At 42.0% G+C, this 57,671-nt stretch carries 52 protein-coding genes (2 of these 52 cut by a window edge); 11 read left to right on the plus strand and 41 right to left on the minus strand.

What is annotated here, in order from left to right:
• The 4 genes from PHE37_RS07325 to PHE37_RS07340 form a co-directional block, all read right to left on the minus strand.
• Window positions 1–539, minus strand: the beginning of a protein-coding gene (locus PHE37_RS07325; protein ID WP_299996014.1) for a cytochrome ubiquinol oxidase subunit I. Its footprint begins 1,000 nt before the window's first position; 539 of the gene's 1,539 nt are visible here — the first part of the coding sequence; the start codon lies at window positions 537–539; the stop codon falls past the left edge of the window.
• A gap of 23 nt (window positions 540–562) precedes the next feature.
• Window positions 563–760, minus strand: a complete 198-nt coding sequence (locus PHE37_RS07330; RefSeq protein WP_299996012.1) for a hypothetical protein — start codon at window positions 758–760, stop codon at window positions 563–565.
• Between the two features lie 205 nt (window positions 761–965).
• Window positions 966–1,337: a YbgC/FadM family acyl-CoA thioesterase gene (locus PHE37_RS07335; protein WP_299996010.1), complete on the minus strand. Its 372-nt coding sequence runs from the start codon at window positions 1,335–1,337 to the stop codon at window positions 966–968.
• A gap of 2 nt (window positions 1,338–1,339) precedes the next feature.
• Complete coding sequence (locus PHE37_RS07340; RefSeq protein WP_299996008.1) at window positions 1,340–2,131, minus strand: peptidyl-prolyl cis-trans isomerase; 792 nt, start codon at window positions 2,129–2,131, stop codon at window positions 1,340–1,342.
• Window positions 2,132–2,274: 143 nt separating this feature from the next.
• Here PHE37_RS07340 and PHE37_RS07345 point away from each other — a divergent pair, with 143 nt between their 5' ends.
• Both PHE37_RS07345 and PHE37_RS07350 read left to right on the plus strand, forming a co-directional pair.
• Complete coding sequence (locus tag PHE37_RS07345) at window positions 2,275–2,499, plus strand: hypothetical protein (RefSeq protein ID WP_299996006.1); 225 nt, start codon at window positions 2,275–2,277, stop codon at window positions 2,497–2,499.
• A gap of 193 nt (window positions 2,500–2,692) precedes the next feature.
• Window positions 2,693–4,933, plus strand: coding sequence for a multiheme c-type cytochrome (locus PHE37_RS07350; RefSeq protein ID WP_300008355.1), 2,241 nt, complete (start codon window positions 2,693–2,695; stop codon window positions 4,931–4,933).
• Between the two features lie 80 nt (window positions 4,934–5,013).
• Here the strand turns inward: PHE37_RS07350 and PHE37_RS07355 are convergent, their stop codons facing one another.
• A complete protein-coding gene (locus tag PHE37_RS07355; protein WP_299996258.1) occupies window positions 5,014–5,688 on the minus strand; it encodes a tRNA-uridine aminocarboxypropyltransferase in 675 nt (224 codons plus the stop codon).
• Window positions 5,689–5,806: 118 nt separating this feature from the next.
• Here PHE37_RS07355 and PHE37_RS07360 point away from each other — a divergent pair, with 118 nt between their 5' ends.
• From PHE37_RS07360 to PHE37_RS07370, 3 genes are all read left to right on the plus strand, one after another.
• Window positions 5,807–6,736, plus strand: coding sequence for a GGDEF domain-containing protein (locus PHE37_RS07360; RefSeq protein ID WP_299996260.1), 930 nt, complete (start codon window positions 5,807–5,809; stop codon window positions 6,734–6,736).
• A 458-nt stretch (window positions 6,737–7,194) separates the two neighbouring features.
• A complete protein-coding gene (locus tag PHE37_RS07365) occupies window positions 7,195–9,126 on the plus strand; it encodes a bifunctional diguanylate cyclase/phosphodiesterase (RefSeq protein WP_300008359.1) in 1,932 nt (643 codons plus the stop codon).
• 51 nt (window positions 9,127–9,177) lie between these two features.
• Window positions 9,178–10,344 carry a pyridoxal phosphate-dependent aminotransferase gene (locus tag PHE37_RS07370; RefSeq protein ID WP_299996265.1) on the plus strand — a complete coding sequence of 389 codons (1,167 nt, stop codon included), beginning with the start codon at window positions 9,178–9,180 and terminating at the stop codon, window positions 10,342–10,344.
• A gap of 85 nt (window positions 10,345–10,429) precedes the next feature.
• Here the strand turns inward: PHE37_RS07370 and PHE37_RS07375 are convergent, their stop codons facing one another.
• The 14 genes from PHE37_RS07375 to nifN all read right to left on the minus strand — a co-directional run bounded on the left by PHE37_RS07375 (window position 10,430) and on the right by nifN (window position 20,341).
• Window positions 10,430–10,651, minus strand: a complete 222-nt coding sequence (locus tag PHE37_RS07375) for a hypothetical protein (protein ID WP_299996267.1) — start codon at window positions 10,649–10,651, stop codon at window positions 10,430–10,432.
• Between the two features lie 75 nt (window positions 10,652–10,726).
• Window positions 10,727–11,272, minus strand: coding sequence for a hypothetical protein (locus PHE37_RS07380; RefSeq protein WP_299996270.1), 546 nt, complete (start codon window positions 11,270–11,272; stop codon window positions 10,727–10,729).
• A gap of 17 nt (window positions 11,273–11,289) precedes the next feature.
• Window positions 11,290–12,237 carry a UDP-3-O-(3-hydroxymyristoyl)glucosamine N-acyltransferase gene (lpxD, locus tag PHE37_RS07385; protein ID WP_299996273.1) on the minus strand — a complete coding sequence of 316 codons (948 nt, stop codon included), beginning with the start codon at window positions 12,235–12,237 and terminating at the stop codon, window positions 11,290–11,292.
• A gap of 6 nt (window positions 12,238–12,243) precedes the next feature.
• The gene (gene ilvN, locus PHE37_RS07390) at window positions 12,244–12,720 is read right to left on the minus strand and encodes an acetolactate synthase small subunit (RefSeq protein WP_299996276.1); all 477 of its coding nucleotides are present in this window, start codon (window positions 12,718–12,720) and stop codon (window positions 12,244–12,246) included.
• Window positions 12,717–14,411, minus strand: a complete 1,695-nt coding sequence (locus PHE37_RS07395; RefSeq protein WP_299996279.1) for an acetolactate synthase large subunit — start codon at window positions 14,409–14,411, stop codon at window positions 12,717–12,719. The genes ilvN and PHE37_RS07395 overlap by 4 nt, the downstream gene beginning before the upstream one ends.
• 113 nt (window positions 14,412–14,524) lie before the next feature.
• Window positions 14,525–15,793, minus strand: a complete 1,269-nt coding sequence (gene rpoN, locus PHE37_RS07400; protein ID WP_299996282.1) for an RNA polymerase factor sigma-54 — start codon at window positions 15,791–15,793, stop codon at window positions 14,525–14,527.
• Between the two features lie 129 nt (window positions 15,794–15,922).
• On the minus strand, window positions 15,923–16,213 hold the full coding sequence (locus tag PHE37_RS07405) for a 2Fe-2S iron-sulfur cluster-binding protein (protein WP_298694419.1): 291 nt from the start codon (window positions 16,211–16,213) through the stop codon (window positions 15,923–15,925).
• Window positions 16,214–16,283: 70 nt separating this feature from the next.
• A complete protein-coding gene (locus PHE37_RS07410; protein WP_299996285.1) occupies window positions 16,284–16,667 on the minus strand; it encodes a 2Fe-2S iron-sulfur cluster binding domain-containing protein in 384 nt (127 codons plus the stop codon).
• A gap of 82 nt (window positions 16,668–16,749) precedes the next feature.
• On the minus strand, window positions 16,750–17,256 hold the full coding sequence (locus tag PHE37_RS07415; protein WP_299996288.1) for a nitrogen fixation protein NifZ: 507 nt from the start codon (window positions 17,254–17,256) through the stop codon (window positions 16,750–16,752).
• Window positions 17,213–17,587 carry a nitrogenase-stabilizing/protective protein NifW gene (locus PHE37_RS07420; protein WP_299996291.1) on the minus strand — a complete coding sequence of 125 codons (375 nt, stop codon included), beginning with the start codon at window positions 17,585–17,587 and terminating at the stop codon, window positions 17,213–17,215. Before PHE37_RS07420 ends, PHE37_RS07415 begins: the two co-directional genes overlap by 44 nt.
• Before the next feature lie 38 nt (window positions 17,588–17,625).
• Window positions 17,626–18,141: a flavodoxin gene (locus PHE37_RS07425; protein WP_300008361.1), complete on the minus strand. Its 516-nt coding sequence runs from the start codon at window positions 18,139–18,141 to the stop codon at window positions 17,626–17,628.
• A 2-nt stretch (window positions 18,142–18,143) separates the two neighbouring features.
• Window positions 18,144–18,599: a NifX-associated nitrogen fixation protein gene (locus PHE37_RS07430; protein WP_299997621.1), complete on the minus strand. Its 456-nt coding sequence runs from the start codon at window positions 18,597–18,599 to the stop codon at window positions 18,144–18,146.
• 1 nt (window position 18,600) lies between these two features.
• Window positions 18,601–19,053 carry a nitrogen fixation protein NifX gene (gene nifX, locus PHE37_RS07435; RefSeq protein ID WP_299997618.1) on the minus strand — a complete coding sequence of 151 codons (453 nt, stop codon included), beginning with the start codon at window positions 19,051–19,053 and terminating at the stop codon, window positions 18,601–18,603.
• Window positions 19,043–20,341, minus strand: coding sequence for a nitrogenase iron-molybdenum cofactor biosynthesis protein NifN (gene nifN / locus PHE37_RS07440; protein WP_299997615.1), 1,299 nt, complete (start codon window positions 20,339–20,341; stop codon window positions 19,043–19,045). Before nifN ends, nifX begins: the two co-directional genes overlap by 11 nt.
• Window positions 20,342–20,454: 113 nt before the next feature.
• On the opposite strand from nifN, the gene PHE37_RS07445 reads away from it, so the two are divergent.
• Window positions 20,455–21,039, plus strand: a complete 585-nt coding sequence (locus PHE37_RS07445) for an NAD(P)H-dependent oxidoreductase (RefSeq protein WP_300008363.1) — start codon at window positions 20,455–20,457, stop codon at window positions 21,037–21,039.
• On the opposite strand, the gene nifE is transcribed toward PHE37_RS07445, so the two are convergent.
• The 4 genes from nifE to PHE37_RS07465 are packed head-to-tail and all read right to left on the minus strand — an operon-like array spanning window position 21,036 to window position 24,786.
• Window positions 21,036–22,400, minus strand: a complete 1,365-nt coding sequence (nifE, locus tag PHE37_RS07450) for a nitrogenase iron-molybdenum cofactor biosynthesis protein NifE (RefSeq protein WP_299997609.1) — start codon at window positions 22,398–22,400, stop codon at window positions 21,036–21,038. The two genes, PHE37_RS07445 and nifE, sit on opposite strands and share 4 nt — an antisense overlap.
• A 60-nt stretch (window positions 22,401–22,460) precedes the next feature.
• The gene (locus PHE37_RS07455; RefSeq protein ID WP_299997606.1) at window positions 22,461–23,066 is read right to left on the minus strand and encodes a class I SAM-dependent methyltransferase; all 606 of its coding nucleotides are present in this window, start codon (window positions 23,064–23,066) and stop codon (window positions 22,461–22,463) included.
• Window positions 23,067–23,068: 2 nt separating this feature from the next.
• Window positions 23,069–23,905 carry a mechanosensitive ion channel family protein gene (locus PHE37_RS07460; RefSeq protein ID WP_299997603.1) on the minus strand — a complete coding sequence of 279 codons (837 nt, stop codon included), beginning with the start codon at window positions 23,903–23,905 and terminating at the stop codon, window positions 23,069–23,071.
• Window positions 23,906–23,925: 20 nt separating this feature from the next.
• Window positions 23,926–24,786: a hypothetical protein gene (locus tag PHE37_RS07465; RefSeq protein ID WP_300008365.1), complete on the minus strand. Its 861-nt coding sequence runs from the start codon at window positions 24,784–24,786 to the stop codon at window positions 23,926–23,928.
• Window positions 24,787–24,976: 190 nt separating this feature from the next.
• Between PHE37_RS07465 and PHE37_RS07470 the strand changes: the two genes are divergently transcribed.
• From PHE37_RS07470 to pcm, 3 genes are read left to right on the plus strand one after another with little or no spacing between them, the layout of a single operon-like run.
• Window positions 24,977–25,315: a TraR/DksA family transcriptional regulator gene (locus tag PHE37_RS07470; RefSeq protein WP_299997793.1), complete on the plus strand. Its 339-nt coding sequence runs from the start codon at window positions 24,977–24,979 to the stop codon at window positions 25,313–25,315.
• A gap of 10 nt (window positions 25,316–25,325) precedes the next feature.
• Window positions 25,326–25,799, plus strand: coding sequence for a DUF2603 domain-containing protein (locus PHE37_RS07475; protein ID WP_299997795.1), 474 nt, complete (start codon window positions 25,326–25,328; stop codon window positions 25,797–25,799).
• Window positions 25,800–25,818: 19 nt separating this feature from the next.
• Entirely contained in the window at window positions 25,819–26,433 is a 615-nt protein-coding gene (pcm, locus tag PHE37_RS07480; protein WP_299997797.1) for a protein-L-isoaspartate O-methyltransferase, read from the plus strand.
• A gap of 16 nt (window positions 26,434–26,449) precedes the next feature.
• Here pcm and PHE37_RS07485 read toward each other — a convergent pair whose 3' ends face one another.
• The gene (locus PHE37_RS07485) at window positions 26,450–29,038 is read right to left on the minus strand and encodes a cation-transporting P-type ATPase (protein WP_300008367.1); all 2,589 of its coding nucleotides are present in this window, start codon (window positions 29,036–29,038) and stop codon (window positions 26,450–26,452) included.
• A 146-nt stretch (window positions 29,039–29,184) separates the two neighbouring features.
• On the opposite strand from PHE37_RS07485, the gene PHE37_RS07490 reads away from it, so the two are divergent.
• Window positions 29,185–31,710, plus strand: a complete 2,526-nt coding sequence (locus PHE37_RS07490) for a cation-translocating P-type ATPase (protein WP_299994165.1) — start codon at window positions 29,185–29,187, stop codon at window positions 31,708–31,710.
• Window positions 31,711–31,733: 23 nt separating this feature from the next.
• Here the strand turns inward: PHE37_RS07490 and amrS are convergent, their stop codons facing one another.
• From amrS to PHE37_RS07520, 6 genes are all read right to left on the minus strand, one after another.
• Window positions 31,734–32,759, minus strand: a complete 1,026-nt coding sequence (gene amrS, locus PHE37_RS07495; RefSeq protein ID WP_299994162.1) for an AmmeMemoRadiSam system radical SAM enzyme — start codon at window positions 32,757–32,759, stop codon at window positions 31,734–31,736.
• A gap of 32 nt (window positions 32,760–32,791) precedes the next feature.
• Window positions 32,792–33,223: a host attachment protein gene (locus PHE37_RS07500; RefSeq protein WP_299994160.1), complete on the minus strand. Its 432-nt coding sequence runs from the start codon at window positions 33,221–33,223 to the stop codon at window positions 32,792–32,794.
• Window positions 33,224–33,441: 218 nt separating this feature from the next.
• Window positions 33,442–33,870 (minus strand): Hsp20/alpha crystallin family protein, encoded by a 429-nt coding sequence (locus PHE37_RS07505; RefSeq protein WP_299994159.1) that lies wholly within the window; start codon window positions 33,868–33,870, stop codon window positions 33,442–33,444.
• A 106-nt stretch (window positions 33,871–33,976) separates the two neighbouring features.
• On the minus strand, window positions 33,977–36,091 hold the full coding sequence (locus tag PHE37_RS07510; protein ID WP_299994157.1) for a Tex family protein: 2,115 nt from the start codon (window positions 36,089–36,091) through the stop codon (window positions 33,977–33,979).
• Between the two features lie 68 nt (window positions 36,092–36,159).
• Window positions 36,160–37,128: a magnesium/cobalt transporter CorA gene (gene corA / locus PHE37_RS07515; RefSeq protein WP_299994155.1), complete on the minus strand. Its 969-nt coding sequence runs from the start codon at window positions 37,126–37,128 to the stop codon at window positions 36,160–36,162.
• A gap of 13 nt (window positions 37,129–37,141) precedes the next feature.
• Window positions 37,142–38,353 (minus strand): phosphoglycerate kinase, encoded by a 1,212-nt coding sequence (locus PHE37_RS07520; protein ID WP_299994154.1) that lies wholly within the window; start codon window positions 38,351–38,353, stop codon window positions 37,142–37,144.
• A 156-nt stretch (window positions 38,354–38,509) separates the two neighbouring features.
• On the opposite strand from PHE37_RS07520, the gene PHE37_RS07525 reads away from it, so the two are divergent.
• Window positions 38,510–39,961, plus strand: coding sequence for a pyruvate kinase (locus PHE37_RS07525; protein ID WP_299994152.1), 1,452 nt, complete (start codon window positions 38,510–38,512; stop codon window positions 39,959–39,961).
• A 5-nt stretch (window positions 39,962–39,966) separates the two neighbouring features.
• Here the strand turns inward: PHE37_RS07525 and PHE37_RS07530 are convergent, their stop codons facing one another.
• The 11 genes from PHE37_RS07530 to PHE37_RS07580 all read right to left on the minus strand — a co-directional run.
• Complete coding sequence (locus PHE37_RS07530; protein WP_299994150.1) at window positions 39,967–40,746, minus strand: DUF4393 domain-containing protein; 780 nt, start codon at window positions 40,744–40,746, stop codon at window positions 39,967–39,969.
• A 255-nt stretch (window positions 40,747–41,001) separates the two neighbouring features.
• Complete coding sequence (locus PHE37_RS07535) at window positions 41,002–42,378, minus strand: sensor domain-containing diguanylate cyclase (protein WP_299994148.1); 1,377 nt, start codon at window positions 42,376–42,378, stop codon at window positions 41,002–41,004.
• 70 nt (window positions 42,379–42,448) lie between these two features.
• A complete protein-coding gene (glgP, locus tag PHE37_RS07540) occupies window positions 42,449–44,092 on the minus strand; it encodes an alpha-glucan family phosphorylase (RefSeq protein ID WP_299994146.1) in 1,644 nt (547 codons plus the stop codon).
• Window positions 44,093–44,122: 30 nt separating this feature from the next.
• Window positions 44,123–46,072: a 1,4-alpha-glucan branching protein GlgB gene (glgB, locus tag PHE37_RS07545; protein WP_299994144.1), complete on the minus strand. Its 1,950-nt coding sequence runs from the start codon at window positions 46,070–46,072 to the stop codon at window positions 44,123–44,125.
• Window positions 46,069–47,541 (minus strand): glycogen synthase GlgA, encoded by a 1,473-nt coding sequence (gene glgA / locus PHE37_RS07550; protein WP_299994142.1) that lies wholly within the window; start codon window positions 47,539–47,541, stop codon window positions 46,069–46,071. The genes glgB and glgA overlap by 4 nt, the downstream gene beginning before the upstream one ends.
• 47 nt (window positions 47,542–47,588) lie before the next feature.
• On the minus strand, window positions 47,589–49,010 hold the full coding sequence (locus PHE37_RS07555; protein WP_299994140.1) for a glycogen/starch synthase: 1,422 nt from the start codon (window positions 49,008–49,010) through the stop codon (window positions 47,589–47,591).
• On the minus strand, window positions 49,003–50,007 hold the full coding sequence (locus PHE37_RS07560; RefSeq protein WP_299994139.1) for a UTP--glucose-1-phosphate uridylyltransferase: 1,005 nt from the start codon (window positions 50,005–50,007) through the stop codon (window positions 49,003–49,005). The genes PHE37_RS07555 and PHE37_RS07560 overlap by 8 nt, the downstream gene beginning before the upstream one ends.
• The gene (locus PHE37_RS07565; protein WP_299994137.1) at window positions 50,000–52,030 is read right to left on the minus strand and encodes an alpha-amylase/4-alpha-glucanotransferase domain-containing protein; all 2,031 of its coding nucleotides are present in this window, start codon (window positions 52,028–52,030) and stop codon (window positions 50,000–50,002) included. Before PHE37_RS07565 ends, PHE37_RS07560 begins: the two co-directional genes overlap by 8 nt.
• An 8-nt stretch (window positions 52,031–52,038) precedes the next feature.
• Window positions 52,039–54,030 (minus strand): glycoside hydrolase family 57 protein, encoded by a 1,992-nt coding sequence (locus PHE37_RS07570; RefSeq protein WP_299994134.1) that lies wholly within the window; start codon window positions 54,028–54,030, stop codon window positions 52,039–52,041.
• Window positions 54,030–56,537, minus strand: a complete 2,508-nt coding sequence (locus tag PHE37_RS07575; RefSeq protein ID WP_299994132.1) for a sugar phosphate nucleotidyltransferase — start codon at window positions 56,535–56,537, stop codon at window positions 54,030–54,032. Before PHE37_RS07575 ends, PHE37_RS07570 begins: the two co-directional genes overlap by 1 nt.
• Window positions 56,538–56,772: 235 nt before the next feature.
• On the minus strand, window positions 56,773–57,671 hold the 3' portion of the coding sequence (locus PHE37_RS07580) for an ArsS family sensor histidine kinase (RefSeq protein ID WP_300008370.1). It continues 304 nt past the right edge of the window; the window shows 899 of its 1,203 coding nt (coding positions 305–1,203); its start codon lies off the right edge, out of view; its stop codon occupies window positions 56,773–56,775.

Raw genomic sequence — 57,671 nt, forward strand, 5'->3', positions numbered from 1 at the left:
ACCGCGACAGGTGAAAAGATCACATCCCAAAAATTCCCCATCTCATACCGCATCGAATCGGGATTAAATATCATGCCCACAGGATGCTGCATCCACCCGTTTGCAACCAAAATCCATAAAGCGGAGAGGTTGGTTCCGATAGCTACCAACCATGATGAAAGAAGGTGGAATTTTTTCGAAACACGATTCCAGCCAAAAAACAATACGACAAAAAAAGTGGATTCAAGGAAAAAAGCAAAAATCCCCTCGATTGCCAACGGCGCACCGAAAATATCTCCGACGATCCATGAATAGGCTGCCCAATTAGTCCCGAATTCAAACTCCATGATAAGGCCGGTCGCAACGCCGATAACGAAATTAATTCCAAATAGTTTGACCCAGAACTTGGTTGTTGCAAGCCACTCTTCGTCGCCTGTTTTAACATATATTGTTTCCATGATGGCGACAAGAAAAGAGAGTCCAAGCGTAAGCGGGACAAACAAAAAATGGTAAATAGCGGTTAAAGCAAATTGCGCTCTTGACCAATCGACGAGTTCCATATCTATATCCTTATATCTGACGGTTATTTTGGAAGGGACAGTTTTTCAGCAATCACTGAAGAAGCGGTTTGGGGTGATGTCTTGTAAGGGTCGTCGTATAAAAAGTAAAACAGCGCCCAAATAAAAAGCAATTTAAAAGCAAAGACAAGCACAAGGCTGTTTTTCAACCGAAGATTTGCAAAAAAATCGTGATACATTTGGAAAATACCGTAACGTTTCATTACTGTGTTTCCTTAAAAACTCAAATCTGAATGACTATTCATAATCCGAATATTAACGACATAAAACTGTTATGTATCTTTCAGATTTATCTATACATGATTCTTCAATTTATTATAGGTTAATACTCAATTGCCAAGAGAAGCAGTCTGAAAGCTAGAATGTGCAGAAATCAAGAAATCGCCGAAGCGATCGAAAAAGCCGCTTTTAGAGTGCGGACAAAAAGGCTTTTTCTGAAGCCGGTATCTTTGCCATTTTCCCTGAAAAATCGATATACACGAGATCAATGAGCATCTCAAAAACTTTCTCATCTTCTCTGAAAATCTTCTGGGAAAGGGTAAAAGAAACATTTTTAATTTCGATCAACGATGTTTTAACCTCTAAAATATCTCCAAATTTCGCAGTTTTAAGATAATCCGCTTCGATGTGCTTGGCTACGAAATGCCCTCCGGCTAATATCGGAGAGCGCCCTGCATCAAAAAACAGCTGACTTCGCGCACGCTCGCAAAAGTTAAGATAATTAGAGTGATACACGACACCGCCCACATCGGTATCCTCGTAATAAACCCGTATTTTCATTCTTATTTAGATTTCTTAGATGCTTTCTTGGTCACAGCAGGTTTTGAATCTAATGTAGCCAAAATTTTCTTTGCTTCGTTTTCAACAGCCTGTTGTCGTAGCATATTCTCTAAGTAGCTTTTAGCCTCTTCAAAAGTAGCCGGGTGTTCCGGTTTGACTTCATCAAGAAGAATAACATCCCAAATGTCTTTACCTGTAGAAAGTTTGATATAACTTCCTGCTTCTTTGTCTTTTAAAGCAGTTTTTACCACTTCCGGGAGAGCTGATGAATTCACCCAACCGACATATCCCCCTTTTTGTTTCGTATTTTGATCAATACTGTTTGTTGATGCTAACGTTGTAAATAATTTGTCACGTTCATCTCCAGTTTTAGCTTTCAATTGATTGATCATGACATCAGCCAATGTCTCTTGCATAACTACGATGTGACGGATTTTATAACTTGCAGCAATATTTAGATCTTTGGCATCCTTATAAGCTTTTTGAAGTTCTTCGTCAGTAGGCTTTGTAGCTTCTGCAATACGTTTAGACCATAAATCAAGCGCAAGTGTTTCAGATATTTGGATGTACTCCGGATCATTTTTAAGTTGTACAACTAAAGCCTCGGCAAGTTTGATCCGTTGCGTGTATTCAGAAGTAATTTTTTGTTTTACTTCCTCCGGTGCCGTATCAAAATCAATATGCAGCGCTTGCGCTGAAAATTGTTTGATCTCATCCGGAGCAATTACATGCGCCTGTAATGACGATGTTAATAATAATGCGGTAACAACTGAACCGATAAAACGTTTGGACATAGAGTTTTCCTTCTTTTTTTATTCATATGACAATAAGTTTATCGAAGATTTGTAATAATTTAACCACTTTTTAAATTTATTTGCATTGAAAGATTAAGTATTCAAATCTATAATGTCAAAAATAAAAAATAATAGGAAAATCTTTGGATTTAAAACAAAAATTAATTGACTTCGGATGTGGACCAGAGTTTATCGATATCGCTTTAAAATATGAAAATCTTTTTCCCTCAGACCAAGATATTGAGTCTTTTATTGAATATGTAGAAACCGAGTATGCAAAAGTTGAAGCATTAGAAGAGATAAAGAACAGAGATAAAGAGATCGTCGACGCTTCTGGTATTTTTGAAGAATTTGAAGATGAAATATAAATTATAAAAAAAATGCTTTCAAAAAAATTTAAAAGTGATTATAAATAATAAAAATATTATCATCTAAAACTATAAATAGAAACCTACCGCGACTACTCTTATCGACAACTTAATTTCTTTAAATATTTAAATTCATCAAAAATTCACAAATGTATTCTAATATAACGGATAAATACCAAATAAAGGGGTCAATATGCGTCAAGAAAAAGTGATTATTTCATCGCTACTTGCATCATTGATGTTAATCGGATGCGGCGGCGGGGGTGGAGGCGGCAGCAGTACTACTTCTGTTTCAACTGCTACATTTATGGATTCTCCAGTATCCGGGTTAGAGTTTGAAAGTGCAACAGAGAGTGGGATAACTGATTCAAACGGTAATTTCATTTATCAAGAAGGTGAATCGGTTACCTTTCATATAGGTAATCTATACATTGGATCAGCAAAACCAACCAATGGAAAAATTACTCCACTGGATATTATTGGTACAACAGATTCTTCTAATGCTGATGTTGTTCGTATCCTACAGACGCTTCAAACGTTGGACAGTGATGGAGATCCAAGCAACGGGATTACTATTGATCCAGTAATGACATCTACTCTTGCAGCAGTTACAAAGCGAGTATATATTAAAAATTTGAGTGATACACAGGTTTTAGACACCATTGGAAAAACTGCCTTTTCTGTTGACTCGGCAACTGCTCAAAAAAATTTTACACCGAATGCACCATCTAATAAAGATAAAGGATATACTCATCTGCCAACAGATACCAATACAAGTACAGGAAGTGGAACAAGTACAGGAAGTGGAACAGTCAGTAACATCGGCAATACGGGTAAATACACATTAATAGCTTGGAATGATCTAGGTATGCACTGTATGGATGGTAAAGACTATTCTGTTTTCAGTATTCTTCCTCCATATAACAATCTCCATGCCCATCTCATTAATAAAGATCTTACGACAGGAAAAAATATTACATCAGGCGTAACACTTACATATGAAGCGGTTGCTGATACGACAGGATCAATCAATACGACAAGTGTAACAAAAACAAACTTTTGGAATTGGGTACTTGCTATTTTTGGCAGAAGACCGGCTGATAATCACGGTTTGAATCTTTCGGATCCAGCTGTATCGAATCCAACGCCGAATATGACACCAACGGCTATGAGTTATAACGCTTCAAAAGGCTGGTGGGAAGCAGAAGGTATTCCAATTACACCATATGATGACAAAGGGGTAAAAAACTATTATCCAATGGTCAAAGTTGTTGCAAAAGATAGCAGCGGAACTATCATAGCTACAACAAAAGCGGTCTTACCAGTATCCGATGAGATGAGTTGTGCTACATGTCATGCTTCCAATAGTGTAGCTGCGGCTAAACCAACTGCCGGATGGGTTAATAATACGACAAGTGTAGAAAAAGATTGGAAACAAAACATTCTTAAACTCCATGATGAAAAATTCCCGAATGCAATTGCAACCGCAAATATGGCTGCTTCATATACAAAAGGAACATTGTTGGATACAGCAAATGCAGGACAACCCGTTTTGTGTGCAGCATGTCATAAATCAAATGCATTACTAACTCCAGAAAAAACAGGAATTAAACCACTTACAGAAGCACTTCACAGTAAACATGCTAACGTGATTGATCCTACTACCGGTCTTTCTATGAACAACAGCACTAACCGTGATTCATGCTACAAATGTCATCCAGGCTCATCCACTAAATGTTTGCGCGGAGTAATGGGTAATTCAAAAAAATCAAACGGAACCAATGCAATCGACTGTCAAAGCTGTCATGGATCAATGAGCAATGTCGGAAAAACAGGACGTGAAGGTTGGCTAGACCAACCAAATTGCCAACAATGTCATGACCGTAATGGTACTTCAACATCAAACTTTGCACGCTTTACCAGTGTTTTTTCGAGTGGAACAACATTACGTACCATTGTAGATACAACGGGTCGTTTTGCAACAAATCCTAATACACCGGCAACCGGTTTCTCACTCTATCGATTTAGTAAAGGACATGGAAATCTCCAATGTGAAGCATGTCATGGTGCTACTCATGCCGAGTATCCAAGTTCTCATGCTAACGATAATGTACAAAGTATTGCTTTACAGGGTCATACAGGTACTATTGCCGAATGTACAACCTGTCATACTACCGTTCCGACTGGTACGTCAAACTTTGCCAAAGGTCCTCACGGAATGCACGTAGTCGGTCAAAATGCGGTAAGTGAACATAAAAATGCCGCTGAAAGTAATCGGGCAAGCTGTACGGTATGTCACGGTTCCGATTATCGTGGAAGTATTTTATCAGCCACCTCTCAAGCACGTACGTTAACCGTTGAACACGGTACAAAAACATTTGCTGCAAAACATCAAGTGAGCTGTTACGACTGCCACAATGGACCGAATCCTTAATATCTAGATTTTGGCTTTCCGTATTGTGAAAGCCAAAAATTGTCAGCCAAGATCTCTTAATGACCTAGATTGAGATTTAACTATTTTTCTCTTCGTATGAACCGAACTTGTTCACTCTTAAGCCGTGATGCACATTCTATTTGATAATTGACCATTGAGTTAAACGGCGCTAGAAAATGTTCGAAAGACTCAGATTCAATTTGCTCAATTCCATGGTCATGAAGTAACTCTATAACAGTTAATACGGATTCAATCGTTGAAAGACAAAAGGGGTTCGGTTGTTCTTTTATTTTAAATTGGGAATTTTTTGTATGGGTAAAACTGAGTTTGGGTAAAGATTGTAAATTTTTGCTCAAACGAAGCATCTTAACCGAACAAGGCCACGTAGAATCAATAATAAAAACAACCAACTGCTTTCCGTTCAATGCTATTTTCTGGGTATTGAGATTTATACTCTCTTTTCCGGGATACAAAACATAGCAAAGATTTTGACTGTCGTTGATCAATGAATTAACAAATGTATCTTCCGTAAAATCAACATTTATCAAAAGTTCCGAATTAGGAAGTGAAAGATGAGTTAGATGTCCTGTACCGTTTTTAGTCTTTTTAAACTCTTTTGGATGCATTAATATGATAAATTTTGCATTAGTTGCCAATGGATTTACATACGAGCACATACATGAGCTCATTGGCCGGTAACATTTATAGCATTTTGATCTAGCTACTAAAATATTATTTGATATGATTTTGTCCATACTTTTCTTTTTCTATATCTCAATAATTCAATCAAAGAATATCTAATTAACACTAAGAAGGAAGAAAATCAACCTAAAAGATGATAGAATCACTTCATAAATAAGTAAAGGGAATACTATGAGTGATACGAAAGTTTATGATAAAATTTTTTCAATTCATGATCAGGCCATCGGCACACTCAGAACTTTACATATACCTCCGTATCCCACACATTATAAAAAATACTTTGATGAAATTTTTATCGAACAAGCAGATCAAGCCCTACTCAAGGCACAAAAAGAGGATGAGACACTGACCGATACTCAGAACGATCTGGCTCGTTATCTCGATATAGCCCATCGTTCGCTTATGACTTTTGTTGAATCACATGCCGATATATCTCATGTAGCAGAACTTCAGGAAAATTATATAAGTAAAGCAACTGAAGAAGGGGTTGAACGATGCATGAATTTTGTAGAAGGCCTAAGTGAACTGGGACGAAACATGTCCAATGAACTAAAAAAAGCAAAAAATAAAATTGAAGAACTCAGCAGTGAACTTCAAAATGCGCTTGCGCAACTTACCACTGATCCTCTTACACAAATTTCAAATAGAAAAGGGCTCATAGAGGATTTAAACGGTGTTGTTGTAGCCGGTCAACATAAAACGCTTCCTTTAGTAATCATGATGATTGACGCTGATAATTTCAAATTGCTTAATGATGTTCACGGACATTTAGCCGGAGATAAAGTACTTTATTTTTTAGCACAAAGTATTAAATCGACTATTCGTAGCGGTGACAAAGTTTATCGATACGGTGGAGAAGAATTTGTAGTCGTGTTAAATCGCTGTGAAAAAGACCGGGCCTTTTCTATTGCCGAGAAGATCCGTTCCAAAATCGAGCATAGCCATCTGATCTATGCAGGAAAAACAATTCATGTAACCGTTAGCATAGGGGTAACCATACATTGCATTGGTGACAATTATGATGATTTCATGGGAAGGGCCGATAAAGCTTTATACCAAGCAAAAAATGAAGGAAAAAATAAAACGATATTATTGGATTGACGTAAGATATTTTTTCAAAAGGTTACATCTCCACCCAACAAATGCACTTTGAGAAGGGTTATTTACTATCCTTTAAACTTACCTGAGTAACAATGGCAAAATTTTTATATAAAGGTAAGCTTTTGAAATATCGCATTGCTTTCGCGTCATTAGCGATATTTCCTCTAACGCTCTGCTCAAGTGAAAATCCTATTATTCATTCTCTAAGTGATGATATGAGCCAAAGTACTCAAATGACTACATCCATAAATCAAAAAAATGATTATAAACCTTGAATAACCGAATGACTATTTTCAGTAATTAAAACCCTTATTTGGACATTGACTGATCGTATTACAGTAATACGTGGTTCAGGAGGTTTTACTGATGAGGTTAACGGTAACTTACATCAATAAAAGCATTCTAAAAGAAGGAAAATTTCGTTTCAATGATGCCCTATTTCAACTTGCGAGATTCATATGATTCATCAGCACTATAACCTTCGGATATCTACAAAAATTATTTCTATGCTGATCCTTTCGGCTTTTCTTTTTTTCGCTGTAATCACGTTCGTTACTTTATCAATCGTACGTGACGTAACCATGAATACACAGCGTGAAAAAGCTTCTCTGTTAATCAACACCATCGCACCTTCTGCAGCTATTTCTCTTTTTTTGGGTACCAAAGACTATACGGACAAACTCTCTGCCGTCACCAAACTCAATGAAGTCATAGCTTTAAAGATTCTTGACAATCAAGGCAAGACTATTGTCAATTATCGACAGGCTAAAAAAGCCATTCAAGAAGAAACAATTCAAATTAGTAACGAATTATTAGAGCCTGGTTCTTTAAAACCGATTGGAACAATCACCCTCACCTACTCCGGTGAAGCTTTTACAAAAGCCATGAATCGTTTTTATACATTATACGGATGGATCGGAGCCAGTGTTTCAGTGTTATTGTTTTTAATGCTGACATGGATCAATCACTTGCTTTTACCTATCAAATTAATTGCAAAAAAAGTCCGCGGGTTTAAATTAGGGGAAAAAATTAATTTTGACATCCCATACACTCAACGTGAATTCAATCAAATCATACATGCCTTTGAAGGGATGCAGGAACAAGTATTACACTATTCTCATGAAATCGAAACCATTAACCAAAACCTTGAGAAAAAAGTAACCCTCAAGACTCATGAAGCGATGCAACACCTCTATTATGATAACCTCACATCGCTTCCGAATCGTCTTAAACTCCAAGAAGACTTGGCATTAAAACCAACCAATACGGTTGCCATATTAAATATCGATGATTTTAAAGAGATAAATGACTTCTTCGGTATCGATGCCGGAGATTCGCTTCTCAGCCAAATTGCCCATTGGCTTGTTGATATGAAACTTTCCCCATATCGACTTGGCGGTGACGAATTTGCTTTTAAAGTAAAGCCTGGAAGTACTTCATCGCAATTTCGTCATGACATTGAAATACTTCTCTCATTAATGAGCGAGAAACACTTTATAATTGGAGATGAGACCATTCATATACGTGCAACCATTGGAATTGCAATTGACAGTTACAAGCCGTTGATTCATGCGGATGTCGCCCTCAATAAAGCACGCCATGCCAAATTACTTTATTCTGTATATGACCAATCTGAAGGAATAGAGCAGCAATATCAAGCAAATATCGCTATGTCTGCACAAATTCGTCAAGCATTGATTGAACATCGAATTGTCTGTCAATATCAACCGATTGTTTCATGCAGCAGCGGAAAAATAGAAAAATACGAAACGTTGGTTCGAATCCAAAATGAAGACGGTTCTCTAATAGGCCCTTATGAATTTTTGCCGATAGCACAAAAAACCAAGCTCTATCATCACATCACACAGGAAGTTGTCTATCAAGCCTGTAATTTATTTTCGACCAGAAACGAACAGTTTTCAGTCAACTTATCGGGAAGTGATATTTTGGACACACGTACGGTCGCTACTATAGAAAATATCTTGCGCCAAACAAAAACGGCGAATAGAATTATTTTTGAAATCTTGGAATCGGAAGGGATTGAGAATTTTGATGAAGTTGCCTCTTTCATTTCCAAAATGAAAGCTTTAGGAGCCAAAATAGCCATAGATGATTTCGGTACCGGCTATTCCAATTTTGAAAATATTCTCAAACTGAATGTTGATATCTTAAAAATTGACGGTTCCTTAATCAAATCAATCGATCAAAACCCGCGTCATCGTATTGTTGTCGAGGCCATTGTCGATTTTGCCCATCGAATCGGAATCCATACTGTTGCCGAATACGTTTCGTCTGAAGAGATACTAAAAAATGTTACCGATTTGGGGATCACCTATGCACAAGGATTCCATACCGGAAAACCGCAGTTTTTAAATCAATCAGTCATGTAAAATTTAAAGTCAGCCATGTTATAATTTCAAAATTTTTTACAAGGGCTGCTTATGCTAACCGATCGCGTCAATATACTCTCCGAATCGATTACCATTGCTATCAGTACGTTAGCGCAAGAACTCAAAGCGCAAGGAAAAAACATCCTCAGTTTCTCTGCAGGAGAACCTGATTTTGACACTCCTCAAGTGATCAAAGATGCCGCTATTAAAGCCATTAACGATGGTTTTACAAAATACACTGCCGTTGACGGCATCCCTGAACTAAAAGCTGCTATTGCACTTAAACTTAAACGGGATAATCATCTCGACTATAAACCGAATCAGATTATTGCGAATAACGGTGCAAAACACTCTTTATACAACCTATTTGCCTGTACTATCCAAGCCGGAGATGAAGTTATTATTCCTGCTCCGTATTGGGTCACCTATCCTGAACTCGTCATGTATTGCGGTGGTACCGTAGTGGAAATCATGACGGATGATGCAAGCGGTTTTAAAATCACCCCTGAACAACTCAAAGCGGCATTGACTCCAAAAACGAAAATGCTCATCCTAACATCTCCATCCAATCCAACCGGTGCCGTCTACTCGCGTGAAGAACTTACAGCTCTCGGCAAAGTATTGGAAGGAACGGACGTTCTTGTTGCAAGTGATGAGATGTATGAAAAACTGATTTACGACGGTGAATTTACATCAGCGGCAGAAGTCAGTGAAGATATGTACAAACGCACTATCACTATCAACGGACTTAGTAAATCAGTAGCGATGACAGGATGGCGTTTCGGATATATGGCCGCAGCCAATACCGAAATCATCCAAGCAACCAAAAAGCTCCAAAGCCAAAGCACTTCAAATATCAACAGCATTACCCAAAAAGCGGCTATTGTCGGGCTAAACGGTGCCGCAGATGCTGACATCGAAGCGATGCGTGTCGCATTTAAAGCTCGCCGTGACGAAGCGGTAAAACTGTTCAATGAAATTGACGGTCTCTCTGTACTTTCACCATCAGGTGCTTTCTACCTGTTCGTCAACATCAAAGAAGTTAGTAACGACTCTATGGAATTTTGTAAAGAACTGTTAGAAGATCAAGGTGTTGCTGTTGTTCCGGGTGTCGGATTTGGAAGCGAAGGGTATTTCCGATTCAGTTTTGCAACCGATATCGAAAGTATTCGTGAAGGTATCAAACGAATCGCTGTATTCGTAGCTACTAAAAAATAAATTTTCAACGTTCGTGGCAAACCAGCCGAGCCATGAACCTTTTCCGTTCACCCTTTGACATCCTCAGGGTGAACGAAAAGAGAAATTATTTTAGACTTTTTAATGCCTCAACAACCGCATCAATATTACCCATCGGAAGATGAACTTTCCACTCCGGATTTTTGGCGTCGCCGGATAATGAGATTCCGATACTTGCTACACTGTCACTACCCGCACCGTATGGCTCATCTACTTTACTGATAGATATAATACCTTTTTTGGTCCCATCCAATGGAATTTCTTTTATAATCGTTGCTGCAGAACTCATACACTCTCCTAATAAATAACTGTATAGGAAAGAGTTTAGCCGATTTTGGCTAAAGCAATCTTAAAAAAATGGGAATTATTCCGAACCCTGTGCTTTCAGGTTGTTTCCGTAAATAAAAGCATACATTTTTCGGTAATACCGTTCGTTTCGAGTTCGATCCGTAGCACTGAAATGGTGATAACGACCTAATGTTTCCCATGAATAGCCAAAACTTTTGACCAATTTTGTCAAAATTGCATTTGCTTGTTCACGAGCCGGTGTATCTTCGAAATATTCATGCAACATAGGATTCGGATGGTATTTATAGTTGATTTGATAAGGCCCAAGATCCAGATTAGTTATTCCGCCGTCAATCAATGCCTGTGCTTGCAGACTGCACTCTTGACTAGACCCGCATTTTATAAGATGGCCATTAACAGCAAATCCGGCTGCTGCTGCACGCTGTGCTTCTTCATCCGCATTAATACGGATTACATTGGGATTGCATTCACCGCTCTCAATGAGACATTCGCAGTGCTTTATTGCATCGAGGACAATATCAGGCATTCGGATATCGGTAGGCTCTCCATCAGCACATAGTAAACTGCCGATCATCATAAAACCTACTGCTGCTATTTTCATGCCTTATCCCCTTTGCCTTAAGATTCTAATATTTTAGCGAGTTTCGCCTGCATTTTCAGCCATAATTTATGTTCCATTAATGGGAATCCGCTATAGACACCCTTATTAATGATACTTTTTGTAACACCAGAGCGCGCTGCCAAGGTTGTAAAGGGAGCAATACTAAGATGTCCTGCCGTAGCACTTTGACCACCCATGACAACATTTCTCCCCAGTGTAGTTGAACCTGCAAGACCGGATTGTGATACCATGATAGAGTATTCACCTACTACACAATTATGTCCAATCTGTACTAAATTATCAATTTTTACACCCTGTTTGATAATCGTCGAACCAAAAACAGCACAATCGACAGTCGTATTCGCACCGATTTCTACATCATCTTCGATAATGACATTACCGTTTTGATACAGCTTAACATGCTCTCCCATTTTTGTATGGGCATATCCAAAACCGTCACTACCGATCACGCTTCCCGCATGAATCATCACATTATTGCCAATGATGCAATCTCGATAGACTGTCACATTGGGATAAAGGATAACATTATCACCGATTACAACTTCCGCACCAACATAGACACCGCTCATAATCGTACTGTTTTTACCGATTTTTGCACCGTTTTCAATATGTGCAGTCGGATAGACAATACTTCCTTCACCAATAATCGGTTCAATATCGCTGGTTTGTATCGGTCTAGCAAAGTATTTTGAAAGCTTTGCCAAACTCAGATAAGACTCATCCGACTCAAGTGCAATCACACCAGATGGCAATAGATGTGCTTTAGATGCAGGAAGTATAACGGCTGAAGCTTTCGTTGATGAAAGATCTTTTTCATATTTTGAATCAGAGAGAAAAGAGATTTCACCCTCTTTTGCATCACGGAGAGTATTCATACCGTTTATCTCAGTCGTGTTATGAATCTCTTCAATCTCAAGGATAGATGCAATTTCATTAAGTGTCATTGTATTTTATCTCTCTAGCGCGACGGAGCCGCTTCGTACGATTTCTTTTGGATGAAAACGTTTGATGGCTTCAAGAAAATGGTTGATTCGTGACGGTTCATCAGAAACCGTAACAATCATCGTATCGCTGCCAACATTGACGATACGGCCGTTATATGCATGCGTTAACGCTTCAATATCTCCCAACGATTCGGACATCGGTATTTTGACCAATGCCATTTCAGTTTCAACCAAATCAGCATGTTCGTATACTTTGAGTACCGGAATAAGTTTATGAAGCTGTTTTGTGATCTGTTCGATCACACGCACCGATCCTGATGTTACAATCGTGAGACGAGAATATTTCGATTCAGGAATCGGAGCCACCGTCAGGGACTCGATATTGTATCCTCGGCCTGAGAACAAACCTGCGATGCGTGAAAGTACGCTCGCTTCATTCATGACAATAACGGAAATAACGCGACGTTCTGTTTGTTCCATCATTTCTCCTTGTACTCTAACATCATATTAAACAGCGATCCGCCAGCCGGAACCATCGGCAATACATTCTCAAATCGATTAACGGCAACATCGATAATCGCAACAACATTTTTCTCAATAGCATCTTTGAGTGCTGCATCGAATTCTTCTTTGGTCGTTACACGGTAACCGACTCCGCCGAATGCTTCTGCGAGTTTGATAAAATCAGGCTGCATTGACAAATCGGTTTGCGAGTGGCGCTTGTCATAAAAAAGTGTTTGCCACTGACGCACCATTCCCAAAAAGTTATTGTTCAAAATAACATTGATGACCGGAAGCTTGAATTCTACTGCCGTCATCAATTCCTGAATATTCATCAAAATAGAGCCATCACCGGTAATGTTGATACTGACGCGTTCCATGTCGGCCCGTTTAACACCGAGTGCTGCTGGGAATCCGAATCCCATTGTCCCAAGTCCGCCGGAGCTGACCCATTGACGCGGACGGGTGAAAGGATAAAATTGTGCCGTCCACATTTGGTGCTGTCCGACGTCTGTTGAAATATTGGCACTGTCTCCCAACAGCTGTCCGATACGTTCAACAACCCATTGAGGTTTAAGACGATCGCCCTCTTCTTTATACGAGAGAGGATGAAGCTTATTAAAATTGGCAATAGTATTGTGCCATGCACCATATCGAAGAGGATCAATCTGCTCTTTTGCTAACGGAATCATCTGTTCAACGACATTTTTAACATCGCCGACAATCGGATAATGGGCATGTACTAATTTCGAAACACTTGCAGGATCGATGTCGACATGGATGATCTGCGCATTTTTTGCAAATTCCGAAAGCTTTCCGGTAACACGATCATCAAAACGGGCACCTAAAGCAATAACCATATCGGTTTCAGACATCGCCATATTTGCCGCATACGATCCGTGCATCCCTAACATTGAAATCAACAACGGGTCGTCATGTCGCAACGTTCCACGTGCCATAAAGGTTTCAACCGCTGGAATTTGCGTCATTTTTGAAAACTCGCGAACCAGTTCGGCGGCATTTGAATTAATAACACCACCACCAAGGTAAAGCAATGGACGTTTTGAACCTGCAATAGCCTCAATAGCTTTTTTGATTTGTCGGGTGTTTCCCTTAGTCGTCGGTTTATACGTTTCCAAATCGACTTCTTTGGAATAATCGAATGTTGCGATTTGTGCCGTTACATCTTTTGGAATATCGACATGAACCGGGCCCGGACGGCCGGTACGTGCAATATAAAATGCCTCTTTGAGAATACGCGGCAAATCGGCAGCGTCGGTTACCAAATAGTTGTGTTTTGTACACGGTCGGCTGATACCGACTGCATCGATCTCTTGAAACGCATCCGTCCCGATCAATGACATAGGGACTTGTCCGCTGATAAGAACCAAGGGGATTGAGTCCATATAGGCATCCGCCAAACCGGTTACACCGTTTGTAAATCCTGGTCCTGAAGTGATCATCGCAACTCCAACTTTACCGGAAGCCTTTGCGTATCCTTCTGCTGCATGTACCGCAGCTTGTTCATGACGGGTCAAAATATGCTGAAATGAGCGTTGTTTGTAAATCTCATCATAGACGTTCATGATCGCCCCACCTGGGTAGCCGAATACGACTTCGACTTCCTCGGCGATGAGTGCTTCGATAACCATCTGTGCACCGCTGATTTGCATGTCGTCTCCTTATACGATAAAAATATGGGAATATAACTGAAAAAAATTAGGAAATTATAAAAGAAAGAAGCTATAAATTACGTTAAAAGAGCACAATATAGGGGAGACACCCCTTAGAGGAGTTCCAATTTGTATAAAAATAGACGCTCTTTGTAGGAAGGGATATCCAGTTCTTGACGATATTTGGCAATAACACGCCGAACCATCTTGACCCCGAAACGATCTTCAATCATTTCATGAAGCGTTTTGTCACTGAACGGGTCATCTTTATTTTCACTCGCTACGAGACGTTTAAGGAAATGTTTGATCTCCGATGTCGATACTTCTCCGATCGAGTTAGAGAAGAAGTCTTTAAATGCGTACAAGCCACGCTCGGTTTGGATGTATTTATCGGCAATTGCACGGGAAATGGTCGACTCATTAAAGCCCAACTCATCCGCAACATCTTGTAAACGAAGCGGTTTGAGTTCTCCTCCCATAAAAAAACTGTACTGTTTTTCAATAAGGACCAAGGCTACGTTATACAGTGTCGCTTTACGCAAATCAAGGAGCTTTACCAGTTCACGTGCCTCTTTGAATTTTTGTCTTGCAAAGTTATCGTATTTATCAATCATATTGACTTGTAGATCGGGATAAAATGCATGATTGATTCGAATGTTTAACTCCGATCCTGCAAATTCGACAAACAAATCCGGTGTGATTTGAGATTCGGGTTCCATATACTCTAACGCCGGAGGATTTTTAAGGTGTTGCAATACATGTTTTGCATCATGAAGACGCGGATGGTTGATGAATTTTTCCATTTTATCAAACTGTAAAATCATCGCACCGAGTAAAATACTCAGTTCATCATCAAGGTCATGATCGCTGAGCTGAAATAAAAAGGATTCCTTATAATCAACAGCACCCACTCCTGAAGGCTCCAAATGAGCAAACCGCTGACGCACGCGTTCTACCGTGTGAGCATCCGTATCGCATTGCTCAGCTACTTCTTCGACACTGCCCTCAAAGTACCCTTCATCATTGATGTAATAGATGATTTGACGGGCAATCTTTTGGGAAATCGGGGTCGGAAACAACGGTGCCACAATTTGTTCATCAAGTTTTTCATATAAAGAGGTGGAAGAGATACTGAGCCATTCGATTTGTTCGCTTGAAGAATTCGAGACATAATTTTGAAACGCACCGTATGCCGCCGTTCCGCCGGATTGTGAGTTAGACTCTTCAAAACCGGATTTTACTTCTAAACACGGATTTTCATTGGTAATAACCTGCAAATGCTTTTCGAGATCATTTAGTGAACATTGCAAAAGAGGCAGCCATGTCTGCATCGACAATCTGGGAAGTTGCTTTTGTTTGTAAGATAAAGTTGTTTGCATCATAAGCCACCTAAAAAATATACATTATTATAAAAAATGCATATTGTGTTCTTGCAAAATTATAGGCTTATTTTAGGCAGTAGTGTGATTAAAAAAGAGGCAACCCAGCAAAAGCTGAGTTGTAAGATGGGCTTAGTATTTTATACGTACCAATCCGTTTGGTGCGACGACTTTCATTTGACATGCAAGACGGGCTTTAGGGCTGGTTTCACCAACTGTTTTAAGAACCGCTTTCTCTTTTTCGTTGATTTCACTCATGTATTCCATACCTGATTCAATCATTACGACACATGTACCGCATTCACCGTCACGGCATCCGAATGGAAGTGCACTTCCTGAAGCCTCTACGATGTCTTGGATCGTTTTGCCCGGGTGGACATTGATCGCCAAAAAGTCATTCATAATTTCTACACGTGTTGTCATCCCAACTCCTTGTATATTATATTTTTTTTATCACTTCATGAGTAAAACTCATGAAGCCACCACGAATCGGTTATTTATATGGCTTAACCAATATAGAAGAATTTTTGATCGCACATTGGCAAGCTAAACGTACCGGAGTAGGACGATTATATTGTTGAGCGATTTCAGCTTCTTTTTTATTGATAGCACCCATTTGCATCAATGTTTCAAGCTCTTTATCATCCATATAAACAGCTTGTCCTTTAGATGAATAGTCTTCAGTCGTTGAATCCATTTTTTCATCATTAGAAATTTCTTCAACGCGTACTGCACAGCTAGCACACATTCCGTCTGTACAATCAGAAGGAATGGTAATACCGTTACTTTGTGCAACACGTAATAGTACGTCGCCGGTTTTAGCAAAAACACGCTTATCCTGCTTTTCACCAAAGCCGCAAAAAATCACACTGACCATCTTGAACCTCCTCATAATTCCCGCACGATATACTCATGACTTTACATCAAATGCGGTATGCACAAATCTCAAAAAGGGTAGATTATTCCTCCTCTTCTTGAGATTGCGCTGCTTTTTCAGCGGCTCTCTTGGCCCGATGTTCTTTGAGCCATTTCAACTCTTCGGCGACTTCATCGTATCCGTCTTCTTCAACGGCACTTTCCAGCTCCGCTTCTCGGCATCCGAATGTCATCCCCTCTTCGATAAAATTCACTTCGTAAACACGTATTGTCTGTAAAAAATCGCCAATTTTGCGAACATACCCTTCTGCTCCGGCGTCAACAAGAACGTCACCAACTCTCGCATGCGGGTATGTTCCGTCATTCCGGATTGCTTTCACAAGACGTACTCTTTGTCCCACACGGAAAACCGATAGGATTTCGTCTTTTGTCGACATCTTGTAGAGATTCGTTTTACGTGCTTCATTATTGATCGGCATTGATTCGCTATCATGCTCAAATGCCTCTAAATCGGCTTGTGCCGAATCGGCTGTTTTTTCTAAAAAATCAGAAGCTGATGGTTGGTTGGCTTGTGCAGGCGTGGACTCCATGACTGACCTCCTCTACATCATTACAGCTACTTGATGTCGAACATGTTCCACAAGCACTAGGTTTATCAAACATTGCCCAAACATCGGCTGCTGATGGGCTATAGCCGTTTTCAAAGTTTTTATACACAGTAATGAGAGCAAATTTATAGAACTCTAGCAATTTTTCATCGCTTCCCATATCATGACCTTTGGATTTATCAACCAGCTCACCAAATTTTTTCATGATATGAAAACGCTTTGCGTTCACAAGACGCTCATCGTATTCCAAATCGAAAAAATCAAAGAAATCTTCGGTATCGGTAATTTTTTGAAATTCGGCTAATGTTCCCATCGTATGCTCCTTGTTTTACTCGTTATGCAATTTTGACTCTAGAGCCCTATTTCGCTTTTTAGTTGGCTTGCCCACTCTTTGACACGGTCTTCGGTCAAATCTTCCTGATTGACATCATCAATCCCTAATCCGCAAAATTTACCGTCACGTTCAGCTAACGAATATTCATAATCGTATCCGCTTGTCGAAGTGAATCCGTATGCACTTGCACCGAGAGAGGTAAATAAATCATGCATTTTTCCAAGAGCACTTAAAAAGTGTTCTCCATGCGTTTTTTGATCCCCTGCACCGAAAAAGGCTACTTTTTTCCCTTCCAAATCAGGACGGTCGTTCGTAAGTTCATATAGAGGATCAACCCAGTCACGTTGAGGATCACCTTGACCCCATGTAGATGAACCGAGCAATAGAACATCATAGTCTTCAAATTGCTCTATACCATCAAAATCTTCTTCCATATCGATAAGTTCAGCACCTTTAAACTCATCTGCAAGAAGTTCTGCCGCACCCCGTGTGACACCGCTACTGCTACCAAAGAAAATACCGATTTTTGCCATTGTTACCCCTCCTGTTTAATACAAGGTTTATATTGTGTGTAAATTTCGATTGCGCTTTGCAAACTTTTGTCGCCATCTTCAAATAATGCTTCCAAAGTACGGAAACTAAAGCGATGAGCATCTTTGAAATACTTATTTACGATACAGATACGATCTGCGATGACGGCACAGCGTCCGAAGCCTTCATGACTCATTTCCATGATGACATTGCAGACGACACCCGTTTTACGTTCAAACGAAAGTGCAATTGCTTTGTAAATCATTTTGATGTCATTAATCATCATTTCATCGATGTCAGCGATCAAAGGAACTGCTTTTAATTCCTCTTTTGTTTTGACATATTTTTTTACCAATAACTCTTCATCACTGATACGTGCCCAGTTTCCGAATTGATCGAGTGCACGAATTTGTCGTACAATCTCCATTCCAAATTCACTCAATTGTTTTTCTGCGTCCATCTTATTCTCCTTCTGCCCATCTGTCTTGTCGTACATCGTGTTCGGTCTGCATTTGAATGATATTTTTAATCCATGGCGGAGGATTCCCATTAATCATTTGCACTAAAGTTTTCAAAACATCTTCGATCAATGTCGGCTCATTCACTTTCATCGGGTGGATACCCGCTCGGATCACTTTTGCCGCTGCCGTACCGCCGATACTCTCACAATACATGATATTTATACCTTTGAGGGCACGAACACGAAAATCCGTTTTATCATCATCTTCAAGTTCAGCTGTGTCCGTTTTAATCACCTCGGAGAGGGAAAAACCGTCTTTAGAGACATTGTAAACAACAAACTCTCTCGCTCCGCCGAAGTGAGCATTGATCTCTTCCATATCTTTGGTCGCGAAAGCGACTTTCATCGCATTATCCATGGTTCCATTCCCCTCTATTGTGATTTTAGTGTTCATGTTTGACCTTTCTCAATGAATTTGCTATCTCAAATAAAAAATAGGTACTGCCTTCGTACAACTGATCGCTTTTAAGCTGATTCCCCAACTCTTCATAATTTGGGAATCCGCGTAGAACGAGTGCCGTATTGTGATATGTATGCAAGATTCGTTCTGCATGAAAATTACTGATGACCATATCCGCAGAATCGAAAAAAGTTCGGGCATCTTCCAGGTCTCCGACAAACACTTTTTCCGCTTCAATAGTGTGTAAAGCATCACTAAATGTCGTGGATATAGCAGCATCGATAGTTCCGCCGACACTTCGGAGCAATGCACAGATTCCGACCAGCATATCCGGCTCACCGGTTACGACAAAATGGGAGGTCCCGATGAGAAAATGTGAATCCAGCATCGCATCCTGAAGACGTGCACGCCATCGTTTCATCAATGGTTTAGGGTCTGTATGTCGTACTTTCATCAGGGCCGCTACAAAATTGTCGCACCCGTCTAACCCCATTAAATGATCAAAATGAAGATGCTCAATTGCAGGGTTCTTTTTTTGTAAAGCCTGAGCCGATTTTTTCATCGATGCGCCGATACTGATTACGATAGAGGATGTTGCCAAATCTCGAATTTGATCAACTGTGATCCCGCCATTGGCCAATTTCCCCTGCCCTGCTTCCCAATATCCGTCCAATGAGGTAGAAAGATCAGGAAGAGCATAGGTCTCAAATCCGAAATCCTCACACAAACATTTGATCTTCTCAACCTCGATCGGCTGCATACTCAAATGCGGTAGAAAGACTAGTTTGTTCGTTTTCACTTCGGTAGCTGCAACGGTAAGCTGTTCGATCATAGCAGTAACGGTAAGCGCCCAGCCGCTCTCCATCCCCCCTTCATAATCGGGAGTATTGACGTATACGTAAGGGATTTCGATATGCATCCCTACTCCGCGTACGTCATCGCCTTTGGTCTCTGTCAGTCCCGTCGTATGTAACCCGATCATAGAGGGCTTGAGCGTTTTCTCTTTGTTTTGGATGTTTTCAATCGCCATCAAAATAGAATAATCACCGCCGTCGAGTACGGCTGTGATATCACTGACCGATGTGTTGTTAATCGCAATCGGTTCATTGAAATGACGTGTAAAAAATACTTTAGTATACGATGCACACCCTTGGGCACTGTGCATCAGAGGCATACAATCTTTTACCCCCAGATACGCGAGGGTCGCACCCATCGGTTGCGAGTGCTTGATCGGATTGACTTGAAGAGGTTTATGTTCATGACGAGAGAGGGAAAATTCCATGACAACTCCTTGTTAAAAGGAGTATTGCAAGAAGTGTGCGAGAAGACCCCTGATTTTATTTACTCTATCAGAGTACAATCCCATCATAAACTACTATCTGAGGGAGAATCATCATGAAAAACGTCTTACTCCTAAACCTCCACCAAAAATACGAAGGGTTTGCCAACGGCAATCTAACGCGTGACCTGATCAATGAAGCCAGATCATTTTTTACTTCTCAAGGATATGCAGTACGCGAGAGCGCTATTGATGAAGGCTATGATGTAGCGGAAGAGCTTGAAAAATTTCAATGGGCTGATGTGTTTTTCGTCCAATCGCCGGTGTATTGGATGGGGTTGCCGTGGCTGGCTAAAAAATACGTCGATGAAGTGTTCTCCGGCGGAAACGGCACCGTCACATTCGTCAACGACGGTCGATCCAACGGCGGAAATTACGGCAGCGGAGGATTGATGAAAGGAAAACGCTATATGCTTAGTTTTACCTACAACTGTCCTACAAGCGAGTTTAACAATACGAACGGGTTTTTCGAGGGGATGAGTGTCGATCAGGCGAATATCGCGCTGCACAAACTTTTCCAGTTTTGCGGTGCAGAGCCGCTTAAAAGCTACTCTGTCCATGATGTCTATAAACCTGAGTTCAAGTTCGACGAAGCCCTTAAAGGGCTTCAAAAGATGTTAGCGGAAAACTTTCCGAGTTAAGCTTCTATTTCCCACGGCGCCGGTTTGCCGACATTGGCAAAGACCGGATTGCGGAATGCGTATTTCAAATCTTCCGCAAGATTGAGCAAACCGTTATAACCGCCGTAGCTTGTTTTTTTCTCCTGGTTAACATCGATAAACGAGATCTTTTTCTTGATTGCCGTATAGAGGCTGCGTCCTCCGGCGAGGAGGATATGAGCTCCCGTCTGATCTATGATTTTCCCCTGCTCGGAAGCGGGTTTGGTCATCAGAACCCCGTTTTCTCCCAGGTATTCACGTGCTTTATCGATATCATCCTGGGTCGATTTTGCGACACTCGTAGCCACCACTTCAATCCCCAAATCCTGCAATCCGGATGCAATTGACCATGCTTTGTTCCCTCCGGTATTAAGTACTGCTTTTTTACCGGAAAAGAGTGCGCGATACGGGATCAGATTGGCTTCCAGCTCCGCTTCGGCTTCGGCGATTACCGCTTCGGCACGTGCTATTAATTCCGGATCGCCTAATGCGGTGACGATTTCACGAATCGCAAAGGTGGTGTCACGTTTGCCGTAAAACGATACCGAAATCCAAGGGATACCGTATTGTTCCTGCATTTTACGGGTCAACGTGATAAGTGATTTGGCACATACGATGACGTTGAGTTTTGCCCGGTGGGCACAACGGATGTCACCGACACGGCCGTCTCCGCTCATCGAACTGAGCACTCGGATACCAATCTTCTCAAACAGCGGCAAATACTGCCACATATCTCCGGTAACATTGTAATCGCCGATCAGATTGATATCGTACGGAGTTGTAAATTCAGGCTCTTTTGTACCGATCAAATGCTCTAACACCGCTTCTCCAGCAAGGCGTGAACCTAGGTTTTTGCTCCCTACAAATCCCGGAGCGTGAACCGGAACAATGGGTACGCCGTGTTTTTCAGACCCTTTTTTACATGTCATATCCATATCATCGCCGACCAATGAAGTGACGCACGTCGAATAGACAAAAATCGCTTCAGGCTTATAATGCTCCATCACATGATCGATCGAATCCGCAAGACGTTTGTCACCGCCAAAAATTACATCGTTTGTCGTGATTCCTGTCGTAAATCCCATTTGTGTATGATCTGTTCCCTTGTACGACGTTTTTGTCTCACGAGTTTCCCACGACGCACCCAGACACGTTTGAGGACCATGAACCAAATGAACTGCATCGGCATACGGAAAAAGGGAAATTTGGGCACCGTCAAAAGCACATCCCCCGGCCGCTAGTCCCGGTTTGGGCTTATCACACCCTTCTCCGGGTTTTTTATCTTTACTGTGAGAGCAGGCGCTCTCGTTCATAAGTTCTTTGATTTTAGCTCGGCTTACCATCGGATACTCCTTGGAACTGTAGTATCCGAAAGTATGCATAAGACATGCGAGCGAAGGAGTTTAGGATTTTTTACTGGCGGTTACAAGGAAGATAGGATAATTTTGGGTCTCTTTTTCAATCGTATGAGCATGATGGAAACGAACGTGCTCAAAACCTGCATCCTCAATCGTTTTACGTAAGGTTTCCCGCTCAAAACCGAAATGGTGGACACCCTCATTTCCGTGGCTGTGAAACGTACCGTCTTCCGCTTCCAAGTCGGCAATAGCGATAAAACCGTCACGTTTTAGATGCTTATGAAACGCTCTGAATAAATCTGCCGTATGTTCGACATGATGCATCGCCATGGAGCTGACGATTCCGTGAAATTGCTTTTCCAAAGGTACTTCGCAAATGTTTTGGCAGATTGCTTCCACCCTAAGTGTATCCGTATTTTTGCTCTCTAACTGCTCCAGCATTTTTTCAGAGAGATCGACACCGACAACGGATTGAACCATCTGAGCGATTTTGAAACTGAGCAACCCCGTACCCGCACCGAAATCCATAATATGCATCGTATTGAGTAAAGAAATTCGATTGGATATCGTTTGAAACACCGCATGGGCAATGTTTTGACGCATATCGCCTTTATCCCATTCCGCTGCCGCCTGATTAAACCGTTCGCTCATTGTTAAACCTCATTTATCTGTTGTGAAACCATACGCACTTCACGTTGAGGATAGGGAATCGTAATCTTCGCCTCTCTCAATGCTTTATAGATGGCCATATTGGTTTCGTATTGTATCTTGAAAAAATTACGGGTCGGAACCCAATAACGGACACCGATCTCCACTGCGCTGTCTCCGAATTTTTCAATGCCGATGATCGCTTGCGTCTCTTTTGAGACGTTTTCGATCCCTTCTACCACATTACGGATAATAGCAATCGCTTTTTCAGCATCGGCATCATAAGAAATTCCGATACTCGATTCTACGATACGGTATTTAAACGAGTTGACGATCACTTCACCGATCATATTTTTATTCGGAACCGTGATCAACTCTTCATCTTCGGTCCGAAGCGTCGTATAAGCAAGACGTATCTCTTCAACTTCACCGTAAACTTTGTTGATCAGGATCGTATCGCCGATTTTGAACGGGCGCGTGATAATGAGTGAAATTCCCGCCGCATAGTTTGCCACGCTCCCCTGTATCGCCAAACCTGCCGTTAAAAAAACCGCACCGACCGCTGCGATAAACGGTGCAATAGATATTCCCAGTTTACCGATGGCAACGACCAGCATTGCCCCGAATACCAAGATTCGGATACCGTTTGCAACAAATTTTCCGAGCGTCACATCAAAATCATGCTGTTGAAAAAATTTCATAAGCACATTGAAAACGTATTTTGATAAAAACCAGCCGATCGTGACAATGATCAGCGCACCGATAATTTGGAAGCTGTAATTGGCTAAAAAGTCAATCGCTTTGATATAAAACTGGTTAAGATAGGCGAGTTGCTGATCCATACAATATCTCCTACTTTGAGTTATTCATGAGCTTCGTGTTTCTTACGACCGACATAGTTGAGTACCGCCATAGAGACGATCAAGATACCGACACCGCTGATAAGATAGAAGGCATAATTCATGTTACGAATATCGTCAATCGCCACTTTAAACACTACCATCAATGATTCGATAGAGAGTGCGATGATAATCGAGGTCAAAAACTTCGTAAGCGTTTTATATTCCGTCCCCTCTTCTACCGTTAATGAGCGGTAGAAGACTTCCTGTTCCAAAATCGTCTTCGACAAATCATAAATTGCGATCGCCAAAGTAATTCCAATGATCGATTTGAACACATGCTGTAATGTTTCATCGCCAAAGCTTATCAATGCTTTTACAAACCCGACCAATCCATATACACCCAAAAAGAGGGCCAGTAAAACCAACCCTCCGCCTAAAAGGGCATAAACACCGAGTGAAAGTTTGGATATAAGCCGGTTGCTGTCGATCAGATGCATTTTGCTAAGCACCGCAACCACATCGATATCAAACACCGCTATCTTGCCATCAGGATATTTTCGGGCAACCGAAACTTTTGGCTTACCGCTGTTGGCACAGATATAAGGGTTAGATATGTAAGTGCCCTTCTCATTAAACTGTATGCGGTTGATAAAATAGGCACGGTCAGAACCTTTCAACGACATATCGTGATGATTATGATGCCAGGTAGGGGTAATTTGTTCCCCCTTCGCATTTATTAAGTACATATCGCTAAGACAAGGAAGCCGTTTAAAAAAATTACGTACCTGAAGATCATCGAACTCCTGTCGAGGATTTTCAGTGATTGTCGTAAGTAAAAACCCTTCAACGGCATCCCGATTATCACGATAAATCTGCATCATTTGTTTCATTCGCTGTTGTCCACACTATCAAGTTATTTTAGTGTACCCAAAATGGTTCAACTAAGTCAAAAATATAAGACTTCATACTCAATTTTCTACTAAAAATGTAGCATAATGTTTCTAATCTATTATTAGCATTTTTTTGTTATCATCTAGCAGAGTTAAATTTTTGTTATAGAAAGGGGATATCATGAGTACAGAGAAAAAACTTACTCTCAAAGATTTTGAAGCCAACTTAAAAGCAGAAAAAGCAAATCTCGAAAAAAATATGCGATTGCTCAAAGCCGAAGTCAGCAGTATCGAATCTGGAAAAGATATCGGCGATATTGAAGATATGGCAGAACTTGAAATCAACAACACAACCGACCAAGCGATTCTTTTCCAGCTCCAATCCCAAATCACTGAAATCGATGCCGCATTAAATCGTATCAATATGGGAGTTTACGGCATTTGTGAGAAAACTGGAAAATCCATCCCGATTGAGAGATTAATGGCAAATCCGACAGCTCGTACTATTGTAGGCGAATAAAAGGATTACTGTGACTTACCCTGAACATTTAACCACTCATTTGGGAGAGCTTGCCGACAAACTCGGTATGGATCCGCATGATATGACTATCGTCAAAATGACGCCCGGTGTTGACGAGCGTCATAAAGAACTTGAACTGCTGCAAGGGAGTTGGAAAGAAACACGTCCGTGGATCATAGTGGACGAGCGAGATCGGATTTATACACTGTCATCTGCCGAATCATTATCGATGCTTATTCGTCTTCTCAGTACCAGCCAAAGTGAAAATTTCCAACATAAACTCGAAAAAGCGATTTGGCAGCGTCTTCCTATCGATTTTGAAGATGTCTGGGCAGTAGCCATGGACCGTATACAAACAATGGCGCGAACTCAGGCCGACCGTACAGTCGTCAACATCGATCTTGACTGGCTCGTCAGTGAAATCAAACAAAAATATCCAAACCTTTTTTATCATTTGGATCAAATGCTAAGTCAAAAAGAATAAATATCCTGGGAGAGCTTTAATGAACGGTAATGAGCATCTTATCCGTCATTTGATAGCATCAGGAGTACTTCATACCTCAAATATTATTAATTCATTCAAGAAGTGCGATCGTATCCTTTTTGTCCCCGAAGAGTTTTATCCCTATGCCTATGAAGACCGTCCATTACCTATTGGTAGTGCTCAAACTATTTCACAGCCTTATACCGTTGCCATTATGCTCGAACTCCTCTCCCCTCAGATTGGGAATAGAGTACTCGATATCGGTTCCGGGTCAGGATGGACGACGGCACTTTTATCCTCGGCCGTAGGATCATCCGGTGTTGTGGAAGGGATAGAAATCGTCCCGTCTTTAGTTGAATACGGAAATAAAAACTTAGCCAAAGCAGATATTCATAACGCTTCTATCACACTAACCGATCCGACATCTCTCGGTAAACCGAGAGAACTGTATGATCGTATCCTCGTATCTGCAAGTGCGGATGATATGCCTACAGCACTCTTTGATCAGCTAAAACCTGATGGCATACTCGTCGTCCCTGTCCGGAACAGCATCTGGTGCATTACAAAAAAGAGAGACGGTAGAATCATATACGATGAGTTCCCCGGCTTTCGATTTGTCCCTTTGATTGTCTAAATTTTATTTCTCTCTTCTAAAAAATGTGTTGTATTTTTTTTCGTATCTCTTCTGCTATTAACACAATCAATGTTACCGCAATAACCGCCCACCAATAAATCGGGTCGAACGGTGCGGTTGCAAAAACCGCACTTAGTGGGGTGATGAAAATCAATAGTACCAGCATTACGATTTCAACAGCAACGCCGAACCAGTAAAAACGGTTACTCCCTATTCCGATCTTAAAGAGTGATTCTCTTTGGCTGCGGCACGAGAGACCGTTACCGATCTGGGCAAAAACGATCGCAGCAAAGGTCAATGTTGTCGCTTGGAGATACAATGGGTCATTCCACGATAACGGTTCACCCTTCCAGCCGTGAGCAGTGAGATAGAACCAAAACAGTCCCATCGACATTACCGCACTGAGGAGACCCAAAAATCCGAAGGCTCTAAAATAGACTCCCATTGTCAGAATGTGCTCTTTACGGCTTCGTGGGGATCTATGCATCAAGTCTTTGTGTGGCAATTCTGCTCCGAGTGCCATGCCCGGGAAGATGTCCGTTCCCAAATCAATCGCCAACACCAATGGGACCGGAAGTGCCAACGGAAGAGAAAATGCAAAAAAAGCAACATATGGAACGGCTTCCGGAAGATTGCTGGAGAGCATATACGTGATGAAACGTCGTATATTTTCATACACGGCTCTCCCCTCTTCGATCCCTTTGACGATTGTTGCGAAATGATCATCCATCAAAACTGCATCCGCTGCTTGTTTCGCTACATCGGTCCCTGACCCCATAGCGATACCGACATCTGCCCGTTTCAGTGCTGGAGCATCATTGACACCGTCTCCAGTTACGGCGACTGTCTCACCCATCTCTTTGAGCAAAGTCACAAGAGTAAGCTTCTGTTCCGGCGATACCCGAGCGAATACGTGATTGTGACGTAACAATCGTTTAATCGCCGATGGAGGAAGAGTATCGAGATGTTCTCCCGTAGTCACCTCCGTAATCGCCGTAATAATTCCGGCACTCATCCCGATTGCACCTGCAGTTAATTGATGATCCCCCGTGATCATCAATACCCGAATCCCAGCTTTATGGCACATTGATACGGCTTCGTTAATATCGTCTCTCAACGGGTCAACCATAGCGATAAAACCGATAAAACATAAATCACGCTCCGTATCTTCACGAGACATGAGAGCATTCTTGCTCACTCGTGATGCAAATCCGATAACACGATATCCCTGTGCGGCCAAAGCATCGTGTTTGTCAATCTGTTTTTGGTATTCGGATGGAGTCATCTCTATCTTGCCCTGTGGTGTCATCACATCTCGGCAGAGCTTCAAAATCACTTCCGGAGCCCCTTTGCAAAATATAGAAAAAGAATCCCCATTCGAATGTACCGTGGACATCCTTTTGAGATGATAATCAAAAGAGTATTCCGTGATGAGCGGATATGCTTGACGTCGTGCGGCAGCATCACAATAGTGGTCTGCAAAAGTGTAAAGCGCCTGTTCAACCGGGTCGCCCTTCGTCGATTCCGCACGGTTGCATAACAGCGCTGCATCAAGAAGCTCTTGTGTAGGATCGTGTTCGGCTTCCTCTTCCCATCTGCTCACTACCATTTTATTTTGGGTAATCGTACCGGTTTTATCCGTAGCGATTACCGTTACGGCACCTAGATTTTCAATTACGGAGAGGCCATTAACCAAAAATCCTTTGGATGCCATCCTCTGTGCGCCGAACGCCAAAGCCAATGTCACGGTAGGCAATAGTCCCTCAGGAATTAATGCTACCAAAACACCGAGGGAAAATAAAAACGTTTTCCATATTTCACTTTCACCAAAGCCTGAGAGGGCAATCAAACTTCCCGCGATCACAGTAGAGGTCAATGCAATGATCTTTGAAATATGGGCTATCTCTTTATGCAAATGACCCGTATCGGCATCCACTTTTTGGGTCAATGCGGCGATTGTTCCGTATCGGCTCTCTTTTCCTGTTGCAAAAACCAATCCTCGAGCTTCCCCTTTGGCAACGAACGTTCCCGAATAGAGGATATTTTTTGGATGATCGCTACCCAGCTTATCAGCTGAGACCAATTCACTTTCACCGCTGAGTGCACTCTCATTCAGCCACAAATCCTGTGCATCAATCAAATACATATCGGCAGGAACTTTATCTCCCTCATTCAAGATCACGACATCACCCGGAACCAGTTCTTCAGCCAGTATTATCTTTACAATTCCATGTCGATATACACTCACCCGTAACGGGAGCATATTTCGCAATGCCTCCAAACTTTTTTCGGTTCGGTATTCCTGATAAAAACCGAATGCTCCGTTTAAAACGATGACAATGATAATTGAATATCCGATCGGCAGCATATTGGATGATGGATCAAAAAATGCGATGATAAAACTGATGACGGCGGCTATCCAAAGTAAAAGGGCAAAAAAGTGGGTAAATTGAGCGGATAATTTGATATACCACGGAATGATAGGAATTTTAGGGAGAGCATTGCATCCATACTGAAGTTGTCTGTTTTTTACCTCTTCATCACTCAACCCGTTTTCAGAAGAGCCAAAAGCGCTAAACAGTTCCGATACACTTGTAATTTTCATTCGTCAACATCCACTCTTGATCAGTTTTACTGAGAACGATTTTAGAGTTATTTTATCCAATATTTTTATTATTCTGCTATCATTTATAGTAATACGAGAACACATCTATACTACAGTTCTACATTGTATGAACTAATTGAGCAAAAATGGAAAATGAATCTAACCATATTGGGCTGACCGACGATGAAGCTTTAAGCAGGCTCCTTCAGTACGGTCCGAATTTACTCCCCGGAACTCAGCCAAAATCATTTTTCTCAATTATTCTGGATGTCATAAAAGAACCGATGTTTTTAATGCTTCTCGTTGCCGGAAGTATTTATCTGGCATTGGGCGATCGTGCCGAAGCACTGTTTTTACTCTCATTCGTCTTTGTAGTTATCGGCATAACCTTGGCACAGGAACACAAGACGCAACGTGCCTTGGAATCGCTGCGCGATCTCTCAGCACCGCGTGCACTTGTCATACGTAACGGGATTGAGATTCGGATAGCGGGTCGAGATGTCGTTCCCGGTGATCTTCTTGTTTTACATGAAGGAGATAGAATTTCCGCCGATGCGCGATTAGTAAATGGACAGCTGTCGGTTGATGAATCACTTTTGACCGGGGAAGCCGTCCCCGTGGACAAATTACCGAACGGATCTTTAAAAACACAGGGAACGGATACGTCTGATTCATTATTTGCCAGTACTGTGGTCACAAAAGGGGTAGGATTAGCCTTAGTACATGCGACCGGAATCAACACGGCTATCGGGAATATAGGCCAATCTCTCTCATCAACACAAGAGGTCTCATCAGGTTTACAGCAGTCTTCACGTACTCTAATCCGCAATCTAAGCATCTTAGCTATTGGATTTGCACTTGCTTTGATTCTTATCAATTGGTTGTTTAATGATAGGAATTTTCTTGAAAGTCTCCTTTCGGGCATTACTCTGGCTATGGCTACCCTGCCTGAAGAAATACCTGTTATTCTCACTGTTTTTTTGGCACTGGGTGCTTGGCATATTACGAAAATCAAAGTCCTTACCCGCCGTGTCAGCGCCGTTGAAGCACTGGGTGCTATCACCATCCTCGCATTGGACAAAACCGGGACATTAACGCAAAATCGGATGCAGATTGCCGAACTGTCAATCGATGATATTTTTTTTAACGCTGACTTTGAGGGCGAATTACCTGAAACCTATCATCAATTGGTCGAATTCGCCATGTTGGCCACGCCATCCGATCCCTTTGATCCTATGGAAAAAGCGATTCAATCATTCGGTCATACACGACTAACCGGAACAGAACACATTCATGATGATTTCTACCCGGAATTTCAATACGATCTTTCCCCTGATATCATGGCCATGACCCAAATTTTTTCCCAGATCAATCCTTCTCTCCATCTGCTTGCAACAAAAGGATCACCCGAAGCAGTCGTCGATCTGTGCCACTTGTCTGAACTCCAAAGATATGAAATTCAGACCCGTGTTGAGACCATGGCGGCACGAGGACTTCGTGTTTTGGGCGTTGCCAGAGGGGAATATCAAATTAGCGGAACAGAACCGATCTGGCCGAAAAGTCAGCATGATTTTGATTTTACCTTTTTGGGACTTATAGGCTTTATGGATCCTCCGCGCATTGAAGTCCCTGACGCAATTGCCGAATGCCGAAACGCCGGAATACGAATCCTGATGCTCACAGGAGATCATCCCGCCACCGCACGTACTATCGCACAACAAGTCGGGCTATCCGAACGTCCGAATGTCATAACGGGTGATGAAATTTCCAGACTGGACGATGAAAGTTTGATTGTACGATTGCATGAAACCGACATATGTGCCCGTATGAAGCCTGAACAAAAGCTTCGTCTCGTGCAAATTCTACAGAGACAAGGCAATGTTGTTGGTATGACGGGAGACGGTGTCAACGATGCACCGGCTCTGAAAGCAGCCGACGTAGGCATTGCAATGGGTGAACGTGGTACTGACGTGGCACGTGAAGCTGCCGCCATTATCCTATTGGATGACAGTTTTGCAAGCATCGTTGCCGCTATCCGTCAAGGGAGAAATATTTATGACAACATTACAAAAGCAACACGTTTCGTCTTTGCCGTCCATATTCCCATCATTGCCTTGACCCTTGTTCCGGCCCTCTTACACTGGCCAGTATTATTGATGCCTGTTCATATCGTACTGCTCGAATTACTGATCGATCCGGCATGTGCAATTGTTTTTGAAGCTGAGACTGCGGCAGCTAATATTATGCGACGTCCTCCCAGAGATATACAATCAACACCGTTTAGCGCAAATAATATAGGATTCGCTTTGGTTCAAGGAACCGGTTTCGCACTCATTTTGCTTCTTGCTTATCACGTATTGCTTCAAATGGGATGGCTCATTAACACCATACATATTACCCTCTTTTCTGCACTGGTTTTCGGATTGTTTCTTCTGGTTCTTGCCAACAGTGACAATAGCCCTTTTAGAGAACCTCGTAACCCTTGGCTTCTGTATATGTTCGGCAGTGTTACACTTCTTTTGATAAGCGTTTTTATGACTCCATTTTTACGACGTATGCTGGCATTTGAGGCAATTTCTTTACCTCCTCTCCTTGCTGCCGCATTTATCCTTCTGATAATCGAAATCTGGTTCATAGCTTTGAATAGGCTTCATACATATGTTACTAAATAATCATCTCCTGTATGGCAGAGGACTTAATTCCAAATCCCCTCAATCTGTGCCCCGCAATAGGGACAATGATTAAGATTGACCAAATGATTTGTGACATATTGTCCGATATGCCCGTGCCGCTCTATCACCAGTTTATAACATTTAGGACAAAAGGTCGATTCTCTCGTTTCATCATCAATGTTTCCGACATAAACATATTTTAATCCGGCTTTTTTACCGATCTCATACGCACGTCGAAGCGTAGAACCCTGAGTTCTAGGAACATCCTGCATTTTGTACATCGGGTGAAATCCGCTGATATGCCACGGCATAGAGGGATCGAGCGCAGATTGAAACTCGGCAATAGCACGGATCTCTTCATCCGAATCGTTGTATCCGGGAATTAAAAGGGTCGTTGTTTCAATCCATATTCCTTTTTTATGGGCATATTCGATTGTATCCAATACCGGTTTGAGCGATGCACCGCAAATATTGCGATAAAACGATTGATCATATCCCTTGATATCAATATTCATTCCATCCAAGTATGGGGCGATCGTATCGATAGCTTTGTGCGTTTCATAACCGCTGGTAACGTAGATATTTTTCAGTCCCGCTTCGTGGGCGAGTTTAGCGGTATCATACGTGTATTCGAAAAAAACGACGGGTTCATTGTAAGTGTAGGCGATACTGTCGCATTTGTACTCCAATGCCAAATCAACGGCTTGCTGCGGCGAAAGGGGACGTCCGAAAATTTCGTGATGATGTTCTTTCGGGTACTGGGAAATATCGGCATTTTGACAGAATTTGCAGGAAAAATTACACCCGACTGTCCCGAATGAAAATACCCTAGATCCCGGTAACACATGAAACATCGGCTTTTTTTCGATGGGATCTACATTGACTGCCGCAGCCAGACCATAGGTCAAAAGCTGCAGTTCCCCACCTTTTACTTGTCGGATTCCGCAGATACCGTATTCACCCTCAGAGAGTTTACAATGTTGATTGCACGCTTCACATGCGATCCTGCCATCCTCCATTTTTTTAGACAACCATGCTAATGATGACATCCTGACTCCTTTTACAAAGTGTCTTTTCCGCTTTATTCCTTGAAATGCTCCAGTAATTGATCATCAGGGATTTTGGTCAAGTCGGAATGAAGATTGATCGTCATTGTGCTTTTGATTGTGGGATCGATCAAATCGACGATTTGATGATTGATTGCTTTCGGTGCCGCAAAGTACCACGCATCATAGCTGTATTCTTGGAGGTTCTTAGTAATTTGTGATGCAATCTCTTTGATTCGACGATGTTCTTCTTCGATTGCCAAGTTATGGTTTTCACCCGATCCACTGGCTCCAACCCCTTGGAAATTACCTTTTCGGTCTGAGACTTTTTCTCTCAACCGTTCATGGGTTTCAAGACTGTCAATACTTTGTACAAGTTCGACTGATTTCCTTCCCATAGGGTCTTCTTTAATAGTAAAGAGTTTAAAACGCTGCAAATCAGCGATAATAATGAGTATTGTTGACATAGTAACTCCTCTTAGTTAAGAATGCTGAAGATTTCACTGAGCGAAAAAGATCAATTGAATTTCTCCAACTTCTACATTGTAGCAAAAGTAGCACAATAAATATCTATATAAAATAAAATAATGAATGCGTGATACAGATAGGAGTAAATATGTGCTTCTTGAGAGAGAAAAAAAAATCATTGGAGGTAATTACCTACCTCCAAAATAGTGTGAAATGTTTATTTCACTTTTATTTGTTTAGCGGACTCGCTTTTAGCCTCTTTTTTCGGCAATGTAATCTCTAATACACCATCTTTATTTTCGGCATGGATATTTTCCGTATCGACATTTGAGGGGACTGTAAAACTGCGTGTAAAGCTGCCGAAACTGCTTTCACATTGGTAATAGTCCTCTTTTTTGACCTCTTTTTTCTCTTTTCTCTCACCTTTGAGAGTAAGGACATTATTTTCTACCTTTACGCTGATGTCTTCTTTTTTTACACCCGGGAGGTCCACATCAATGTGGTAAGCGAATTCCCCTTCTCTTGTGTTGACTGAGGGGGTAAAGCTTGAAAATACATCTTTTGACAGATCAGATGAGAAAGCTTCACCTATGCGTTTTTCTAATGTACGCAACTCTTTAAACGGATCAAATCGTGTTAACAACATAATAAACCCCTTCGTGAGTAATTTGCAGAGAAATTAGTTTTGCGGTTTACCTCTGCACGGAAAAATTTTAACTTTGAGGAGATAAAAAAAATGTTAATAAATGATATTATCCATTTTTTAAACTCAATCCCACTTTTCCTTTCACCACATCTACTTCGACGACACGAATATGATTCAACTGTTGATTGACACTCAGCACTTCAAGCGGATGGGAAATCCGTTTATCACTCATCTGTGAAATATGGATCAGTCCGTCATTTTTCAGCCCGATATCGACAAATGCTCCGAAATCGGCTATATTTCGGACAACACCTGAAACGATAGAACCTTCTTTGAGTTCTTTGATATCGGTCAAATCCGAGCGGAAAATGATCGGAGGCAACGTTTCACGAGGATCGAATCCCGGTTTTCGAAGTTCCGTAATGATATCACGAAGTGTCGCTTCCCCTACTCCCAACTCCTGTGCTATTGCAGGAATCTGCTCTGTCGTAATTGCGGTGAGATCATATCGCTTTCTCAGGAGATTAGCCGCATCGTAGCTCTCAGGATGAATCCCCGTATTGTCCAATACACTTTGACCTTCCCGTATCCGAAAGAACCCTGCACACTGCTCATACGCTTTTGCACCCAGCCCTTTCACTTTGAGGAGTTCCTTCTTGCTTTTAAACGCACCGCTGTGTTCCCGATAGTCGATAATTGTTTTCGCCAGTTTTGCACCGACTCCCGCAACGTAGGACAAAAGTGAAGCAGATGCACTGTTCGGATCGACACCGATTCGGTTGACGAGATCTTCAGTCACTTCATGAAGCTTTTTTTCCAGCTGTTTTTGATCGACATCGTGTTGATACTGCCCCACACCGAGCGACTTTGGATCGATTTTGACCAGTGCCGCCATCGGATCGCGCAGACGTTGGGCGATCGAGATCGCTCCGCGTATCGTTACATCAAGCTGCGGATATTCCTCCTGGGCGATTTTAGAGGCCGAATAAACCGATGCCCCCGCTTCAGATACGACGGTATACGTAAGATTCAGCCCCTCATCACGGTTCAAACGGGCAAAAAATTCCTGAGTCTCCCGTGACGCCGTTCCGTTACCGATAGCGACGGCATTGATTCCGTAACGCTCACACAGCTGTTTAATCACTTTTGCACTCTTCTCAAAATCGCTTTGCGGAGGGGTAGGATAAATCACAGCATGATCCAGATACGTTCCGTGTTCATCCACTACGGCGAGTTTGCACCCCGTACGATACGCCGGATCGACACCTAATATGGCACGTTTTGTAACGGGAGGAGACCCCAGCAGCTGAGCAAGATTTTTACCAAAAGTATTGATCGCCTGTGCGTCGGATTTTTCTTTGATCATCGCATGGACTTCGCGTTCCAACGAAGGAAACAGCAGCCGTTTAAACCCATCGAGGTAGCTTTCTAATAAGAGAGTCTGCGAACTCTTGGCATGTTTCGGAATCCGATAACGGACTATGGCATTTTCCACCCGTTCCATATCGAGGATTATTTTAACATTCAGCTCTTTTTCGCTGACACCGCGCATAATTGCAAGATAACGATGCGATGGAATAGAGGCTATTTTCTCGCTCTTTCCGGCGAGTTTGGCAAACAATCCTTCTTCTTTAAGCCCTTTGGTCGCTTTGATTTCAAAAGCGCAATAGTCCATAATCTGACGTCTCCAGTGATCGCGTTCTCTGGGGTCATCGCTGTAGCGCTCCGCCACAATGTCCTGAGCTCCTTTGATCGCATCCTCTTTCGAAGTGATAGCACCTTTTACAAAAGATTCAGATCGCTTGGTAAACTCTGTGAGTTCCAACCGAGCGCTCTCCAACATATCGGCCAGCGGTTCTAAGCCCGCGGCAATCGCCACACTCGCTCGGGTATTTTTTTTCTCTTTAAAGGGACGGAAAATATCTTCGACTTCCTGGAGCGTCGATGCGCTGTTTAGCCGCATTCGGAGGTCATCGCTCATTTGAGCACGCTCGCTGATCAACCGCACTACTTCTTCTTTGCGTTCCAGCAGTTTTTTTGAATAGGTATATACAGCGTCAAAATCACGCAGCTGTTCGTCCGTTGCGCCTCCTGTCATCTCTTTGCGATAACGTGCGATAAAGGGGATAGTAGAACCCTCTTCCATCAGTTTAAGGATATTGGCGATCGTCTTGGTATTTAGTCCGGTTTTTTCGTTGAGAAGTGTAATCAGGGGGGTCATAAAAGTCCTAGGAAATAAAAATTCGATTATATCGAATGAAGTTAAATTATGTGGAGTTGACCTCCCCCTTACAACCATCCCCGGTTGCGAAAATAGATCAACGGAATCACTCCTGCGATCACCATCATCATCAGCGACATCGGATATCCTAACGACCAATCCAGTTCCGGCATGAAATGGAAATTCATCCCGTAAATACTTGCGATCAACGTCGGCGGCATTAAAACGACACTTGCTACGGTAAAGAGTTTGATGATTTTATTTTGCTCGATATTCGTCTGTGCCAAAAAGAGATTTTGAAGGTTATCGAGTGTGTTTCCGTCAATCGTAATGAACTCGACCAATGAGTTAATGTCTTTGATCATGATCACTATATCTTGTTTGATGTTCTGCGGAAGCTTGTTGGATTTAGCCAAAGCCGTCAAGATCCGACGCTTATCAAAGACCGATTGACGTACCTTAAGGGTAAACCCTTGCAGGGTTGAAATTTTGCGTAACGTATCTTCTGATTTTCCATCAGATTCCCATAAAAGTTTTTTGCGAATGTCATCACTTTCACTGGCAGCATATTCCAATAAATCGGCATCCTGATCGATCCGGATATCAAATATCTGCATAAAGACATCGTATCCGCTGTAGAGCTCTTTCGGATGGGATGTCAGTATCTTATGGATCATCTCAAATGCTTGAAGCTCTTTGTCACGAATCGTGAAAAGTATATTGTCCTGCAAAACGAAACTGACACTTTCATTGTAATGGGCCTTGGCAGTTTCGACAAAAAAGAATGACACAAAAAAATAGGAGTTGATGATAATGCTGCGATTGTCTTCCCAATATCGTGAACTGATCTCAATCTCTTCACGTTCTTGCTTGGTAGGAATCTTAATGTCAAACAGTGTTTCAATCTGCTTGATTTCGTCCATTGAAGAGTGAAGCATATCGATCCAAACGATATTTTTATACTCAGAAGGTGCATCGATTTGGCTTAAAAGTGTTGCGCTAAAAGTCTCATTCTCGTGGGTATAAAATGTAACCATTCAAGCCTCCGCGCTATGATTTTCGATCCAGTTTCTCAAACCCGGGGAGTATCTTCCCTTCCAATAATTCCAGACTTGCCCCTCCGCCGGTCGATATAAAACTAAATTTCTCTTTCTCCCCCGCTTTTTCCACCGCATCGGCCGTATCGCCGCCGCCGACAATGCTGTAGGCATAGCTTTCGCTGATGATTGTCGCGAGCTTGTACGTCCCTTTTGAGAATTGATTGATCTCATAGATCCCCATCGGTCCGTTCCAGATAATCGTATTCGAAAGTTCTATCGCTTCACTAAACAGCTTCAACGTGGCTGGGCCGATATCGACTGCATGAAATCCGTCTAAAACATCTTGTACCGGAACTACTTTGACATCGATCGGATGATCAATCGAATCGGTAATAACGACATCCACCGGCAAATAGACTTTGACCTTATGCTGTTTTGCCTCTTCAAGAACCTCTTTCGCCGTTTCGAGGAAATCAGACTCTACCAGTGATCCTTTCATATCATAGCCGATCGCTTGTAAAAAAGTGTTGCTCATCGCACCCCCGATAATCAACTTATCCACTTTTTGCATCACCGATGTCAACAGAGTGATTTTAGTAGAGATTTTAGATCCTCCGACGACCAGTGCGATCGGACGGATCGGATTTTCAAGCGCTTTTGTAAACGCTTCTATCTCCCGCATCATCAAAAAACCTGCGACTTTCGTTTCGACATAATCCGCAATCCCGTACGTCGAAGCATCCCGACGATGTGAGGTTCCGAACGCATCGTTTACGTACACATCGCACAATCCTCCAAGCTGTTTACAAAACTCGGGATCGTTTTTTTTCTCTCCGTCATAAAATCGGATGTTTTCAAATAAGAATATCCGCTCAATCGAACACTGGGCATTCTCTGTTTTCAACGTATCAAAATCATCGATAAATTCGACCCGTTTTTGGAGTAACCGTTCCAGTCGTTTTTGAATATGGCGAAGTGAATAGCGCTCGTCATATCCCCCCTTCGGTCGGCCTAAATGACTCACCAATGTTATCGAACAGGCATTATGGTCGATACAATAGTTGATTGTTGGGAGTGCCGCACGAATTCTGCTGTCGTCTGAAATGTTGAACTGCGCATCCATCGGGACATTAAAATCGACACGGATCAAAACCCTTTTTCCAGTTACGTCGATATCTTTGAGGCTTTTAACCCCACCCATCGTAATAATATTGCTAATCATCTAGTGCCTCTTTTGTAAAGCTTATGGAACTTTAGAGTATCCAAATTACACATATATTACACCAAAATTCTTAACATCTGACATCAGAAAAACACTTGTAATATTTCTGGCGTATTATTTGCATTATAATCTATCCAGCCAAAATCGGAGTCACCTATGGAAAATCTGTTTTTAACTGATCTTCTCGACAAATTGTTGGATCTAAAAGAAAAAATGATGAGCGGTATCGACATCGAATCGTCCAACGTTTCATTACTCAATATGAAACAATATCTCAATCTTCGAAAACACGATTATTCACGTTTACAAGATGAGTTGACAAAAGTAGGGCTCTCCTCGTTCGGGCGGTCTCAAGGGCATATTGAAGCGAGTATCAATGTCGCAATAGAGATGCTCGCACATGCTTTGGGCAAACAATCCGAAGTACAACAAGCGGCATTAAGTTATGAAGAGTCTCACGCTATAATGGATAAAAACAGTGAAATTTTTTCCACATCCAGCGATAAAACTAAAATCATGATTACCGTCCCTTCCAACTATATGGACGATGAATTTTGGTTTTCAAACCTCTCGCATGAGGGAGTGCATCTCTTTCGGATCAATACCGCACATGATTCGACAGAGGCATGGAGCGATATGGCAGAGTTGATCAAGCTCGAACAGTACGCCAGCGGCAAAGATTTGCGTATCTACGTCGATCTAGCCGGTCCGAAAATCAGAACATCCCTGTTCAAATATAAAAAATCTCCCGACAAAATCAAAAAGATAAAAGTCAATTACGGAGAAAAAGTGTTGATCCGCTCCGCTAATCAGCCTCCGTTTGAAAAAAAACCGAAGCAGTATGCTGCGATTATCGGATGTACGCTCGAACACCTGGGTGATTTGGTTAAAGTAGGCGATAGAGTTTTTGTCGATGACGGAAAGATAGAGATGCTGATCGAAGCGATCTATGGAGATGATATCGATTGCAGTGTCTTAACCCACAAAGAAGGCGGGAGTAGTATCAAAGATGAAAAGGGGATCAATTTCCCCGACAGCAATATTAATATCCAAGCCATCACGGAACGCGATAAAGAGATTCTCCCTCATATCTGCAACTATGCAAACATCATCGGAATCTCCTTTGCCCAAACACCCGAAGATATCCGTGATTTGATCGAACAACTGGACCTTCTGGGTAAAAAAGGTCAAATTGCCATCGTCGCCAAAATCGAAACGAAAAAAGGGGTAGAAAACTTGCCCCAAATCCTCGAAACGCTTATCGAGTACGGCAATTCAGGTGTCATGATCGCACGCGGAGATTTGGCAATCGAGATCGGATTTGAAAATCTGGCGTATATGCAAGAGGAGATCCTCGATCTTTGCACCGCAGCCCATATGCCCGTGATCCTGGCCACTCAGGTATTGGAAAGCAAAATGAAGACGAATATCCCCAGCCGAGCCGAAATATCCGACGTGGCCTTTGCACACAAAGCAGAGTGTGTTATGCTGAACAAAGGGGAATACGCACTCGAAACCATCAAAATTCTCAGTACGATTTTAAAACAGATGGATTTGATTTTCCGTAAAAACAAGCTGCTCTATAACCACAGCTTTCAGTGGAAGTAAATTTATTAATTTGTACAAGCTTCAATAAAAATTCTTCCTAATGATGTAATTGAATAAAATGATTTATCTATATCCAATGTATCCATAGGTTTATACTTTTTATTTAAAACATCATTTTGATATCTTTCTTCATCATTTGTATATTCTCTCTTTATTTTATTATATATCTCATCATCTGTTCTAAATAAACCATTATTATCTTGTAAAATACTCAACGATACTAAATTTTCTAAATGTATAACAACTTGTTTTGGAGTTAAATTTAATTTTTTTTCTATTCCAGTCAATTTCAAAGATAATTCACGATAACTAGCATCAGTCGAATTAACAGCTTTAAAAATTATGTAAGAAATATCCCCTGGATTTTCTTTGAAGTATTCAAGTAATCTCGCTTCATCCGGTGCAAGACTATTTAATTTTTGTATAAATCCTGGATGGATCAAATCTACTTTACTTTTATTCGATGCATTTGCAAGTAAATTAGCAAAAACATTGGCTAAATCTTCATTACTTGTATAACTCAACTTTTCCATAATTGGGATCGCAATTTCAGGTTCAACCTGTTTTATATTTTCTTCCACTATGTTTTCAAGTTTTTCTGCATATTTTGCAAAGTTTCTTTTCGCATATACATTTCCAAATTTTATTGGTAACGTCAAAGTATTAAACAATCCAAATACATTACCTAAAGCTTCACCAACTTGTCTAGCTGAAGGTAAAGCTAACTCTTTTAAAATATCATTAGCTGATTCTGACAGATCAGCTTTTATAGGTAATTCTGGCATGCTAATTTAACCTTTTACACGACTAATTATGTATTATAATAATACACTTTACAATTCAGGTCATCTTATAAAATCCTATTTGGATACTTCATATAGATTGATATATGAATTCAACAAATAACTATTATTATACAAAAATTATTAGGAAATATGAGAGCAGATGAAAAAGAAAGGATACGAAAGATGGATTCCCGATCAAGTCGGGAATGACGAAGAAGTTACCCTTCGACTAGCTCAGGGCGAACGGGAAGATAATTATGATTGATATATTTCCGTTCTGTTTCTACCGTTCTTTTTAGCCTCGTACATCGCTTTATCCGCTTTTTCAAAAAGGGATTTTTTCGTATCATCTTTTGAAAGCTGGGCGATTCCGAAACTGAGGGTCAACGTATTTTCGACATACCTGAATACATACGTTTGAACCAGTTTGCGTAGATTTTCAGCCAAATTATACGCACCGTTAAGATCCGTAGTAGGGGTTAAAATAACAAACTCTTCCCCTCCCCATCGTGCAAAAATATCTCCGTTTTTAATATTATTCTCGATCAAATTCACTACGTCTTTGAGGAGTATGTCACCGGCTTGATGTCCGTAGGTGTCATTAACAAGCTTGAAATTATCTACATCGAATATGATGAGGCTCAACGGTACATTATTGAGATTTGCATTTGCGATCTCGATGGCAAAAATATCTTCGAAATTTTCACGGTTATTGATCCCGGTGAGATTATCTTTATAGGCTTTTTGTTCCAACGTATTGGTCATCGAATAGAGTTCGTCAACCTTGTTTTTCATCGCTTTGTTGATGTTTTTGAGTTGTTGTTTTGTCTCTTCGAGTTCGGTGATGTCGTGGCGTATCGCGATATATTCCACAACATCGCCGTCAACATCCAAAATCGGGATAACCGTCGTATCGACGATGTACTGCCCACCCTCTTTTTTCATATTGGTGACTACACCGTTCCAGCTTTTTTTAGCTTTGATAGTGTCCCACAAATCTTTAAACGCTTCTCTTGGCATATCGGGATGACGGATAATGTTATGCGGTTTTCCGACAAGCTCATCTCTGCTGTAACCGGATATCTCGCAAAATTTATCATTGACATAAGTGATTACCCCTTTCGGGTTCGTTTTTGAGACGATATTGCTTAAATCGACCGCTTTTTTATATTCAGCCAGGAGATTGGAGTTTTCACTTTTATAATTTTGGTTTCCGCTAATAATAATCTCAAAATTTGTTGCCAGATCATTGGCCATTTGCAATGTAAGAGAGTCAATTTCGCTTTGCAGTGCAAATGAGAGATTTCCGTTTTCAAAGATGATCTCTTCTATCGCATTTTTGAGTTTTGTAATTAATGTAAAAAGATCTGCCGTGGTTACATTATAGTTGTTTAAGAGTTGTAGGAATTCGATCTTTACATGACACTCCGAAACCGTTGCACGCCATTCGATCACACTGATAAAACAATCGCAGAACTCATAAAACAGATGGGTATTCTTTTCGATTATAGGCAAAGAGTGACGATGAAGTACATTTTGTACCTCATTTTTAGCCATCCATTTTTTAATGATCTCATTTCGATTGACCCGTAAAAAATAGGAAAACTCTTCGGTATTTATAATCTTGATCATACACACTCACTTTTAAATTTTGTTATAATAAATTTTGCCTATTGTATAGCAAATATAATAAAAGAATTCATCAGCAATTATACATTTTAACATAATATTCATGCACCATACGTCCAGAGTCGAATGCAGGAATAACATCCCTCATCGCATTTTTCATCATTTGACACCATTGTTCAGGCCGGTCGTAATACATCGGTATGATCTCATTTTCAAGAATATCCATCAGATTTTTGTTATCTTCATGATCTTGTACTTCGATCGGAGTGCTGTGGTCGATTGGAGGAATCGTAAAGGCGTTGAATCCGTGTTTGGCAAATTCCGGATGCCAACCATCATCCGTTGAAAAATGGATCGAACCGTTCATACTCGCCGTCATACCGCTCGTACCGCTCGCTTCACGTGAGACACGCGGCGTGTTTAGCCATATGTCAGAGCCTTTTTTGAGGGTACGGGAGAGCTCAAGCTCGTATCCTACGAGAACTGCCATATTTTTGATTCCGTGACTGATATAGATGAGTTCGTTAAACGCATTGACGGCATTAGTATCAAACGGATACGGCTTACCTGCCCAAATGACCTGAATCGGTTTTTCGGTGCGTTCCAACAGACGTTTAAAACGGGCAAAATCGTGTTTGAGCAATCCCGGACGTTTGTATTCGGCAAAACGACGAGCCCAAACAATCGTCAAAATATCAGGGTTGAACATTTTACCCGTCTGATCGGCGACCACATTAAACAAATTGCGTTTGAGGTGTTTTTTGCGTCCTGTCAAAGCATAATCTTCGTGTTCATCCAATGCGGCAAGCATCCCGTTATCCGACCAGAAACGTCTGTTTTGGGCATTGGTAATATGGATGATTTCCGATCTTCCGGCACAATGTTCCCACATACGGTTTGCAACCTCACCATGCATTTTTGAGACGGCATTGGTAATCTTGGATGATCGCAAGGCCCCAACCGTGAGGTTAAAATTATTTTCTTCATGCATAAGCATAATAGAACGAACAGTATCCAATTCCAACCCGTTAAAAAAACCGAATTTATGAAGTAAATCTATATTATGCTGTTCATTTCCCGCATCTTCAGGGGTGTGCGTTGTAAATACAACCCGTTTCTTTACCTCGTTCATGTCCCGATATTTCGAATAGAGCTCATACACCAATGGAAGTGCATGCCCTTCATTCATATGATAGATATCGATCTTTTGTCTCAATGCTTCCAGTACTTTTACCCCACCGATACCCAAAACGACCTCTTGGGATATACGAGTCTCTTCATTCGCATCATAAAGTTTATGAGTGATGGTTCGTGCTAAAAAGTCATTTTCCGGAATATCGGTTGAGAGAAGAATGACCGGAGCGGAACTGAAAACATTAGGCGGCAAGTAAAATGCTTTGACATGAACATCTTTTGAATGGATGTTGACGATCGCCTGCACTCCGAGGTCTTCGAGAAAATAGTAATGTTTTCGGATAAATTCCATTTCCAAACTGCGATCTTCATGTCGGGACTGATCGTAATAGCCGAAGCTCCATAATATCCCGACACCGACGACATTTTGACGTAGATCGTAGGCACTTCGCATATGGGAACCGGATAAGAATCCCAATCCGCCCGAATACGTTTTGAGCGCTTGATGGATTGCAAACTCCATTGAAAAATAGGCAACACTGGTAGAGTACTTTGGGTCAATTTCGTAATCATGGAGAATCATATTTTCTTCTTTTCATTAGCTTTAATAAGATTATTGTAACGATTTATCGGCTTTTTTTTGTTTCAAATATACAACCCCAAGCGGAGGCAATGTCATAGAAATGGAGTGTTCCCGCCCGTGTGTCGATGTTTGAAACGTTTGAAGCGGTTCGTGATTTCCGATACTCCATCCGTGATATTCAGAGGATTGAGAGTTAAATATCTCCACATATTCCCCTTCACTTAGGACTCCCATGTGATAGTTTTCACGCGTTGCATCTGCAAAGTTGCACACCACATAGATATCATCTGCGGGATTATCACTTTTACGGACGAAACTGAGACAATTGTGGCTGTAGTCACGATCGTCTATCCATTCAAATCCCTCACGCATCACATCATACATGTGTAAGGCTCGCTCATCACGGTAAAGACGGTTAAGATCCGAAACCATTTTATTCAACCCTTTATGCATCGGGTTGTCCAACAAATGCCAATCAAGAGAACGTTCAAAATTCCATTCGGCATATTGTGCAATCTCTCCCCCCATAAAAAGAAGCTTTTTACCCGGATGTGCCGTCATATAGGCAAAAAGTGTTCTGAGATGAGCGAATTTTTGGTTGACATCTCCCGGCATTTTATTAATGAGGGAACCTTTCATATGAACGACCTCATCATGACTCAGCGGAAGCATAAAGTTTTCATCAAATCCGTACCACATACTGAATGTCAGCTGATGATGGTGATGCTGACGATGAATCGGATCATAGCTCATGTATTTCAGTGAATCATGCATCCACCCCATGTTCCATTTGAAACCGAATCCAAGCCCCCCGACACTCACAGGACGGGTCACCATCGGATAAGCAGTCGACTCTTCGGCAATCATCATAATATCGCTGAACTCCCCGTATACGCTGACATTAAGTTTTTTCAAAAACTCTATCGCCTCAAGATTCTCGTTTCCGCCGTAGACATTAGGGATCCATTCCCCTTCTTTTCTCGCATAATTGAGATACAGCATTGAAGCGACTGCATCGACACGGATACCGTCAATATGATAACGATCGAGCCAAAACATCGCGGAGCTGATCAAAAATGACTGTACTTCATTACGTCCGTAATTGAAGATGATGCTTCCCCATTCCGGATGGTATCCCTGACGCGGGTCATCATGCTCATAAAGTGCCGTACCGTCAAAATTGATCAACCCGTGCATATCGACCGCAAAATGCGACGGTACCCAATCCATGATCACGCCGATACCGTTTTCATGCAGGACATCGATCAGAAACATGAGGTCCTGAGGTGTCCCGTAACGTGCCGTCGCGGCGAAATAGCCGACAACCTGATATCCCCATGAACCATCAAACGGATACTCGCTCAGAGGCATGAACTCGACATGGGTATAGTTCATCTCTTTTAAGTAGTTCACTAGCTCCGTAGAGAGTTCCCGATAGCTCAGAGGACGGTTATCTTCCTCTACCTTTCTACGCCATGAGCCCAGATGCATCTCGTATACACTGATCGGTGCATCATGGGCATTGTTGAGATGACGCTCTCGCATCCAATGTTGATCTTTCCAGTCATATCCTTCCAGACTCCAGACACGAGAAGCCGATTTTGGCGGCTGTTCGCTGTAAAATGCAAACGGATCGCTTTTATCATGGACGATATTATGAAATTTGGAAACGATATGATATTTGTAGGTGAGGCCCTGTTCTACGTTCTCTATAAAACCTTCCCATATTCCCGATTCGTCTGAGCGCAGTTGCAAAGGATGCGATGAAGTATTATAATGGTTAAAATCTCCGCGCACACTGACATAGGATGCATTGGGAGCCCATACTGCGAAATATACACCGGCGTTCCCTTCATGCACCATTACATGAGCGCCGAGTTTATCGTAGAGCTTTGTATGCGTCCCTTGTTTAAAGAGATAGATATCCATCTCGCTCAGTCTGGAGACCTCATAACTGATGGGGTGATTTTGGTTGTTCATAGCCCTCTTCTCCCCTGTGAAATCTTGTAATACAGTGCTTCGTATTCGAGTGCGGAGCCGTTCCAGTCAAATCGTTTGTGCATGGCATTGTTCTGCATTTGTTCAAATCCTCTGCGGTCATTGTACCATGTATGAACTGCCCATCCGACGGTATTGACAAGCGCATCGGCTGACGCATCGTAAAATTTGAATCCCGTCCCGTGCGTTTGGTCGTTTTGATAGTTTTCGATCGTATCATCCAACCCGCCGGTAGCACGTACGATCGGCAATGTCCCGTAACGGAGGCTGTATATCTGATTCAAACCGCACGGTTCAAACAAAGACGGCATCAAAAACATATCGCTTCCCGCTTCGATTTGATGGGCAAGATCATTTCGGTATCCGATAAAGCAGCCGAATTTATCGGGGTGTTTATGGGCAATATCACTGAAATAATGTTCCGCCCATTTCTCTCCGGCACCGAGCATAACGATCTGAATATCCATTTCCAAAAGCTTCCAAATCGCATGTGCCAAGAGTTCAATCCCCTTTTGCTCCGCGAGCCGACCAACCAAACCGATCAGGGGAACATCCGCTCTTTTGGGTAAATGAAACGACTCCTGCAATGCTTCTTTACAAAGTGCTTTACCGCTCATATCCCCAACATCGAATGTATGCGAAATAAAGGTGTCCTCCGCAGGGCTCCACTCTTCATAATCGATCCCGTTGAGTATCCCGTAGAGTTTATACGATACATGGTCGATCAGATTTTCCAATCCCCATCCGAATTCTGGAGTACGGATTTCATCGGCATACTTTCGGCTGACGGTAGTAATGGCATCCGCATGAGTAATCCCCCCTTTGAGAAGATTGACCCCATCATATTCTTCCAGTTCATAGAAATGATCCCATCCGATTCCGAGGACGTCCATTAGCCCCTTATAGAACCTTCCTTGATGCTGAAGATTGTGGATTGTGAGCAAAGATCCCGTAAAAGCGAAATCCGGATCGTAGGTATACAGTGTATTGAGCATTACAGGAAGCGCAGCCGTATGCCAGTCATTGGCATGGATCACATCAGGATGAAAACGGATCATTTTAGATAACTGCATGACGGCACGGGAAAAGAAGATAAACCGGTTGTCGTTATCGTTAAAACTGAATCCGTCCTCTTCGTACAACCCTTTTCGCCCGAAATAGCCTTCATGCTCAATGAAATAGACAGGAACATCGCTTCCCGGTAATAGCCCCTCATAGACCGCAGCCCACTCTTCGCCCATAATTCCCATCGGTACCCCGAGAGAACCTTCCATAGGTGTCAGAGCGTATTTTTCCCGATCTACGACATAGTACCGCGGCATCACAACCCGAACATCATGTCCCAGAGCACGCAGTGCTTTCGGTAATGCACCGACCACATCCGCCAAACCGCCTGTTTTGGCAAACGGTACAACCTCTGAAGCAGCGATCAAAATGTTTAGTTTATCCATCAATTTCCTTTTAATGCGCTCATCTTATTATGAATTATAAAGTTTTTTTACTTCGATATACTCTCATACAGACGACTATACACTTTTGCGCTCTCAGACCAGGAGAAATCGCATTCCATGTTGTGGTTGGCAATCTCTTCAAATCTTTTCTTATCGATATAGAGCTCACACGCTTTTTGGACGGCTGAAAGAAGAGCGCGTGAAGCAGGCGTGTTAAATACGATTCCGTACCCAACCGAACTCCCCTCTTTGTAGTTTTCAAATTTTTTCACGGTATCGGCCAATCCGCCGACTCGATGCACTACCGGTAATGAACCGTATGCAAACGCAATCATTTGATTCAGCCCGCACGGCTCAAATAATGAGGGCATGAGGAGAAAATCACTCGCTGCATACATGCGGTGCGATAATGCTTCATCATATCCCACATGCAGACTGACATTTTTATGACTCTGTGCGATGGCATTTAACGCCGTGGAATACTCTTCTTCACCATCGCCTAAAATGGCGATATTGCATTCCAGCGCTGCCATTTTCGGGAGTGTTTCGATCAGCAGGTCGACCCCTTTTTGTCCGGTAAAACGACCGATAAAAACAAAAAGCGGTTTCGTGGCCCCTTTAAGAGCGAACTGTTTTAGAATATCGCTTTTAGAAGACTTCTTCCCTTTGACATTTTTATACGTACTCACCAGTGCAGTGTCACTCATAGGAGAAAAATGTTCCGGATCGATACCGTTGAGTATCCCTTGAAGTTTTCGGCTATGGAAGCTTAAAAATCCTTCCAAACCGCATCCGAATTCATGGGTCATAATCTCTTTTGCATAGGTAGGGCTGACGGTTGTAATAAAGTCGGCATATGCGATTCCCGCTTTCATGAAATTGACTTTGCCGTAGAATTCAACTGCATCCAGCGTAAAATAGCGGCTATCGACCCCTATCTGTTCCAAGACATCCGCTTCAAACACCCCTTGATATGCCAAATTATGGATCGTATAAAGCGTTTTGGTCGGTATCATCGGATCTTCGCGTATCAATAATGCGGCCAAAGCACACTGCCAATCGTTGAGATGGAGGATGTCGTAGTGTTCACTTCTAAGCAATGCAGCGATGATATGGGAAAAGAGTCCGAAGCGCAATGCATTGTCTTCATAACCGCACTCAGGCGGGCCGTAGAGATAATCACGTTCGCACAGCAACGGAGCATACACAAAACGGCACTCTACCCCTTCGAACAAACATCCGTATATCTCTATCGTATACTCTTCCCCACCCATCTCAATGTTAAAAGGTTCATGCAGCAGAGTGATATCATATTTATTCCGATCAATCGAGCGATACAAAGGTAGTATGACATGAACATCATACCGACTGCTTAAAGCCTTGGGAAGACTGTGCGCTACATCTGCCAACCCCCCGGTTTTTGCAAATGGATAGACTTCGCTTGCCGCGAACAACACTCTTTTAGCCATGATTATCTCCTCGTAAAAGTTTTGCCGCCAATTCCGGTTCCACCGGATTGATCATCATCTCCGTACTGATTTCAAACCCGCCGAACCGATAGATTCTGGGCATTATTCGAACGATCAGACGATGTGCGTCACATGCGTGTGATTCATCCCCTAACGGCGGTGTCGAAACCCAAAGGTTAAAGGCAAATTTGCTCAACTGCCCAGATAGTTTTTCCATCACTGCAACAAGCAAAGATGCAAGTTCATCCAAATGTTCATCACTCACAGTATCGATCTGGCCGACACATTTTTTCGATCCGATCATAACCTCAAAGGGATAACTGCTGGCAAAAGGACAAAAAGCGCTGAAGTCGCCCCGTTTTTCGATCATCCGTACCTCAGCTTCCTCCTCATCATTGATGATCGATTCCATTAAAGAGCGATTATAGTGCTGCATATACTCACGACTTCGACGGTAAAAATCACGCTGGGATTTTGGAACAAGCGGTAGTCCGATCAACTGCGTATGACAATGGCTTTGGGTTGAACCGGCATCGTAGCCTTCATTTTTAAAAAGGGAGATAAAGGTTATACGGTGATCGCGTCGTAAATCATCTACCCTTTGACGCAGTGTTTTAAGCCATGAGAGCATTTCATGATGATTCCATTGAGTCATTGAGAGATGATGCTTCGGGGTATCGATAATCACTTCATGCGCACCGAAGCCGTCCCAATACTCGAAAGTTCCGGCATGGTGTTGATGTGGTGCTTCGATTGCAACCGCTTTATAGAGGTTGGGAACGACCCGGGTTTGCCATCCCGGTTTATTACTGAGAGTGTCGGATTCGCGTATCGAAAAAATCTCTTTGGGAGTTGCAGATTCGTTTCCCTCGCAAAACGGACAAAAGAGCTCTGATGAACCTAATGCATCCGCATTGATATTATTAGGACGCTGAAGACGTTCGGGAGCAATAATGACATGGGTATCGTTCATGCGGTCATAACGTATTTCAGACACGGGCTATCTCCAGTGTACCTTCTACACTCAATGAGGTATCGAAGTCAAAAACAAATGCAATACTAAGACCTTGAACACTCAGATCGAATCCTTGTTCGCTTTGAGACAGTGTCTGAAGTTGAAAATAGTGGGCATTAAAAGGTTTATCCATACGGAAGGTGATTTTTTTCTTTAAAACAGTATCGATCATCTCAAAGCTTTGGATATGTTCGATACTTCCATTTTCTTCAAGCGGTATACCGTTGATCCGTAGCATATCATAATCGGAAAAATGGAAATTATGCTCCATCACATACGCAAATCTCCCTGTCGCCTCACTCTCCAACGTCATTGTAAAATCAATGGTATCCGCACCGAATGAAAAATTCTTGGTTAGCTTTGTATTCGCTTTCGTGTCGTTGTACAATCCGCCGTTACGCACAAATGTGATGTGGTTTTTACCCATAGAGGATTCAAAAGGCTGATTGGCAAAATCACCGTACTCACGGAAATTGCAATGACGGAACGACTCACTGTTAAAATGTTCATCACTGATATGATCGATAAACGAATTTTTCAAATACCAATCGTAGATGATGGCATCACGAAGCGAATCGTCGAATGAAGCGCTGGCATGATGGATCGTATCAATCCCCTCTTCTACGGGAGCCGATTTTTCACGCGGTGCTTCAAACAATCGCTTGTGGTATGCCTCTTTACGTCGGGTCAAAGTATTTTGATAATTGAAACACTTATCCCGAATATCAAGTTCCACAAGCTGTCCCCCGTGCGTTGCATCGAAACGGGAAATCAGTTTTGATGTGACCGACTTATATTTCGGATAACCGTCGAGTTCGTTGGTATCACTGACCAATACTTTTTTCTTACCGTAGCGGATATTTTCACACTCGATAAGATAGGTATATGCGTTGTCCCGCAAATTAGGGAGATAAAGTCCTCCGAACACCCCATGCCAGAGCGAATCATTTGTTTGGGCTTTATGCAAAGGGAGTTCAAAATCCCCCTCTCCCGCATGAAACGCACGGGATAGTTCGATGGTCCGTTTGTGCAATCGGTTGGATTCGGGATATTTTACAAAAAAGTTTTTCCACGTTCCCCCTTTGAGAAACTTTACCCCTTCACGCTCGTAGCGCTCCAGTCCCATCTCCTCTTTCAATGCTTCAAGAGCCAGCGCATCGTCGGCTTTTAGACTCCATTCGCCCATCTCGTAATACGAAACATTCGGCAGATAGGCAATACCGCGAGGATGATGGGACTTGAAATACTCGCCGTAATGGCGTGTTTCAATCGACTCATCGGCCAATACCGTTTGGACAAATTTTTGCAGCCACCCTTTTTCATAGACCCACTCATGCGTTCCTGGCCACATACCGAATTTTTCCGCATCATCAAAAATAATTGCTGCCGAATCGTTCTCACGGTTATACGATTTGATTGCGCGAATAGCACTCTCGACGTTTAAAAACGGTATTGCATAGCGGAGTTTTTGACTGATCGGGAAAAGTCCCATCGGAACTCCGCCCTCTTCACTCATGAAGTAACCGTCCAATACCTCTTTCTCAAATCCGGCACATTGAAAATGGTAATCATCCATCACCGTATATTTGATTCCGGCACAGTCCAGATCGGGGATCAAAGCAGACTCCCATACCCGTTCGGTAAGCCATGACCCTTGCGGAGCTTGTGAAAACCGCTCTTTGATCGAATCGTTCAACCGTCCTATCTGCGCTACCCGGTCGTCTGAGGGGATGACACTCAGAATCGGTTCATAATACCCCGCACTGAAAAATTCAATGCTCCCATTTTTTGCGAGCATGACTATTTTCTTATACAGTGAGGGACGCAATTGCTCTATTCGTTCCATCAGCCAACCGCTGCAATGAACCGAAAATTTAAATTCGGGATATCGGCTCATCACCTCGAAAAACGGTTCATAGCAGGTTTTTATCCCCAGTTCGATAACCCATTCAAAATTATCCACAGGCTGATGCATATGGATCCCAAACAGCAATGATGTCTTCATACTTTCTCCTATATAAACCAGTCGTTTGTAAAGTGTTCATCCAGTTCAAGGACTAAAAATCCGTTTGCAGGCATCGTCTGGATCACAGTTTCTTCCTGCAGCAATTCAAACCGTAAATGCAATGAAGTATTTGCATCAAAAAATTCGCGTGAGAGTGAAAATTCCAAACGGTTTCGAACACTCTTCGGTTCAAGTATTATACGTTGCTCTGTTTCTTGAATGGTTACAGCGACTTGCATATCACGTGAACCGGTAACAAGTCCGACAAATGCCGCATAGAGGGATGTGTCGTCATAGCCATAGTAAATAATATCAATAGGGCCGCGTATTCGATCCATTGTCGAAAAGCCCCCTCGCTCATCGATAACACCGCATCCGACCCACTCGAAAAAGGGGCTGTTTGGGTTACCGATGAGCGGGGAAATCATGTTATGCGGTTTTCGGGTTGTGGGTTTTAATGCTGCATCCGAAATGATCGTATCCCATAAATGCGATGGTATCTCTCTCCCCATCAAACGATAAATCTGTATTAAATGTTCTCGAAACAATGCATCAAATTCTAATGAAAACTCCGTGAAATGATCTTCACCATACCACCAAAACCAGTCACTGCACTCCGATGCAAGCAAATGGTACCGAATCTCTTCCGATATTTTGTTATTGATGCCGTACTGTTCCACAGCTCTGCGTGTTTCGAAGATAAGTTCCCACGCACGATTTTTTTCAGGATGTCCTACCCATGTATCGAACGTTCCGTGTATCCAGCTTCCGGGAGTGATATGATCTAACACCGTAATTTTGGATTCGCGTGACACCTCGTCCAACGTCGCGGTTTTACACCATGAGACAGTGGACAATGCTCCATACAAACCATTGAAAAAATCCAATCCGTTATTGGGATAGAATTCCCATGCATTTTCCCCGTCTACTATGACAAAAATATGGGGGGTTTTTTCTCGAAGCGCGATCTGATGAAGGGCCTCCATAAAATGGCTGCCCGCTTTCGACCCTTCCATATGACGATACTCAAATCCGATCAGATCACTTAGCCCATGGTCACGAAAAGCGATTGTAACTCCATCGAATTTGTAAGGCTTATAATGAGATGATGGCGAATTGTTTTGAAGAGTACGATGCAATATCGCTTCATCCGTTGCAATCCATTTTATCCCGAATTCTTTATACAAAGCAATACTTTTCTCATCGACCGCACCTTCAGCCGGCCAAAAACCGCTCGGTTTGCATTGAAATACACTCTCATACAATGCAATCGAGCGTGCCACATGCTCGCGTGCGTCTTCGACCAGAGGAAAAGCGGTCGCAGGCAGCTGTGTTGCCGGATTGGCGCGTGAGCCGTTCTCCATATCGATCAACAACGGCAATATCGGGTGGAAATAGGGAGTCGTTGAAACGGATATAATCCCTTTTCGCTGCAGATCGGCATATAACGGCAATATCTCTTGGACAAAACCGCTCAGTGAATCAAGCAACGCTTTTTTGTCCCCTTGCGTGTAGCCTTGTTTGTTCAAAAATAAGGTTTTGACACGATCATTTTGGGTTCGGAGATAATTTCCACACCAAGCGAGGAAAAACACCACTTCTAAATCAATCAGCTCTTCGTCCGAAAAAACTTCCAGATAATACAATTCACTATAGCGTTCTATCGGACGTACCATCGTCTCAAATTGCGTTGAGGTGCAGAGTTTAATAACCCATTCTCGCTCACTTATACTTAAATCGCCAGGATGCTTCATCCATAATGCAAGAAAAGCATCATATTTTAAAGGTTCACTATAAAGACGAAGCTGTTCGATCAATGAAGCACTGAGATTGAATGTTGACTTGAGGCCCGGATAGAGGCTCATCAACCACGGCATTTCATAATAATCTTTAATAGCGTGTAAAAATACCCAAGGCATTTTCATAACCCCGTCGCTCCCCCTGTAATCGGGCTGATGCATATGCCAGAAAAAAGAGAGACTAAGGGGTTGAGTTTCCATTACGCTCTAGACCACTCCTCGATTTTTGCCGTATACAGTTGCACGTAATGTTCTCCTCTTTCATTATTTTTCGCCTGGATCGTGAGATTCAAAGAATCGTTGTATTGATCCGGAATCATCAGAACCCAATCATCGGTATCGAACCATATTTTGACTCCATCGAGTGTAGAAGATTCTTTTCCTTTCGAGTCTTCGAGGAACTTGCGCATCATTTTGCCTTTTAATGCCTGCGTACACGGAAGCTGAATCGTTGTATAGAAAAAATGAGGCAATGATTTGATAATTTCAGAAAGTTTTACACCGTGTGCTACGATCATCTCCAAGATTTTAAGCGTTGCATACATCGAATCTCTGTGGGTTGCAAATTCGGTAAAGGTAAAATTCCCCTCTCCCGTTGCGACCAAATCATACGTCTTCATTTTTGATGCTTTGAAATTCGCATATTGTCCCCGTTCAATCTCAAGGTGATCAAAATAAACAATATCTGCTGCCCATGTCGGGAGGAAAACTCTCATTTTCTTTCCGGATGCTTTTGCTTCCATGTTGAGCAAACTTAACACTACATACAATGATGTTTGTTTGGTAAGCAAAACACCCTCATCACTGATGATATCAATACGTTGTCCATGCGGGAAAAGGACGAATCCTGCATCCAGTTTAAGTGCCCGAATTACGGCTCCTATATCATCATACGAGCGTTTTGCCGTATTATTGATGTTCGCCAGCCGCTGTTCATCTTCATAGGCGTTAAACATAATGTGTTCAACACCCAAGTCATTTAATATGGTTGGGAAGACTTCTGATGCCAATCCATGCATCACATCTACTGCAATACGGCAATCAAGACATTTAAAACGATGTGACTGCAATACAGTTTCCATCCCTTTTTTATATTCATGATATTCACGTTTATGATCAAGAGGAAAAATCTGTCCTATTTGAGTGTAGTCAACACGACGAAACGTCTCTTTGAAAAATGCTTTTTCTATTTTTTTCGCGACATCATTATTGATACGCAACGCTTCATTGTTATAAAAAGTAATAACGGTACTCGTCGGATCATCGAGTTTTTGATTGAAATGGACTCCGGCAGTGTAATTTTCATGAAACGAAAGGCTGCACCGCATGACGGCAGAAGGGATAGCATTATAATCAACAACATCGACTCCGGACGAAAGGAGCCCCCCTAAAAACGCCCGTTTCAACATTCTAGAACTTTTATCGTAATGGCGGGAAACCAACACGGTAGAGCCGACTGGAAGCTGTGCTCCGAACGATTCAGCCAGTTTGGTCGCCATTTCACATGAGAGTTCAATGTTTGATTTTCCGATAACCATCCCGTGTTCAAAAATTGAATTTTTGTATTTGCTTCCCAGAATAAGACTACGGCTTACAATTGCGGCATCTTCAATAACTTTGTTCGGCCAGATAGTGACGTCTTTTTCGATCGTCACCAACTCTCCGACTTCACACCCTTCCGCTAGGATCAATCCCGATTTAGCGGTCACATTTTTACCGATTTTATTGTAATTACAGATAACACAGCCGTCTAGCTTGGCATTTTTCCCGATCTCAACATCGTCCCATATTACACTGTTCGCGACTTTAGAAGAACTCCCGATTGTGACGTTATTGCCGATAACGACATTACTCAGTTTCGTTCCCCGTTTTACCGTTACATTTTTTCCGATCACTACGATACCGACTACTTCAACACTTTCATCCAACGTATTGTCTTCTTCGCAAATCAACACACCATCGAGATATTTTACTGCTTCTCCGCCAAGTTCAAATTTTATTTTTCCACTCAGGATATCCTCATATACATCACGGTAACTTTCAGGATTTCCTACGTCACGCCAATACCCTTGGGCATATCCGGCCATCAAATCGATCCCTTTTCGCATCAATAATGGGAACAAATCTTTCGCAAAATCAAAATTTTCATTTTTTGGGATATAGTCTAAAATCTCAGGTTCGATGATATAGATACCTGTGTTGATCGTATCACTAAAAACTTCTCCCCAGCTCGGCTTTTCGAGGAACTTTTCTATTTTTCCCTCTTCATTCGCTATGACAACACCAAATTCCAGAGGATTCTCAACCGATGTGAGCGTAATGGTCAATTTTGATTGTTTGGATTTATGATAATCAAAAATTTTCTGAAAATCGAAATCCGTTACCAAATCGCCGCTGATAATGATAAAGTTTTCATTTCCGATATATTCTTCTGCCTTTTTAACCGCACCGGCCGTTCCGTAATCGTCATCCGGAATGACATAAGTAATATCAATTCCCCACTTGCTTCCGTCTTGGAAATAATCTTTGATAACGTCTGGTTTGAAATAGAGGAGGATAATGAACTCTTTGATTCCCAAATTCCGCAAACTCACTATAGTATGTTCCATCATCGGACGGTTCATAATCGGTAACATCGGTTTAGGGATAGAATTTGTAAGCGGCTGAATACGTGTACCGAATCCGCCAGCCATGACGACAGCTTTCATAAGAGTTCCTTCGTGCGTAAAGTAATCTGTTCAGCCAATACTGTATCGGCTGAACCATTTTAGTCCTCGATATTAACATATTGAGTTAATCTTTTGATACTAATGCTTAATCATAACATACGTTCGACACAAATTATTACATTATTATCACTGAACTTTCTCAGAAACGATTATATTGAAAAAATAGTCTGTTTCATAACGATTCTACTCAATAATTTAATCCTAAAATCATTCGTCATTCCACAATAATAGAAAAACAATGATATTCGTTTTTATAATCGTAAGAAAGTGTATATCCGTGTCTATTTACAATTTTACTCACGATATTTAGCCCTAAACCGAATCCTTGTGTCGTTCGAGAGTTCTCTTGCCTAGTAAAGGGGGTCAAGAAATAAGTAAAATCTTTTTCGAGCGGTTTGCCGTGATTCAAAACGGTAATACGATTTAAATCGACGTCCAAGATGATAGGAAGCCGATCAGTATATTTTAGAGCATTATCCATCAAATTTTTCAATGCAAGCGAAAGATAGTATAAATCTCCCTCTAAAATAAAATTATTTTTTATCTCTATTTTTACAGCCGATTCATCCACAAGACATAGTTTCGAGAGAGCTTCCATGACCAATGTTTCCGCACTGAATTTTTCAGATTGCAGGGTGTCTGTCGCTTGCAGTTTTTCAATTTCCAGAAGTTCCCGTGTAAGTTGATCCAGCTCTTGGAACGAATGTTTCAACGTCTCTTTGACTTTGGAATCTTCAATCTGTTCCAGTGCAAACAGCCCTCTGGCGATCGGTGTCCGCAACTCGTGCCCGACATCACGCAAAAGCTCTTGACGTGATAGGATCAGATTTTCGATGGTTTGTGCCATCTCATTATAGGTACGCGCCACTTCACCGATCTCATCATTCGATCGAACTTCACTGCGGCTGCGGTAAGCACCTTTGGCAAAATTACGCATACTGGATGCAATAGAATTAAGCGGTGAGAGCATTCGTACGATACTGATAAAAATTATGATCAATACCGCAATATCCGCGACAACAAGCGCATTGAGTACCCAGCCATTTTTTTGTGCTTCCTGAAAGCTCTGATCATGCAGATACATCTCATCGTCAATGTAGCGCACGTGCAATA

It is taken from the genome of Sulfuricurvum sp. (assembly GCF_028681615.1).
Classification (GTDB): Bacteria; Campylobacterota; Campylobacteria; order Campylobacterales; family Sulfurimonadaceae; genus Sulfuricurvum.

Coding starts and splice junctions, on each gene's coding strand:
- PHE37_RS07330 (WP_299996012.1), bottom strand. CDS start 760: ATGAAACGTTACGGTATTTTCCAAATGTATCACGATTTTTTTGCAAAT.
- PHE37_RS07335 (WP_299996010.1), bottom strand. CDS start 1,337: ATGAAAATACGGGTTTATTACGAGGATACCGATGTGGGCGGTGTCGTG.
- PHE37_RS07340 (WP_299996008.1), bottom strand. CDS start 2,131: ATGTCCAAACGTTTTATCGGTTCAGTTGTTACCGCATTATTATTAACA.
- PHE37_RS07350 (WP_300008355.1), top strand. CDS start 2,693: ATGCGTCAAGAAAAAGTGATTATTTCATCGCTACTTGCATCATTGATG.
- PHE37_RS07355 (WP_299996258.1), bottom strand. CDS start 5,688: ATGGACAAAATCATATCAAATAATATTTTAGTAGCTAGATCAAAATGC.
- PHE37_RS07360 (WP_299996260.1), top strand. CDS start 5,807: ATGAGTGATACGAAAGTTTATGATAAAATTTTTTCAATTCATGATCAG.
- PHE37_RS07365 (WP_300008359.1), top strand. CDS start 7,195: ATGATTCATCAGCACTATAACCTTCGGATATCTACAAAAATTATTTCT.
- PHE37_RS07370 (WP_299996265.1), top strand. CDS start 9,178: ATGCTAACCGATCGCGTCAATATACTCTCCGAATCGATTACCATTGCT.
- PHE37_RS07375 (WP_299996267.1), bottom strand. CDS start 10,651: ATGAGTTCTGCAGCAACGATTATAAAAGAAATTCCATTGGATGGGACC.
- PHE37_RS07380 (WP_299996270.1), bottom strand. CDS start 11,272: ATGAAAATAGCAGCAGTAGGTTTTATGATGATCGGCAGTTTACTATGT.
- lpxD (WP_299996273.1), bottom strand. CDS start 12,237: ATGACACTTAATGAAATTGCATCTATCCTTGAGATTGAAGAGATTCAT.
- ilvN (WP_299996276.1), bottom strand. CDS start 12,720: ATGATGGAACAAACAGAACGTCGCGTTATTTCCGTTATTGTCATGAAT.
- PHE37_RS07395 (WP_299996279.1), bottom strand. CDS start 14,411: ATGCAAATCAGCGGTGCACAGATGGTTATCGAAGCACTCATCGCCGAG.
- rpoN (WP_299996282.1), bottom strand. CDS start 15,793: ATGATGCAAACAACTTTATCTTACAAACAAAAGCAACTTCCCAGATTG.
- PHE37_RS07405 (WP_298694419.1), bottom strand. CDS start 16,213: ATGACAACACGTGTAGAAATTATGAATGACTTTTTGGCGATCAATGTC.
- PHE37_RS07410 (WP_299996285.1), bottom strand. CDS start 16,667: ATGGTCAGTGTGATTTTTTGCGGCTTTGGTGAAAAGCAGGATAAGCGT.
- PHE37_RS07415 (WP_299996288.1), bottom strand. CDS start 17,256: ATGGAGTCCACGCCTGCACAAGCCAACCAACCATCAGCTTCTGATTTT.
- PHE37_RS07420 (WP_299996291.1), bottom strand. CDS start 17,587: ATGGGAACATTAGCCGAATTTCAAAAAATTACCGATACCGAAGATTTC.
- PHE37_RS07425 (WP_300008361.1), bottom strand. CDS start 18,141: ATGGCAAAAATCGGTATTTTCTTTGGTAGCAGTAGCGGTGTCACACGG.
- PHE37_RS07430 (WP_299997621.1), bottom strand. CDS start 18,599: ATGGACGCAGAAAAACAATTGAGTGAATTTGGAATGGAGATTGTACGA.
- nifX (WP_299997618.1), bottom strand. CDS start 19,053: ATGAACACTAAAATCACAATAGAGGGGAATGGAACCATGGATAATGCG.
- nifN (WP_299997615.1), bottom strand. CDS start 20,341: ATGGAATTTTCCCTCTCTCGTCATGAACATAAACCTCTTCAAGTCAAT.
- PHE37_RS07445 (WP_300008363.1), top strand. CDS start 20,455: ATGAAAAACGTCTTACTCCTAAACCTCCACCAAAAATACGAAGGGTTT.
- nifE (WP_299997609.1), bottom strand. CDS start 22,400: ATGGTAAGCCGAGCTAAAATCAAAGAACTTATGAACGAGAGCGCCTGC.
- PHE37_RS07455 (WP_299997606.1), bottom strand. CDS start 23,066: ATGAGCGAACGGTTTAATCAGGCGGCAGCGGAATGGGATAAAGGCGAT.
- PHE37_RS07460 (WP_299997603.1), bottom strand. CDS start 23,905: ATGGATCAGCAACTCGCCTATCTTAACCAGTTTTATATCAAAGCGATT.
- PHE37_RS07465 (WP_300008365.1), bottom strand. CDS start 24,786: ATGATGCAGATTTATCGTGATAATCGGGATGCCGTTGAAGGGTTTTTA.
- PHE37_RS07470 (WP_299997793.1), top strand. CDS start 24,977: ATGAGTACAGAGAAAAAACTTACTCTCAAAGATTTTGAAGCCAACTTA.
- pcm (WP_299997797.1), top strand. CDS start 25,819: ATGAACGGTAATGAGCATCTTATCCGTCATTTGATAGCATCAGGAGTA.
- PHE37_RS07485 (WP_300008367.1), bottom strand. CDS start 29,038: ATGAAAATTACAAGTGTATCGGAACTGTTTAGCGCTTTTGGCTCTTCT.
- PHE37_RS07490 (WP_299994165.1), top strand. CDS start 29,185: ATGGAAAATGAATCTAACCATATTGGGCTGACCGACGATGAAGCTTTA.
- amrS (WP_299994162.1), bottom strand. CDS start 32,759: ATGTCATCATTAGCATGGTTGTCTAAAAAAATGGAGGATGGCAGGATC.
- PHE37_RS07500 (WP_299994160.1), bottom strand. CDS start 33,223: ATGTCAACAATACTCATTATTATCGCTGATTTGCAGCGTTTTAAACTC.
- PHE37_RS07505 (WP_299994159.1), bottom strand. CDS start 33,870: ATGTTGTTAACACGATTTGATCCGTTTAAAGAGTTGCGTACATTAGAA.
- PHE37_RS07510 (WP_299994157.1), bottom strand. CDS start 36,091: ATGACCCCCCTGATTACACTTCTCAACGAAAAAACCGGACTAAATACC.
- corA (WP_299994155.1), bottom strand. CDS start 37,128: ATGGTTACATTTTATACCCACGAGAATGAGACTTTTAGCGCAACACTT.
- PHE37_RS07520 (WP_299994154.1), bottom strand. CDS start 38,353: ATGATTAGCAATATTATTACGATGGGTGGGGTTAAAAGCCTCAAAGAT.
- PHE37_RS07525 (WP_299994152.1), top strand. CDS start 38,510: ATGGAAAATCTGTTTTTAACTGATCTTCTCGACAAATTGTTGGATCTA.
- PHE37_RS07530 (WP_299994150.1), bottom strand. CDS start 40,746: ATGCCAGAATTACCTATAAAAGCTGATCTGTCAGAATCAGCTAATGAT.
- PHE37_RS07535 (WP_299994148.1), bottom strand. CDS start 42,378: ATGATCAAGATTATAAATACCGAAGAGTTTTCCTATTTTTTACGGGTC.
- glgP (WP_299994146.1), bottom strand. CDS start 44,092: ATGATTCTCCATGATTACGAAATTGACCCAAAGTACTCTACCAGTGTT.
- glgB (WP_299994144.1), bottom strand. CDS start 46,072: ATGAACAACCAAAATCACCCCATCAGTTATGAGGTCTCCAGACTGAGC.
- glgA (WP_299994142.1), bottom strand. CDS start 47,541: ATGGATAAACTAAACATTTTGATCGCTGCTTCAGAGGTTGTACCGTTT.
- PHE37_RS07555 (WP_299994140.1), bottom strand. CDS start 49,010: ATGGCTAAAAGAGTGTTGTTCGCGGCAAGCGAAGTCTATCCATTTGCA.
- PHE37_RS07565 (WP_299994137.1), bottom strand. CDS start 52,030: ATGAAGACATCATTGCTGTTTGGGATCCATATGCATCAGCCTGTGGAT.
- PHE37_RS07570 (WP_299994134.1), bottom strand. CDS start 54,030: ATGGAAACTCAACCCCTTAGTCTCTCTTTTTTCTGGCATATGCATCAG.
- PHE37_RS07575 (WP_299994132.1), bottom strand. CDS start 56,537: ATGAAAGCTGTCGTCATGGCTGGCGGATTCGGTACACGTATTCAGCCG.